The following is a 57,671-nucleotide window of genomic DNA, read 5'->3' on the forward strand; positions in this document are numbered from 1 at the left end:
AGCAGGCGCAGCATGGGAAGCAGGCGCAGCATGGGAAGCAGGCGCAACAGAACAAGAGATGGCACCTATCTTACAAGATATTCGTCATGCGCAATGGCGTTGGGACTACGCTATCGCATCTCATGGTGTTCACATGCACGCACCTGAAGTAGCCCTAGAGGTTCTTGGAACGGCGGTTGACCGCGCAGCAGACGCGCGAACTAAGATTGTTCGTCTACTTGCGAAGAAAGGCATTACCGATCCAATCGAGATTCCAGATATCTCAACCAAAGAAGCCGCTCAGAAAGCGCTAGGAATGGACATGGATAAGATGAATGCTGAGAAGCAACACTTCTTAGACACGGTGGTTCCTAAGTGGGAAGAGCAAGCTGAAAAGCGTGAAGCTAACTACGAATACTAGTTCCTTCAAATAGACCAAAAAGAGAAAACCAGTCACACTGTAAAGGTGTGGCTGGTTTTTTAGATTTGGGCGCACTCAACCGTCCCAATTTCACATTACCTTTTAGCTAATTCAAGGAACAAAGAATGAAGCACTTACTTTCGCTTTCGGCATTATGCATCGCATTAATAAGTTCAGGACTTCACGCCTCAGAACGAGCAGAAACAGGGTGGGAAATGATTGAGGAAGGTGCGCTTGTGGTTGATGTCAGGACACCAGGAGAGTTCAAGCAAGGTCATCTGGACAATGCGCTTAACTACCCTCTTTCTGAAGTCGCTACGCACTTTGCTAGCATAGACAAAGCTCAACCTATCGTTTTGTATTGCCGCAGTGGTAACCGCTCAGGACAAGCTTACCAATATTTGAAAGCTCAAGGGTTTACACAGATCCACAACGCTGGCGGCTTAATTGAGATGCAAGAAAGCAAATAATCTAGAAATTAAAGATAGTGCCCGTTTAACGGATCATTTGCTTAGCTTGGTTGATCGAATGGATGATAGAGACACGATCAATGCCTTTCTGGTTAGAATCGAGAATTTGAGTCCAAGCATCGATCGCTTGTTGGTAGCGCATACTGATGAAGTGATCGGTCGCTATCAACATCAATGCCGTACGATCGTTGGGATCAAGTTCCATGGATTGATTTAAGAGCACTTTCACATCATCACTCATCGCCTGTGAACTTAGGTAATACAAGGCGCTCGCTTTAGCTGCATAAAGCCCTGAAGGCGCCTGTGGGTCTAAACGAATCGCATAGTCGTAACAGATAAATGCAGCATCAAACTCCCCTTTCTGCATATAAACACCACCAAGCTTAAACCAAAGGTCTGATTGATTAGGGGCTTGCTCCAGGCTCTGCTGAAGTTCATTTTGGAAATCTGTTGCTGTATAGCTGCTGTCGTCACTTGAAGTAAGTTGAGGGGCTTCTTGTTTCATCTGAGACCAAACCAGAATGCTGGCTAATATCGCCACACATGAAATAAGGAGATTGCCTTTAAGATGACTGGTTTTTCTGTTTGATGCGATCACGATTGCCACTAGAAATAGGCTCATTAGCAGCAAAGCAATCAGTAACCAGATATCCATTCTACTCTCCTTTCATTGACGCTTTACTGTACCTTTTTCTCACTAAAACAATATTGATCGAGGTTTAGCTATTGGCGTTTAAATAAGTCACAGCCAAATTCTAGGTAATAAAAAACCGAGCACAATGGCTCGGCTTTTTGTCTCAACTTCTATTTATAGAAGTGAAAGATTACTCAGTGTCTTGCTCGCTATCAGAAGCGTCTGATGCTCGCTCTTCACTTGATTCAGAAACGACTGCTGCTTCAGCGTTTGCTACTTCAGCTTCGCCTTCAACAACCTCAGCTTCTTCTACTTCGTCGATACGTTGTAGACCTACAACGTTCTCGTCGTCAGAAGTACGAATCAGTGTTACACCTTGAGTGTTACGACCAACTTGGCTCACTTCCGCAACGCGAGTACGTACTAGCGTACCTGCGTCGGTGATCATCATCATTTCGTCGCCTTCTTCAACTTGAACAGCGCCAACAACTGGGCCATTACGTTCAGAGACTTTGATAGAAACCACACCTTGCGTTGCACGGCCTTTCGTTGGGTATTCAGCTAGTTCAGTACGCTTACCGTAACCGTTTTGAGTCACAGTTAGGATATCGCCTTCGTTAGAAGGAACAATCAACGATACTACTTGATCGTCTTCTGGAAGCTTCATACCACGAACACCAGAGGCAGTACGGCCCATTGCACGTACTTTGTCCTCGTTAAAGCGAACAACTTTGCCCGATTTAGAGAACAGCATGATGTCGCTATCACCGTTAGTAATGTCAACGCCAATCAGTGAATCATCGTCACGTAGGTTAACTGCAATTAGGCCGTTAGCACGTACGTTTGCGAACTGATCCAGTGATGTCTTCTTAACAGTACCGTCACCCGTTGCCATGAAGATGAATTTCTCGTTAGAGAACTCAGAAACAGGCAGGATAGCCGTGATACGCTCACCTTCTTCTAGAGGAAGAATGTTAACGATAGGCTTACCACGAGCAGTACGACTTGCTAATGGCAGTTGGTAAACTTTCAGGCGGTATGTCTTACCACGAGTAGAGAAACATAGGATGTTATCGTGAGTATTAGCAACAAGCAGACGCTCAATGTAATCCTCATCTTTCATCTTAGTTGCACTCTTACCTTTACCACCACGACGCTGAGCTTCGTAGTCGCTTAGGATTTGGTACTTAACGTAACCTGCGTTAGAAAGCGTTACTACAACGTCTTCTTGAGCAATCAGCTCTTCCATGTCGATGTCATGAACTGCCGCTGTGATTTCTGTACGACGCTCGTCGCCATAGATTTCACGTACCGCTTCAAGTTCTTCACGGATAACTTCCATCAAACGCTCAGTGCTTGCAAGAATGTGCATTAGCTCAGCGATTTCTTCTAGAAGTGCTTTGTACTCGTCTAGAATCTTCTCGTGCTCAAGGCCAGTTAGGCGGTGAAGACGAAGTTCTAGAATTGCTTGTGCTTGTGTTTCCGTTAGGAAGTATTGACCATCGCGGATGCCGTATTGGTCTTCCAACCAATCAGGACGAGCTGCGTCAGTACCTGCACGCTCAAGCATTGAAGCAACGTTACCAAGATCCCAGCCACGAGCAACTAAGCCAGCTTTTGCGTCAGCTGGTGTTGGAGCGTTACGGATAAGTTCAATGATTTCGTCAATGTTAGCCAATGCTAGAGACAGAGCTTCAAGAATGTGTGCACGGTCGCGCGCTTTCTTCAGTTCGAAGATAGTACGACGTGTCACCACTTCACGACGGTGGTCAACGAAGCACTTAAGCATGTCTTTTAGGTTAAACAACTGTGGTTGGCCATTGTTTAGAGCAACCATGTTGATACCGAAAGTCGTTTGCAGCTGAGTTTGTGCGTATAGGTTGTTCAGAACAACTTCACCCACAGCGTCACGCTTACATTCAATAACAATACGCATACCATCTTTATCAGATTCGTCACGTAAAGCACTGATGCCTTCTACTTTCTTATCTTTAACCAGTTCAGCAATTTTCTCGATCAAACGAGCTTTGTTTACTTGGTAAGGGATCTCAGTAACGATAATGGTTTCTTTACCATTCTTGTCAGCTTCGATATCCGCTTTTGAACGCATGTAAACCTTACCGCGGCCAGTCTTGTATGCATCTACGATGCCTTTACGACCACTGATAAGTGCTGCTGTCGGGAAGTCAGGACCAGGAATGTAGTCCATTAGCTCATCAATAGTGATCTCTTCATTATTGATAAGTGCTAAACAGCCATCAACAACTTCACCTAAGTTATGAGGTGGGATGTTGGTAGCCATACCTACTGCGATACCAGAAGCACCGTTCACCAATAGGTTAGGAATTTTTGTCGGAAGAACTGCTGGGATTTGTTCAGTACCATCGTAGTTCGGTACGTAATCCACAGTTTCCTTATCAAGGTCAGCCAAAAGCTCGTGAGCAATTTTCGCCATACGAACTTCGGTATAACGCATTGCAGCCGCGGAGTCGCCATCGATAGAACCAAAGTTACCTTGGCCATCAACTAGCATGTAACGCAGTGAGAACGGTTGAGCCATACGAACAATTGTGTCGTATACAGCACTATCACCATGCGGGTGGTATTTACCGATTACATCACCTACTACACGAGCAGACTTTTTATATGGTTTGTTCCAATCATTACCTAGTACATTCATCGCGAACAAAACGCGGCGGTGTACTGGTTTTAGGCCATCACGCACATCTGGAAGGGCACGACCAACGATGACGGACATCGCATAGTCTAGGTATGAACCTCTAAGCTCATCTTCAATATTTACGGGCGTGATCTCTTTCGCTAGATCGCTCATAGAGCCATTTTCCCTCTATAGTCAGATCGTATATTTGAATACGTATAAGACCGAAAAATATAACACAAATTTACCTACGGAGGCATCACTTTCCCTATCCTTTTACCATCTTGTGACCCTTGTAGCCAATCAATTGATGAGAAATTGCACCTCAGCATCATATCTCGCTGAAACATGGTCACTTTACATCCAATAAATTCGCAAAATTGTAGATCTTCTGGTCAGCACGAAAAGGCAAGTTATAATGCCTGCAATTTCATGGATGCATTATTTAACTTGGAAATGCCGATTATGACTAAATCACAGAACGTAGACCCAGCAGAAATTAAGAAATTCGAAGACATGGCGTCGCGCTGGTGGGATCTCGAAGGCGAGTTTAAGCCTCTACACCAAATCAACCCACTTCGCCTAAATTACGTGCTAGAAAAAACCGAAGGCTTGTTTGGTAAGAAAGTCCTCGATGTTGGCTGCGGCGGCGGTATTTTAGCGGAGAGCATGGCTGTTGAAGGTGCAGTAGTCACTGGCTTAGATATGGGCAAAGAGCCACTCGAAGTGGCACGTCTTCATGCACTAGAAACCGGTACCAAGCTAGATTACATCCAAAGCACGATTGAAGACCATGCAGAGCAAAACCCGCAAACTTATGATGTGGTGACTTGTATGGAAATGCTCGAGCATGTACCAGACCCACAATCCGTGATTACCGCGTGTTCAAAATTGGTGAAACCAGGCGGACATGTGTTCTTCTCTACGTTGAACCGTAATTTCAAATCTTACCTGTTCGCGATTGTTGGCGCAGAAAAACTGCTTAGAATTGTTCCTGAAGGCACACATGAGCATGACAAGTTCATTCGCCCAGCGGAGCTAATCAAGATGATCGATAACACCCCACTTCAAGAATTAGGCATCACTGGACTGCACTATAATCCGTTAACAGACAGTTACCGTTTAGGGCAAAATGTAGATGTTAACTACATAGTTCATACGCAAAATTTCGCCTAACCAATATCAAAAATCCAACCGTAAAATCTTTTATAAAAAAAGACTAATGAAAAGAGTTGCAATTAACATAAGTTTGCGACTTTTTTCAGTCTAAATTTCGTGCGCCAGCTTCCATTTTAACCACCTCGATTTAAATTTAATCGCCGAAAATCCATCGCTCATTTTGCCCAAAGATCAAGGTATTTTTTTTTATCAGCGTGCAAAAATAAAGCATCCTTAAAAGGCGAGTTTTATACAATCAAGTGACATCTAACCTCATCAGTTAGTGGTCACTTACAGTTTTTTTTCAATCCACCACTTATCCACAAGCAACCCCATTTCTTTACCTTGAAAAATGTCAGTTGTAGCACTATCTTGTAACCCAACAAACAAATGACCCCTATATGTTGTGTTTGAACTACAATATATGGGTAGACCAAGATCACAAAGCCGAAACGTAATTTACAAAAATTACACAGAAATAGACAAAAACACGGCCTTGTTCAGTTTTGTTAGGGAAATTAAGCAGAATGAACCAACAACTTACTGTTACTAAGCGTAACGGGCGCAAAGAAACGATCGATTTAGAAAAAATCCATCGCGTGATTACATGGGCAGCGGAAGGCTTGCACAATGTTTCAGTATCACAAGTAGAATTGAAAGCTCACATTCAGTTTTACGATGGCATTACCACTACTGATATCCATGAGACAATCATCAAGTCAGCAGCGGATCTAATCTCTGAAGAGACTCCAGATTACCAATATCTTGCAGCACGTCTGTCAGTATTCCACCTACGTAAGAAAGCGTACGGCGAATACGAGCCACCTGCACTTTACGACCACGTTGCAAAACTGGTTGATATGGGTAAATACGATAGCCACCTAATGGAAGACTACACGAAGGCTGAGTTCGACGAACTTGACTCGTACATCGACCATAAGCGTGACTTAGATTTTTCTTACGCAGCGGTTAAACAGCTTGAAGGTAAATACTTCGTACAAAACCGTGTAACGAAAGAAATCTACGAGAGTGCTCAGTTCCTTTACATTCTAGTTGCTGCATGTCTATTCGCTAAATACCCGAAATCGACTCGTCTTGACTACATCAAACGTTTCTACGACGCATCGTCTACGTTTAAGATTTCTCTACCTACACCGATCATGTCTGGTGTACGTACTCCTACTCGTCAATTCAGTTCTTGTGTACTGATCGAGTGTGGTGACAGCCTTGATTCTATCAACGCAACAGCAAGCTCAATTGTTCGTTACGTATCTCAACGTGCTGGTATTGGTATCAACGCAGGTCGTATCCGTGCGCTTGGCTCTGAAATCCGTAATGGTGAAGCGTTCCACACTGGCTGTATCCCTTTCTACAAATACTTCCAAACAGCAGTAAAATGTTGTTCTCAAGGTGGTGTTCGTGGTGGTGCGGCAACGGTATTCTACCCACTATGGCACGGTGAAGTTCAGTCTCTACTAGTACTGAAGAACAACCGTGGTGTTGAAGAGAACCGTGTTCGTCACATGGATTACGGCGTACAGCTGAACAAGCTTATGTACTCCCGCCTAGTTCAAGGTGGCAACATCAGCTTGTTCTCACCTTCTGACGTACCAGGCCTATACGACGCGTTCTTCGAAAATCAAGAGCGCTTTGAAGAGCTGTACGTTAAGTACGAAAACGATCCGTCAATCAAGCGTGAAACAGTAAAAGCAGTAGAGCTATTCTCTCTACTAATGCAAGAGCGTGCTTCTACTGGTCGTATCTACATTCAGAACGTTGACCACTGTAATACACACAGCCCGTTTGACTCTGAAGTTGCACCTGTTCGTCAATCGAACCTATGTCTAGAAATTGCGCTGCCAACTAAGCCGCTTTCTAACGTAGAAGATGACGAAGGCGAAATTGCACTATGTACGCTTTCAGCATTTAACCTTGGCGCAATCAACGAACTGGATGACCTAGCAGAGCTTTCTGAACTGGTTGTTCGTGCTCTAGACGCACTTCTTGATTACCAAGACTACCCGCTTCCAGCAGCATACAAGTCGACAATGAACCGTCGTACTCTAGGTGTAGGTGTTATCAACTACGCATACTACCTAGCGAAGAATGGTGTGAAGTACTCTGACGGCAGCGCAAATGGCCTGACTCACCGTACTTTTGAAGCGATTCAATACCACCTACTAAAAGCGTCTGTTGAACTAGCGAAAGAGCAAGGTCGTTGCCCATCTTTCCACGAGACTAACTACGCGAAAGGCCTACTGCCAATCGATACTTACAAGAAAGATATCGACTTAGTATGTGATGAGCCTCTGCACTACGATTGGGATGCGCTACGTGAAGAGATCATGGAGCACGGTCTGCGTAACTCTACGCTAACTGCGCTTATGCCTTCTGAGACTTCGTCTCAAATCTCGAACGCGACTAACGGTATCGAGCCACCACGTGGTTACGTATCAGTGAAAGCATCGAAAGACGGCATCCTGAAGCAAGTGGTTCCAGATTTCCTAAATCTTAAAGAGAACTACGAGCTACTTTGGAACATTGGTTCTAACGACGGTTACCTACACCTAGTGGGTATCATGCAAAAATTCGTTGACCAAGCTATCTCTGCAAACACTAACTATGATCCAAGTGTTTACGACAGCGGTAAAGTACCAATGAAGAAGCTGCTTCAAGACCTACTAACTGCATACAAGTTTGGTGTTAAGACTCTTTACTACCATAACACTCGTGATGGTGCAAAAGACGACCAAGGTGACGCAGTAACAGTGCCGGAAGAAGATTGTGAAGGCGGCGGTTGTAAGATCTAAACCGCAGTAAAACATTAAGACCCCAGAGAAGTTATCTTCTCTGGGTTTAAAGCATTAACAGGGTTCGTTTTATAACGAGTCTTTAAAGGATTTGAGGCATTTATGGCTTACAGTACTTTTTCTCAGAAAAAAAATGACCAGCTAAAAGAACCAATGTTCCTAGGTCAGTCGGTTAACGTTGCACGTTACGACCAACAAAAATTCGAAATCTTCGAAAAGCTTATCGAGAAGCAACTTTCTTTCTTCTGGCGTCCAGAAGAAGTAGACGTGTCTAGCGACCGTATCGACTACAACAAGCTTCCTGAGCATGAAAAGCACATCTTCATCTCTAACCTGAAGTACCAAACACTGCTGGATTCTATCCAAGGCCGTAGCCCGAACGTTGCCCTACTTCCGCTAGTATCACTACCAGAAGTTGAAACTTGGATTGAGACTTGGTCTTTCTCTGAAACGATTCACTCTCGTTCTTACACGCACATCATTCGTAACATAGTGAACGATCCAGGTCTAGTATTTGACGACATCGTTGAAAACGAAGAGATCCTAAAGCGTGCTAAAGACATCGCGTTCTACTACGACGACCTAATTAAGCTAACCGCTGATTACCATCGTTACGGCGAAGGCAACCACAACATCAACGGCGAAGACGTTAAGATTTCTCTTCACGACCTGAAGAAGAAACTTTACCTATGTCTAATGTCGGTAAACGCACTAGAAGCAATCCGTTTCTACGTGAGTTTCGCATGTTCATTTGCATTCGCTGAGCGTGAGCTAATGGAAGGTAACGCAAAAATCATCAAGCTAATCGCTCGTGATGAAGCGCTTCACCTGACCGGTACTCAGCACATGATCAACTTGCTACGTAACGGTCAAGACGACTTCGCATTCATGCAAATTGCTGAAGAATGCAAGCAAGAGTGTTTCGACCTATTCAAGCAAGCAGCTGAGCAAGAGAAAGAGTGGGCAGAATACCTATTCAAAGACGGCTCTATGATTGGCCTGAACAAAGACATTCTTTGCCAATACGTTGAGTACATCACCAACATCCGTATGCAGGCCGTTGGTCTAGGTACCGCTTACCCAGAAGCAACATCAAACCCAATTCCATGGATCAACGCTTGGTTGTCTTCTGATAACGTACAAGTTGCTCCGCAAGAAGCAGAAATCAGTTCTTACCTAGTTGGTCAGATCGACAACGAAGTGAAAGCTGACGACTTTGAAGGATTTGAGCTGTAATGCCAACAATCAAAATCAACAAGCTAACTTCAATTGAATCTAACCCTTCAAATACGCTATTGGAAACAATGGAACAAGCTGGGTTAGAACCAGAATACAACTGCCGAGATGGTCACTGTGGCGCATGCCGCTGTACGTTGGATTCTGGTGAGGTTGAGTACGTTGGTTTTGCTATGGCTTACACGCAAGGCAACGAGATTTTGCCTTGTATCTGCAAAGCGAAATCCGATCTATCGCTGAGTAACGTGATTCATCGAAACAAGCAAAAGCGTGCTTAATCCAATCGGCTTAAGTACGCTATGTTCCGAAGAGAATGAGTTAAGCGAAGATTAGAGACTTCAAAGCAATACAGATTAGAAAGGGTCCGCTTCCTCTTGGAATGCGGACCCTTTTTCTATTCGAGTCTTTAGTTCTCAAGCATCAAACCAGATGTTTACTGTTGAGTCAGGTTCAATGTCACCGAACCGATGTAACAAGCGCTTCGACACTCTCCACAGCCATTGCACTTATCTTGAGCAACCGTAGGTAACTCCCCGGCCTCAATCTGTATTGCGCCCGCTGAACACGCAGATTGGCAGGCATGACAGTCCATTTGCATATAGTTATTGCAGCTATCAGCAAAGTTAGGTTTTAAATCAATGTAAGGCGTGACCGTTGGGTGAAGCGCACCAGTCGGACACACTTCACTGCACTTGTTGCACATAGAGCAGCTGTTGTAATCCAAATTGAGCAGCGCGCTGCCCTCTTGTATCTCAATAACACTGTTTGGGCACGCTTGCTCACACAAGCCACAGCCATCACACAGACGCTCAAACAGCACTTCATCAACGGCTCGCGGTGGCCTAGCATGTAAACGCTTTGATTTCTCTTCATAACTGGCTGCGGCTTGAACAGGTTTAGACAACCGAGTTAAAAAACCACGCCTATTTGAATTTACTTGCTCAGACATTAATCAATATATAACTTTTTAGTAGCAACGCTTAATTTATATTCAGATGTTAGGTAATTAAGCCAATCAATTACACTAACTGATAACTTCTTATAAAAGGATAGTTCTGACTTTTTATTTAGAGTTTCTAAATATACAAAAGACCAAGTTAATAAATGAGACTCAAGTAATTCACGAGCTGAATTTATATTGTTATTTTCTAACAAATAGGCGTGAGCGAATAACATTAGACCAAACTGATCTTCGGGCTCTCTTAAACCAGTATCTAATTCAATTTGATTTAATTCTAAAAACTGTCGATACGCGACCGTTGACTCGCCAAACACAACACGGTCTTTATCGAGGTAAACCGAGCCCCATGGTGGTGCTGGCATCTCTCCAACCCCTTCAAACAGGCGGCTAAACTCGGCTGTTAAGTCATCCTCCTGTTCATTTTGAACGGCTAATAAACAATCTTCTGATAATACTTGGTTCTCAACGAGAGCTTGAACAATCTCTATTAACTGCTCTTTACTTTTTGCTTGATAGAATATTGAGCCAAGTAATTTGTTCGTATCGATAATCATTATTATTTACATCGTAATAGGTTTTAAAACTGATTATATAAATCAAACCATTTCATTCTTTGATCTAATTTATACATTCAATTCATAAACTTTAAATTTCACACTTATTTGACGCTCATCAATCAACATTTAAATATTAAAAGACAAAAGTAAAACTACCTATAAAGTGCTACCCATCAATAACAATAGGCATCTTAGAATGACGAATAAGAAAGAATCTGGGGTAATGAATCTTACTCGAAGAGGCTTCATGAAAGCTTCTTCTGCGGTATCGCTTTGCCTTTCAAATCCAAACCAGTAGCTGCTGCAGTTGCTGAAAATGTGGATGAGAAAATCGTATGGAGTGCATGTACAGTAAACTGTGGCTCACGCTGCCCGCTACGTATGCATGTACAAAACGGTGAAATCAAATACGTAGAAACAGACAACACGGGTACTGACGAATACGGTCATCACCAAGTGCGTGCATGCCTGCGTGGTCGCTCTATGCGTCGCCGTGTTTACAACCCAGATCGCCTTAAGTATCCAATGAAACGTGTGGGTAAACGTGGTGAAGGTAAGTTTAAGCGCATCAGTTGGGAAGAGGCTTTTGATGAAGTCGCTGGCACCATGCAACGCCTTATTAAAGATTATGGTAACGACACCATCTATCTAAACTACGGTACAGGTACACTTGGTGGTACGGTCACTAAGTCTTGGCCACCAGCACAAACGCTGATTGCTCGCCTTATGAACCTAAGTGGCGGTTACCTAAACCATTACGGCGACTACTCAACCGCGCAAATCGCGAAAGGCTTGAGCTACACCTACGGTGGTTGGGCAAACAACAACTCTTTCTCTGACTTAGAGAACACTAAGCTTAACATCCAATTTGGTAACAACCCTGCTGAGACTCGTATGTCTGGCGGCGGTCTGATCCACCACTACGTAGAAAGCAAAAACAAATCAAACGCTAGAACGATTATCATCGATCCACGTTACACCGATACTGCCGGTGGCCGTGAAGATCAGTGGATCCCAATTCGCCCATCTACCGATGCTGCATTGGTAGCGGGTCTTGCACACGTGATGATCACTGAAGACCTAGTCGACCAAGCGTTCCTAGCCAAATACTGTGTCGGTTACGATGAGAAGACTCTCCCTGCTTCAGCTCCTAAAAACAGCGACTACAAATCTTACATCCTAGGTTTAGGTGAAGATGGCGTAGAAAAAACACCTGAATGGGCTTCTAAAATCACGGGTATCCCTGTCGATACCATCGTTAAACTTGCTCGTGAGATGGGTACAGCGAAACCGTGTGCTATCCACCAAGGTTGGGGCCTACAACGCACTGCGAACGGTGAGTTAGCTTGTCGCGCAATCGCTATGCTGTCACTACTGACAGGCTCTGTGGGTGTATCTGGCGGTTCTACGGGTGCTCGTGAAAGTGACATCAACATTCCGTTTGTGCGCTTCCCTACCGTACCAAACCCAATTGAAACCTCCATTTCAATGTTCATGTGGACAGACGCGATTCACCGTCACCACGAGATGACCGACATCACTGACGGTGTTCGTGGTGCAGAGCGCCTGAAAAACCCAATCAAGATGATCTGGAACTATGCGGGTAACTGCATCATCAACCAACACTCAGACATCAACAAGACACACGCGATTCTTCAAGACGAAGATGCCTGTGAAATGATTGTTGTCATTGATAACCACATGACCTCTTCAGCGAAGTACGCTGACATCATCCTGCCTGACTTAACCACATCAGAGCAAGACGACTGGTGTATGGATGGCAAAGCATCGAACATGCCTTACTTCATCTACGCACAGAAAGCGATTGAACCTCAGTTCGAAGCAAAATCTATCTACGAGATGTGTACTGAGCTTGCTAAACGCATGGGCGTTGAAAAAGAGTTCACTGAAGGTCGTACTCAAGAGCAGTGGATTGAGCACCTTTACGCAGAAACTCGTAAAAACGACCCTACACTGCCAACCTTCGAAGAGATGAAAGAACTGGGTATCTACAAGCGTAGCTATGACCACAACTACATCGCTTACGAAGATTTCCGTAAAGATCCTGAAGCGAACCCACTAACCACACCAAGTGGCAAGATCGAGATCTACTCAGAGCAACTGGCAGAGATTGCGAAGACTTGGAAGCTAAAAGAAGACGAAGTGATTCACCCACTTCCAATTTACGCGGACTCTTTCGAAGGCCATAACGATCCACTAGTAGAGAAGTACCCGCTACAACTAACGGGCTTCCACTACAAGGCTCGTACCCACTCCACTTACGGCAACGTTGCAGAGATCAAAGCTGCGGCACCACAAGAGTTGTGGATCAACCCAATCGATGCAAAAGAGCGCGGTATTGAAAACGGCGACATGGTCAGCATTTTTAACGACCGTGGTGAAGTTCATATTCCAGCGAAAGTGACACCAAGGATTCTTCCTCGAGTTGTCGCGCTAGGTGAAGGTGCATGGTACGCACCCGATGGTCAGAAGATCGACCATGCAGGCTCTATCAACGTGCTGACCACTCAGCGCCCGAGCCCACTTGCTAAGGGTAACCCTCAGCATACAAACCTAGTTCAAATCAAAGCGCTTAAGAAAGCATAAGGTAGGTTGGAATGAAACAATACGGCTTTTACATTGATTCAAGTAAATGCACGGGTTGTAAACCTGTCAGCTTGCTTGTAAAGATTATAACGATCTAGACATCAAAACGAACTACCGTCGCGTGTACGAATACGCAGGTGGTGGCTTCACTCAAGATGGCGATACCTGGGTTCAGAAAGATGTTTTTTCTTACTACCTCTCTATCGCTTGTAACCACTGTACTAACCCTGCATGTGTGAAAGTGTGTCCTTCGGGCGCAATGCACAAACGTGATGAAGACGGCTTGGTTGTGGTTGATGAAAGTGTGTGTATCGGTTGTCAGCACTGTAGCAATGCGTGCCCTTACGGCGCACCACAATACAACGCTAAAAAAGGCCACATGACCAAATGCGATGGTTGTTACCAACGTGTTTCTGAAGGCAAACAGCCAATCTGTGTTGAGTCTTGCCCACTTCGTGCATTGGAGTTTGGCGAAATCAATACACTTCGCGAGAAATACGGCTCTGGTGCAGATGTGGCGCCACTGCCATCTTCAACAGAAACGCTACCGAACATCGTGATTAAGCTAAACAAAAACGCGAAGCCGACTGGCGATACCAGTGGTCACCTAGCAAACCCTAAGGAGGTGTAAGATGATTTTTCATGAGTGGTCTTTGATCTTCTTCACGGTACTGGCTCAAACCGCTGTCGGTGGTTACCTGCTTATTGGTGCCCGTGCACTGGCACTTGGTCATGACGAAGAGAAACTGAACAGCTACAAGGTTCCAATGTTCATTCTGTGGGCATTAATGGGTCTTGGTTTTATGTTCTCGACAACGCACCTAGGCTCTCCACTGCGCGCGTTTAATGCCTTTAACCAACTATGCTCAGCTTGGTTGTCTAACGAAGTGTTCTTCGGTGCGGCATTCTTCGCTGTCGGTGGCCTGCAATGGCTACTGTCAGTGGTCAAGAAAGGTGGCCTTGCTATCCAGAAAGCACTGATGGTTGGCGCTATGGTGCTGGGTGTCATCTTCATGTACGCGATGATCAACGTATACATAATCAACACAGTACCAACATGGGACAACATCTACACACCACTGAGCTTCGTCATGACTATGGTTGTAGCTGGCTTGCTGCTGTCTCAGTTCGTGATTGTATTTGTTAACGACAGTCGCTTTACAGTTGACCATAACATCACCATGCTGGCTGTGATTGCCGTTGCGATCAGTTTGCTTGTGACAGTCGGTAAACTGAATCTAATCGGTGACATCCAAACTTCAGTAGCAAAAGCTTCAGAGTTGGTTGATGGTTTAGGCAGCTATGTGATCCTTCAAGTTGCATTGCTAATGGCAAGCTTACTGATTTGGATTCTACCTATGCTTAATAAAGCAAAAGTGAACCCAGTCAATCTAGGCCTAGCATTAGTACTATTCCTAGCGTCAGAACTAATCGGCCGTGGCTTGTTCTACAGCCTACATATGACAAGCGGTTTGTAATCACAGGCTCCTTATTTGGTTATCTAGAAGGCTAGATAAACTCAAGGCCCAACACCTATTTAGATGTTGGGCCTTTTTATTGGTTCTGTCTAATCTTGATTTAAGAGATCTTGGTTTACGACAAGAGCGTCTTATTTGATGATCGCTGAAGGGATAAACATATCCTTCACGCGTTTTACTGAAGAGTAGTCACCAAACATAGGTTTATTGTCTAGATGCCTTCTTAGCATGTCTGCAGCGACCGTTTTGATGATAGTACGTGCATCTTCGCGCTTGTATTGACGATAAAACTCCAGCACTTGCCCCCACTCACCCGCTTCGCTCGATAATGCAACACTAAAGGTATTGCCCTCTAACTTGCCCGTGACTAGGGCTAACTCGGTGCCGCACTTTTCTCTTGTAGCGCCAGCCAGAGCAAACGTTGCTGCTAGTGGGTCGTTCTTTTCAAGCTCACTCTCTTTTGGCTCCGCCATCACCCAAGAGTGACCGAAGCAATCTTCAACTTGTTCATTCGATTGTAGCCAAGCCGAAAGCGCACCTTTGGTTGATACTTCTGATACCGACAAGGTCTTCTTTCTTTCCGCCATAATATGACCGATATGGTCGATCATCGGCTCATCAACACTGACAACATTGCTCTCTAGCAGTTTGTACACCATTTGCAGTAGCTTAACGCGAGTTTCTAAATCCGACTTAGGCCCAAACAGTTTCACTTCAATGAACGGCAGATAAGAGCGGTAACCCAGCTCATAACCTTCCGGCAGTTTCAGTTGGTCTAACACATCAGAAATGCCGGATTCAGACAAACCAAAGGTAAATAACCTGCTGCATTCAGAAGCGACTACTTGAGGATAAGTGCGAGCAAGATCAGGGATAATTTCAAAGCTCACCATGCGCTTGAACTCACTCGGTACGCCCGGAGTGAAATAGAAAGTCGCATCGTTAATCTTAAGTTTGAAGCCACATGCTGTTCCAACAGGGTTATCGACGATTTCTGAACTTGCTGGCAATAAGGCTTGTTTTAGGTTGCTGTCTGGCATCGGCATGCCACGTCCAGAAAACATCTCTTCCATACGCGCTAGCCACTCAGGGAACATGACTAATTTCTGTTCTGACGCAGTCGCAGCTGCCGCAGCACTCATATCATCGGTTGTCGGGCCTAAGCCACCATTAACGATAACCACATCATAGTTAAAGCTTAGCATCAGCAACTCTTCAACCAAGGCATTCATTTGATCACCGACTGTGGAGCGTTTAGCCAAAGCAAAACCGTGCTGATAAAACTCAGCAGACATCCAAGCCGCGTTCGTGTCTACAATGTCTCCGTGAAGAACTTCTTCACCTGTACTTAACATTGCGATTTTCGTCATGTTTCTATCCCTTGTAGTCATAAAAAGACGCTGCATTATCTACAAACTGGTCTATGTTTGAGTTTGAGCTATTTGGCTTTTTAACAAATATTAATAATGTTAAATCTAAGGTTTTCTTAGGAAAAGCGATAAATTATTAGTTCCCTAAATCAGGCATTTAATGGATAATTGTGACCCTGATCAATTCTAAACTTTCTCATGGAGACCCTTGTGGCCAAATCACCGTTACTAGCAAAGGTTACTGCTGCATTTACAATGCTAATGTCAGTTAACTCGGTTGCAAGCCAATACGACTTCGACCAGCCAATCAACCTTTCTTATTCGGATGAATGTGCTCAAGATTACTGTGTTAATGATAGCTTGTACACCTACAAGCCTAGTACCAATTACGCACTGAGCGAATCAAGCGAAGAGTACGATTTCTCAATCCAACAACCAAAGCACCTTTTGGTTAGCGAAGAGAAAAATTGGGATTACCTAATGGGTCAAACTTACACGATTCTTGGCTTAAGTGTTGCAACCGTTGGTTTAATGACCTTCTTACCAGAAAGTATCACTAAATGGGACGACGACCAACGCGACTTAAGTAAGTTAGGTCAAAAGTGGAAAGATAACGTTTCTGAAGGCCCTGTGTGGGACCGTGACGAACACTTCCTAAACTATGTGATGCACCCGTATTTTGGTGGTGTTTACTACACAGCAGCACGTCACGCGGGTTACAACGAGTTTGAATCGTTTATGTACTCTTGGACGATGTCGACCTTCTTCTGGGAATACGGCGTAGAAGCATTTGCTGAAGTACCTTCATGGCAAGACCTTTTCATCACACCTTTCTTCGGTGCGGTTGTGGGTGAAATAATGCTAGAAACCGAGCAAGACATCATTGCTTCAGGCGGTGAAGTGATGGGTTCTCAAACCATGGGTGATGTGTCTCTGTTTTTCCTAAACCCTGTCGGTCATATCCACTATTGGGTAAGTGATGCTTGGGGTGGTGACGCAGAAGTTAACCTGAATACTAACCCTTGGTGGGATAACCAAGATGCCGCGAAATTCGCTTACGATGCTGGCGCGCCATACGATTCTCAGTTTGTTGGTATGAACTTTAAAGTAACCTTCTAATACAGCGACCTGATTACTTTCGGTAATAACCAAAACTTTTCTAAAATGCGGCTCTCTAGCCGCTTTTTTTGTGCCCTACTCTTCATTCTCTTTTTTTGCATCACAGCTTAGTTTCAAAAATTGACACAGGTCAAACATTGTTCGATATAAACTTCTACACTGAAATTAACGAACTTTATCGCTTAATATCAAACATTTAATTAGCAATGATTAATTGAAACTTTGGGGGCTGATATGAACAGTACATTTATCGTAAACTTTATCGGAAAAGCGTCGCCTGCGACCATTAAACAACTCGCTGCGGTGACTCATGAGAACGACGGCAAATGGCTCATCAGTAAAGTGAACTTTATTGAAGACCAAGTTGCAGGCGTACTTAAGGTTCAACTTCCAGCCATCAATGAATCGATTGTTAAAAAGGCATTCAGCGCTAACCCGGACCTGATTGTCCAGTTCGTTGATTCAGACCATGCACATAATGTTCAAGATACCATTCACCATCTGAGACTCGATTCTAACGATCGCGCCGGTATCGTCAATGAAGTGACACATGTACTCGATAGACAAGGTATCAATATTCTCGACATGGATTGCCAGCGCGTATTTATTGCCGGTGGTGGCGGTGTCAGTTCAAGCCTATTCACTTCTAAAATCGCGGTTAAGCTACCAATCGAAGTTCAAATCGATGATGTTATCAATGAACTAGAAACTCTCAGTGAAGATACTCGAGTGATGGTCGAGAGCTAGTTGAACTATCCTCCTAACGATACCCTATCGTTGGGAGGATACTTCCTCCCTCCTTACATAGCTTACAAAAAAACGTATAAAATCTAAAAAATACATAAGCAAGACATATGAAACCAAGCATTGTTCTCATATTTTTGTTACCATAGATTATCTTTTATAATTTAGTCACTTAGGTTCACACATGGAAAGAAAAAGGTCGAGTTGGCAGCTCAATGTCATCTCAGCAATCCTTCTTACGACACTGTTTAGCGGTTGCAAAAGTGGTCATGAAAATAACGATAGTGGAACAACGACTACGGGAACAACTTCAAGTACGTCATCTTCTCCTATTACGCTTAGCATCCCAAGTAGTGTCTCATTTTCTGAACCACAATCAGGGTCGAAAACAGAATCCATTACCGTTTCTCTTTCCGAAGCATTAGCTCAAGAACTCACCTTAACTATCTTAACTAGTGATGTGACAACTCACTCTAATGGCACCTTCAAAAACTACGATGCTATATCAAGTCAAAACGTCAAAATTGCGGCAGGTGCAACCAGCGCAGCTCTACCACTAAACCTTATACACAATAATCTGTATGAGGGCAGTAAAACACTTCATTACTCAATTAGCGCTGATAACGGTACAAATTACACTCTTTCAAACGAACGAACTGTAGTAACCATTGATGATAGCGATACTCAACCAACAGTTAGTTTTAGTAACGACTTAAGTACCGTTGTAGAAGGTGACAGCATTATTCAACAAGCTGTTTTGAGTCATTACACATCTCAAGATGTAACACTTACCTTAACTCAAACTGGTATTGCCGCGCCTGAGGACTTTACTGTTGATATATCAGAGTTAACTCTTAAATTGCCAGCAGAAACCCTATCAACAAATATCACTTTTTCTGCTCGTGATGATAGCTTCGATGAAGGTGGCGAATCGGTAATCTACACGATAGCTTCCGTTGGTAACGCGACTATCGATTCGAGTAAAAACACTCTCGCGTTCTATATTCCGGGGCAGAAAAGTTTTAATGATACTGGGTATGTCACTTATTTTGATGGAACAGACTACGACAGCGTCACTCCTCCAGTATCACATCCAAATCAAGATGCCGATTTTGGTTTAGATGTCACAAATGGAAGTGAACATTCGGATGGGGAATATGGCTTCCGCTACACCAAGCTAGATGCTCACGGGAACCCTCTAATACCTAGCTCTACTGATTGGCGCTGTGTTAAAGATGAGCATACCGGATTATATATTGAAGCAAAACAAGATCCGATAGCACTGCCGAGTCAGTCCGCGGTCGATACCTGGGTTAAGAACCATAAAGACAACCCTGATGCCCACACTTATCCATGGGACAGTCAATCAAGCTCATGGCGAAGCGCTTCGTACACATATACTTGGCACGACTCTGAGAATACAACCAATGGTGGCTATGCCGGAGCACGCAATGATCTATTGTACAGCGCCGGCCCGATCTCTTCTCAATGTGCATACATTAACGATGGTTCAGGAAGTAACTACTGTAATACAAGTAGTTATATTAGTAGTCTAAACAGTCGCTCTATTTGCGGTATTACAGATTGGCGCTTACCTTCACCTGTTGAAGCTCGTTCATTTATCAACTTCAATGTCGGCACTGCACCAGTAGGAGCCATTGATTTCTTTCCTAATCTTGGAGACCGACTCTTCACGCATTCTAGCTCTGTTAAGCAAGATGGTAGTGCTAGATGTATCGACTCTCAAAATGGTGAACTTGAGCTATGTAATAAAAACATTGCAGGTTCGACAGGTATTGTGGCGGTAAGTGGGGGTATTGAATAATGAGACTAAAACTAATCTTAGGTGTAACTGCCTCTTTGTTAAGTGCAAATACCATCGCACAAACCTGCGTACAAACTCAAACACCCTCTCACCAAGACGGGCAATTTATTGATCGTAAAGATGGCACATTACTCGACGTAACGACTAATTTACTTTGGTCAAAATGCAACCTAGGTGAAATCTATAATCAATCCAATGACACATGTGATGGTGCAGCGATTAAATATCAGAATTGGCAGGATGCGCTCATCGCAACCAAAGATGCAGATTTGACCACTATTGCCGGCCAGGCTGGTTTTCGGTTACCTAACATCAAAGAGTTAAGTTCAATCGTTGACTATAGCTGTACTAGACCAGCAGTCAACCTGACGTACTTCCCAACCACAACCAATGAACCATATTGGACTAACACACCCGACGCTCATAAAATAAACAGCAATTATGATGGTTTAATTATTGATTTTGAAGAAGCTTTAGAAGTCATTACCGACCCAGATGATATTCCACACCCTCTTGTTCGATTAGTGAAAACATTTAACTAGCTTCTACGGTACAAGTAATCAAAAAGAGCAGCACCTGGCTGCTCTTTTCTTTTTCGAAACCTGCGACTCAATTACTTAACTGACCACTGTGATAATGAACGCTTAAAGTCTTGATAGCCAAACTCATTCAGCTTTTGCACTTCACCATTGCTGCGCTCGCAGTAGATTGAAGGCATTTTTAAGCCGTTGAACCAGTTGAGCTTCACCATGGTGTAACCTGCGCTGTCCAACAAGTGAAGTTTTTGTCCGATCTGCAGTGGCTCATCAAAGCTCGCCTCGCAGAACTGATCGCCCGCAAGGCATGAACACGAACCAATCACGTAGTCATGGCTGCCGTCTTCAGACGCTTCTAATACCGATGCTGGTTCATTGTAAATAAGCGTATCAAGACGGTGGGCTTCAGTTGCTGAATCCACAATAGCCGTTTTCTTCACGTTCTCAACAATATCCACCACTGTCACAACCAAGTCTGTTGTTTTCGTGATGATCGCTTCACCCGGCTCTAGGTACATCTGCACACCGTGCTTTTCAGAGAAGGCTTTCAGCGCAAGCCCCAGTTTCTCGATGTCATAACCCGGCCATGTAAAGAACACACCGCCGCCCATGCTCACCCAATCTAGCTTATCTAGGTGCTCGCCAAACTGTTCTGAGATTGAATCAAGCAATCCAATAAAGGCATCGACATCTTTGTTCTCACAGTTCATGTGGAACATCACGCCATTAATCTCATCAAAGATTTCAGGCTTGATATGGTTAGCTTGAACACCTAAACGCGAGAATTGACGCGCTGGGTTTGCCAAGTCTTGCCCTGCATAGCTCACACCCGGATTTAAACGTAAACCTAGTGACGCTTTACCTTCAACAATATGACGGTACGCTTCGAATTGGCTTTGCGAATTGAAGATCATCTTGTCGCAGATGTCAGCCACTTCTCTCACGTCGTCTTCGCTGTAACCCACACTGTAAGCATGCGTTTCACCGCCAAAGGTTTCGTAGCCAAGTTTCACCTCGTATGGGCCAGAGCTTGTCGTGCCATCAAGGTAAGGCTTGATGATGTCAAACACACCCCATGTCGAGAAACACTTCAGTGCCAATACCAGTTTTACACCTGAAATCTCTTTCAGTTGCTTGGCTTTCTCTAAGTTCGCAATCAACTTATCTTCGTTGATCATGAAATACGGCGTTTTTAGTTCGTTGTTTTGCATGTTAATACCTTGCGGCCCTCGAGTTCACGAAGGCACATGATAATCGAACAAAGCCGACGCAACAGCATCGGCTTGTAATTATACGTTCTCGTCAATCATATGACTTTGAATGGAATTCGCAGAGCTTTGACCTTGTCGCTAGGACATCGCGCGGAGTTTACGAACGTAAATGAGCACGATGGACAACGCGACAAGGGCAAAGAGCAAGAATTACTTCAAAGTATGGATTAGAGGTAGACCTTGCCCAGGCTCTAGCTCTTGAACATGCCAATCTAGACCGATTTCAGGCATGGTTGCTAGGAACGGGTCTGGGTTTAGCTGTTCCATGTTGAACACGCCTTTATCAGCCCATTCGCCATGGAAGAACTGAAGTGCAGCCGTAATAGCTGGAACACCCGTTGTGTAAGAAATTGCTTGGTGCTCTACATCTTCGTATGCCACTTCGTGGTCTGCGTTATTGTAGATGAAGACGCTGCGCTCTTTGCCTTCTTTCTTACCTTGCACCCAAGTACCGATACACGTTAAACCTGTGTAACCCGGAGCCAAAGATGTTGGATCTGGCAGTAGTGCTTTAAGAACGTGTAGAGGCTGAACCACAGTGCCGTCATGCAATGTTAGCGGTTCTGGGCTCAGAAGGCCGATATCACGCATGCAGTTGAAGTAGTTTAGGTACTTGTCACCAAAGCCCATCCAGAACTCGATGCGCTTAGCTGGGATGAATTCCTTCATTGAACGAACTTCATCGTGCGCCATTGAGTACACTTTGTGAGTGCCACAGTTAGGGAAATCAAATTCAAGCATACGAGAGTGACAAGGAACTTGTTTCCACTCTTCATTTTCCCAGTAGAAAGAGTCACCTTGGATCTCAAGCATGTTGGTTTCTGGGTCAAAGTTAGTCGCAAACTTCTTACCGTGATCGCCTGCGTTTACATCCATTACGTCGATCGTATCGATCTCATCGAATAGGTGCTTAACCGCGTGCGCTGCAAATACTGAAACCACACCAGGATCGAAACCCGCACCAAGAATACCTGTGATACCTGCTTCAGCAAACTTCTCACGGTAGCCCCACTGCCAATCGTAAGCTTGTGGTACTTGTTGACCTTCAGAACATAGGTCAACCGCTACCGATGTATCTAGGTAAGATACTTTTGCTTGGTAACACGCTTCCATGATCGCCATGTTTACCCAAGGAGGACCAGCGTTGATGACTAGGTCTGGTTTCACTTCGTTAATCAACGCAACAAGAGCATCAACATCGTCAGCGTTTACTGCGCGAGCTTCTAGTTTTTTAGTTGAATCTTTAAGGTTGTTTTTACCTTTGATTGATTCGATGATTTTTTCACATTTCGCGATTGTGCGAGAAGCGATTGTGATATCACCCAGTACTTCGTTATTTTGTGCTGCTTTATGTGCAACAACCCAACCAACGCCGCCTGCACCAATTTGTAGAATAGCCATAGTATTAATTACCCTTGTTGTTCTGCTAGCTCAGTGGCTAGAGTTTGAATTTTGTTAATTAGAGATTTGAAATCAGAAGTCTTTAGGCACGGATTCAAGATAGTGAATTTAAGCGCACTCTTACCATCCACGACAGTTTCACCCAATACTGCAACACCACGAGTCAGCGCTTCCAGTCTTAGCGTTTGATTCAGTTTATCTAAATCTAGGTCACCGTTTGCTGAGGGCTTAGATCGGAACAGCACTGTTGATAGTGAAGGCTCCGCGAGTAGCTCTAAGTTCGCTTGCTGTTGAATCAGGTCTGCCACTTCTAGCGTTTGCTCAAGAAGATGGTCGTACATATCGCCCAATTGCTTTGGCCCTACGCTCTGCATGGTCATGAATACTTTCAATGCATCAAAACGCTTGGTGGTCGCGATAGACTTGTCGACTAAGTTCGGCAACTCATCGTGTTCACGGTTTAGGTAATCTGCATGATGCAGAAGGTACTTAAAGTTCGTTTTGTCTTTCAACAACACCGCGCCGCAGCTGATTGTTTGGTAGAAAAGCTTGTGGAAATCGACACTCACAGAGTCTGCTTTTTCGATACCTTGTAAGCGAGCTTTGTGGCTACTCAAGATAAGCGCACCGCCGTAAGCACTGTCGACATGGAACCAAAGGCCTTGTTGGCTTGCGATGTCTGCAATCGCATCAAGATCGTCGATAGCACCGTGGTCGGTTGTACCTGCCGTACCCACTACAGCAAAAGGAATCAGACCTTGAGCTTTAAGTGCTTTGACTTCTGCGCACAACAAATCAGGTTTGATGGTGCCGTTTGCGTTGGTCTCAACACAGCACACCGCGCTCTCGCCTAAACCAAGCAATGAAGCAGATTTTTGAACCGTGAAGTGAGATTTGTTTGAACACAAGATACGAAGCTTGCTTGCATACCCTGGCAAACCCAACTTTTGGATTGAGTGACCATCTTGCTTATCGGCAACCCAGTCTCTCGCTAGCAATAAGCCCATTAGGTTACTTTGCGTGCCGCCACTGGTGAAAACACCATCCGCTTGATCGCCAAGTTGGTACTTGTCACACATCCAATCAACCACGCGCTGTTCAACGTAAGTTGCAGCCGATGCTTGATCCCATGAATCCATTGATTGATTCAGAGCTGCGATAATGGATTCCGCCGCTACCGATGCCATAAGAGGAGGAGTATGAAGGTGTGCAATACAGTCTGGGTGTTGCACAAAGATAGAGTTTGTAGCGACAAGGTCTGCAGTGCTATCTACAACGTCCACCAAGGCGTGTTGGTTGTTGTCTAGATCGACAGCCTTGATAGCGGCCTCCAGCACTTTTGGTTCTAGACTTGAGTACGGCGTTTCAACCTGCTCAAAAACCGCTTTCATCGCTTGAGTGGTTTGGTTCATCACGTTAGCGAATTCATCGCTACCACCTAGGCCTGTGTGAATGAAGTACTTGTTCCACTCTTGGTTTACTTGCTCACCAGAAGCTTGCTCTTCTTGAACACCGCCACCAGCCGCAACGATGGCTTCTTCCATTACACGTAGAGCAAAATCAATCTGCTCGAAAGAGATGATCATCGGTGGCAGGAAGCGAATCACTGAGCCGTCACGACCGCCCTTCTCAACAATTAAACCACGCTCTAATGCTGCCCGTTGAATAGCTAGTGTTAGTTCACCATCAGATTTGGGCTCACCAAATTTATTAAGTTCGCCGTTTGGTTGCTTGATCTCAGCGCCAAGCATCAGGCCTTTACCGCGCACTTCAGCAATACAATTCACGCGAGATTGGATTTTTTCTAGACCTTGACGTAGGTATTGACCGGCAATCTTTGCATGCTCAACCAAGCCGTCACGCTCGATGATTTCTAACGCTTTAGCGCCTGACACCATTGCCAGTTGGTTACCACGGAAAGTACCCGTGTGCTCGCCAGCTTTCCAAGTGTCGATACTCTTATCAAACACAAGCAATGACATTGGAAGTCCGCCACCGATCGCTTTAGACAGACACAAGATATCAGGGTTAACGCCCGACTCTTCAAACGCGAATCGATGACCGGTTTTACCGACACCACACTGAATTTCATCAAAAATCAGTAGGATACCGTGTTCGTCACAGATGCGACGCAAGCCTTGTAGCCAAGACGCAGGAGCTGGAATCACACCGCCCTCACCCTGTACGGGCTCTACGATCATTGCAGCTGGCTTCATGATGCCAGACTCATCATCGTTCAACATGCGTTCGATGTAACGGATACTTGCGTTAGCCCCTGCTTCTCCGCCAATGCCAAACGGGCAGCGTAGGTTGTATGGGAAAGGCATAAAGTGCACGTCAGACATCAAACCGCTGCGACGTTCTTTTGTACCTAGGTTACCCATCATGCCCATGGTGCCGTTGGTCATGCCATGGTAAGCACCACGGAAAGCAAACATGGTATTGCGACCTGTGGTTTGTTTGGCTAGCTTGATCGCTGCTTCAACAGCATCTGCACCGGATGGGCCACAGAATTGAATCACTGAGTTGTTTGAAAACTCTTGAGGAAGAAAGGCTTTCACGCGCTTGATAAACGTCTCTTTTGCTTGAGTCGTAATATCAAGAGTTTGGTATGGCAAACCAGAATCGAGCTGGTCTTTGAGTGCTTGGTTAATCTCTGGGTGGTTATAACCCAAAGAAAGTGTACCCGCACCGGCTAAGCAATCTAAAAATAGTTGTCCACGAGTATCTTCAACCAAGGCACCGCATGCTCGCTTGATAGCAATTGGTAGGCGTCTTGGGTATGAGCGAACATCCGATTCGTGCTGCTCTTGCTCAAGCAAAATAGCATCAGGTGTTAGGTCATAAGTTCCCTCTACGATAGGAACCATAGTTGAAAATGAATTTGCGATAGTGTTGATATCGACTTCAAAGGCGGTAGTCATAAAAATTCCCTTGAATATGTTCATACTCACCTCCATCAAACGCAAATACACACCAGCCCTCTCGATTAACAAGAGTTCGTAATGAAATACGCATATTGTCTAGAAATGAGATATAGCTGTACGCCCGCATAAGTCAAACGACGAATACGAAATTAAGCTGCCTTAAGACAGTGATAAATTGTTAGCGAGAGCTCAAGGTTCAGTAATGCTACTGTTTTGAAGAATTGGACATTTTTGCAGGATCGGACAGCTATGAGGAGCTTGTCCCTTTGGAAATGCAGAGCTGATTAGCAATGTTGTAGTTAGTATGTTCAATGTTGGGTTTCCCATTAGCATGGCGAACTGCGCCATAAGTATCCCGTCTATCAGCTAAAGGACTAGCCGATACCTACCCTACGTAATTTCCCAATCAGCAAGAATGGTCATTACGCGTATCCCCCAGAAAGCAATCGCGGCTCTTTTTGAACATCGGCCGTTCCGAGATTGCGCGGGAAAGTAACATAAAGTGAAACGAACTATCAATAGTTTTTAATAAACGCTTAATTAATACGCGCAGTGAGTGACAAATTGCTTTAATTATCGCCAATATAAGTTTAAAAGCGAGATCCCCGGTTCGTTCGTCCCTCCACGCCCGAGGATGACGGTGTAGGTATACAAATGTTACTGGTGAGAGTTTAAAGCTAACCTTAGAACCATAGGCGACCTCATACCGAACCTTACACTGAAACCAGCAAAGTTCAGTACACGATAAGGGAGTGAAAAGTTAATCACCTGCCCGCGCCACATCATTCCCTAGTGCTAGAACGAGTTCATAGGGAGTCTCGCTTTTAAAAACTGAGTGATATATACGTATTTGATAACGGAGGTTTTGATATAGAGATGAAGCTTGGCTGCGGGGTCAACTCGTGACCTGGTATCTCAAATAGCTTTAGTGTGTTTCAGATGCGAAAAAGGCTCATCATTTCTGATGAGCCTTTTTCAAATTGGAGCGACACACGAGGTTCGAACTCGTGACCTCAACCTTGGCAAGGTTGCGCTCTACCAGCTGAGCTAGTGTCGCATTTGCTTTATCGAGATAAAGACTTGTAGATGGTGCCCCGGGCCGGACTTGAACCGGCACAACGCGAACGTCGAGGGATTTTAAATCCCTTGTGTCTACCAATTCCACCACCAGGGCACGCAATTCTTTATTGCGATGCCGATTACTGAAAAGTAAAACACCATCTTATGCTGATGCCAATCAACATACAAAATTTGGAGCGACACACGAGGTTCGAACTCGTGACCTCAACCTTGGCAAGGTTGCGCTCTACCAGCTGAGCTAGTGTCGCATTTCATTATTCTTCTCTTAAACAAGAGATATAATGGAGGCGCCTCCCGGAGTCGAACCGAGGTCCACGGATTTGCAATCCGCTGCATAGCCACTCTGCCAAGGCGCCTTAGTAACTCCAATTAAATCGCTCATTGCCATCCTCTTGGGTACGGGATGCATTCTACGGATTCGAGCGGATGAGTCAATAATATTTTTGTATTTTTAATTCGTTTGAATAGATTTCATACTAAACAGGCTAAATAGCTGACTTTATGTGCAAAACGCACCGTGTATCGGCTATTCAAAAGAGATCTATATCACATTAGATATCCAGTATTGATTATTTGACCTTAGGTTAAAGATCAAAAAAGCGAGCCTCAGCTCGCTTCTTCATCAATGGTGTTTTTCGTCTAACAAATCGTCTTTGGCGGCCATTAAGTATTGTGCCATCGACCAGTAGGTTAGAATCGTTGCAACGTAGAGCGCGATATAGCCAACCCAAATCATCCAATCGTCATAGCGCCAGATAAGCACCCACAACGCGAACATCTGAGAAACCGTCTTAACCTTACCGACCCAAGAAACCGCAACGCTTGCACGTTTACCGATTTCAGCCATCCATTCGCGAAGCGCAGAGATGATGATCTCGCGAGCTATCATGGTCACAGCTGGAATAGTGACCCAAATTGAGTGGTAATGCTCGGTAATCAAAATAAGAGCCGTCGCCACCAGTACTTTGTCTGCGACTGGGTCAATAAAGGCACCAAAACGAGACGTTTGCCCTAACTTACGAGCAAGCATGCCATCTAACCAGTCAGTAAAACCCGCTACCCAAAAAACCATCGCAGCAGCAAAAGGAGCCCATTGGTAAGGTAGGTAAAAAACAACAACGAATACTGGGATCAAAAATAGTCTCAGTAAGGACAAAATGTTAGGTATATTCAAACGCATATTATTGGGCTCTTATTAATTGCGCTTTAATGGTGCGGGATTTTTACTATTGTTTCAATGCTTGATAAATGTTTTCTGCCAAAGAATGACTAATGCCCGGCACTTTGGCTATTTCTTCAACAGTTGCACGCTTAAGTTCTTGTAAGCCACCCATGTATTTCAGCAAAGCTTGGCGACGCTTTGGCCCTATCCCTTCAATTCCTTCCAAGGCACTGGTTCGGCGCGTTTTACCACGCTTCGCTCTATGCCCTGCAATCGCATGATTATGGCTTTCGTCACGAATATGCTGAATAAGGTGCAAAGCGGGAGCATCACTTGGCAAATTAAACTCTTCCCCTTCAAGGGTAATGAGAGTCTCTAAACCAGGTTTACGCGTCACGCCTTTGGCAATACCCATCATTCTCGGTCTGAAAGGCCAATCTCCCCAATATTGAGAGATAATCTCATGAGCGCGGTTAAGTTGCCCTTTACCCCCATCGATAAAGATAATGTCTGGGATCTTATCAACATCAAGTTGCTTCGAATAACGTCTCTCAAGCGCCTGAGCCATTGCTGCGTAATCATCACCGCCGGTAATGCCTGTGATGTTGTAACGACGATACTCGGGCTTAACAGGGCCTTCTTGATTGAACACCACACAAGACGCGATGGTACTTTCACCCATGGTATGACTGATATCGAAACATTCCATGCGCTTAATTGCATCCATCGACAGCACTTCTTGAAGTTCTTTGAAACGCTGATTAATCGTCATTTTGTGATTAATTTTAGTGGTAATCGCCGTTAACGCATTAGTGTTCGACAATTTAAGATAACGACCACGAGTACCGGAAGGGTTTGTGTTGAAGTGGATCTTGCGACCCGCTACTTCACACAAGGCTTCTTGAATAGGAGTGACGTCTTCCATCAAATCAGCATTCAGAATCAAACGAGTTGGAATGGTTCTCGCTTCATTATGTGCTAGGTAATACTGGCTTAAGAAGCTAGAGAAAACCTCTTCACGTACCGTATTGTTCGGAATTTTAGGGAAATGGCTTCGACTGCCCAAGACTTTGCCTTGGCGAATCATCAAGATATGAATACACGCCACGCCATTCTCTTGAGCAAAGCCCAACACATCCATATCTTCCATGGAGTCGTCAGATACGTATTGCTGTTCTTGCACGCGTCGAATCGCTTGGATCTGGTCACGGAAAGTCGCAGCTTGCTCAAAACGAAGCTCACGGCTTGCTGTATCCATCTTATCGATGAGCGTTTCAAGCACTAACTTATCTTTTCCTTGCAGGAATAAACGAACATAGTCGACCAGTTCGCTGTACTCTTCGTCAGAAATGATTGAGCTAACACATGGCGCAGCACAACGGCCAATCTGATACATCAAGCAAGGACGAGTTCTGTTGGCGTAAACCGTATCTTCACACTGGCGAGCAGGGAAGATTTTTTGGATTAGGTGTAGTGTCTCACGCACAGCGCCGGAGTCAGGGTAAGGACCAAAGTATTCACCTTTTTTCTTTTTAGCACCACGGTGCATCGACAAACGAGGATGCTTGTGACCGCTAATGAAGATATAAGGGTACGACTTATCATCACGCAGGAGCACGTTATATTTTGGCAGGTACTGCTTGATGTAGTTGTGCTCAAGAATAAGAGCTTCGGTTTCCGTGTGCGTTACAGTGACATCAATCTTTTCGATGTTGCTGACTAGAGCGCGTGTTTTTTCACTGTCGACTTTTTTACGGAAATAACTAGAAAGGCGTTTTTTGAGGTTCTTAGCTTTACCGACGTAAATAACGACAGCCTCAGCGTTATACATTCGATAAACGCCGGGCTGCTCGGTTACTGTCTTGAGGAATGAGACTGAGTCAAACAAGTTGGTCACTATACGATCTCAGTGTTAAAGGGTCTCAGTGTCTAACATTCCATGTCTAATCGCTAAGTGCGTCAGCTCTACATCACCACTGATATCCAGTTTGCTGAACAAACGGTAGCGGTAACTATTGACTGTCTTAGGACTTAGATTGAGTTGTTCTGAAATATCCGTCACTTTCTGACCTTTGGTAATCATCATCATGATTTGAAGTTCACGTTCAGATAAGTCTGCGAATGGATTTTCAGACGCAGGCGAGAATTGGCTCAAAGCCATCTGCTGCGCAATTTCTGGTGAAATGTATCGCTGGCCACTGTTGACCACTCGAATTGCATTGACCATTTCATCCGGACCTGCCCCTTTAGTAAGGTAACCAGCAGCTCCAGCTTGCATCACTTTAGTTGGAAACGGATTTTCCGTATGAACAGTTAAAACGATGATTTTAACATCAGGGTTGAAACGCAAGATCTTCTTGGTTGCTTCTAAGCCACCAATACCAGGCATATTCATATCCATCAAAATAACGTCAGTATTGTTAGTACGACACCATTTTGCAGCATCTTCACCGCTTTCAGCTTCCCCTGCTACGTTCATTCCACGGACGTCTTCAATAATACGTCGTATCCCTGTGCGAACCAGCTCGTGATCATCTACAAGGAAAACATTTATCAAACTTGTATCTCCACACTATTAATTGGCTCTGCAACCACTGTGTCGTTTCATCTGTTTGAAACAATCGGACAAAGGAACAGTGGATCGCAGCATTGAGTACATCTTAACTTAATTACTAAAAAAAAGCTCTGTTGAATATGTGCTGAAACACTAACTTTAGCAAGTACTTATTTATAAACAAGTAAACTAAAATCATAAGCTTTCACTAAAAATCAACTAGTTAAAACAACACCCAATAAAATTACATAAGATAAAGATATTTTCAATACCATTAAATGGCCATTCTCGACTATTTCACTTTTTTGCTTACAGAGTCCCGTTATCTACTGCTGTTAACAAGTATTTAATGACTATCTTCGCAGCCTATTGTGCGTAATCTGGCGCTAGATGGTAGTATTCACTCCCCCATATCAATAGGTTATTACATTGGATATTCAGCAAGGCTTTGTACTTACAAGACAGGCGAGAGATTTTTCTGGGCGTACACAAATCGACTTGTGGTTAAGCACGCCTCAAGGCCCTACTCTTCTGACTATTCAAAACGAAAAGCCGGTATTTTTTGTTGCTCAATCTGATGTGGCCGCTTGTGAGGTTATTGCGACTAAAGAGTCGATAGACTGCCAATTTAAACCGCTTGAGATCGCGACCTTCGAACAAACCCCTCTCGCGGCTTGTTATACCTCACTATCACGAAGCAGTTTTGGTTTGGCACAAGCCTTTAACAACGAAGAAATCCAGACTTTTGAGAGCGATATTCGCCTTGCGGATCGCTTCCTAATGGAACGTTTTATCAAAGGAAGTATTGAGTTTACTGGAACGGCGGTACAAAAAAATCAACATCGTCGAGTCTCCAATGCTAAGTGCAGAGCGGGTAACTACTTACCCTCGCTTTCGATGGTTTCTCTGGATATCGAATGTTCAGAAAAAGGCGTGCTCTACTCTATTGGTTTAGACAGCCCGATGGACAGCCGAGTGATCATGATTGGGGAGCCACAACAAGCCGAAACCAAGATCCAGTGGGTCGCTAATGAGAAAGCACTGCTCGAAGCGATGATCGCATGGTTCTCTGAATTTGACCCCGACATCATCATTGGTTGGAATGTCATTGACTTCGATTTTAGGCTCTTACACAAGCGGGCGGAATGGAATGAGGTAAAGCTCAATATCGGTCGAGACAATCAACCTAGCTTCTTCCGTAGCTCAGCACAAAGCCAACAGGGCTTTATTACTATTCCAGGGCGTGTCGTTTTGGATGGCATCGATATGCTGAAAACAGCAACCTACCACTTCAGATCTTGGTCGCTTGAATCAGTCTCACGCGAACTACTTGGTGAAGGTAAGGATATTCATAACGTTCATGACCGCATGGATGAGATTAATCGAATGTTCAAGTTCGATAAGCCCTCACTGGCTAAGTACAACCTGCAAGACTGTGTGTTGGTAAATCGAATCTTCGAACACACCCACCTACTCGATTTCGTTATAGAGCGCTCTCGCTTGACCGGAGTTGAGCTAGACCGTGTTGGCGGATCTGTTGCAGCCTTTACCAATTTATATTTACCTCAGATACACAGAGCAGGTTATGTTGCCCCGAACCTAGAGCCAGAGAACTGGATTGCTAGCCCCGGAGGCTATGTGATGGACTCAATTCCTAACCTGTATGACTCCGTTCTGGTGCTCGACTTCAAAAGCCTATACCCGTCCATCATTCGTTCATTTTTGATTGACCCTATGGGGTTAATCGAAGGGTTGAAATTGGAAATCGGCCCAGCTGAAAACCAAGCCGTTGATGGCTTTCGCGGTGGGCAATTTCACCGCACCAAACACTTTTTACCAGAGATGATCGAAAACCTTTGGGCTGCTCGTGACGTCGCAAAGAAGAACAACGAAAAAGCCTTCTCTCAAGCCATTAAGATCATTATGAACTCTTTCTACGGCGTGTTAGGTTCCTCTGGCTGCCGCTTCTTTGATACTCGATTGGCGTCATCAATCACGATGCGTGGTCATGAAATCATGAAACAAACCAAGGTTCTGATCGAAGACAAGGGCTACCAAGTAATTTATGGGGATACCGATTCGACTTTCGTTTCCCTCAATGGCAGTTATGACCAAGATCAAGCCGACGAGATTGGCCATCAACTGGTCGCTTATATTAACAACTGGTGGACTGAGCACCTAAAAGAGACCTATAACCTGACCTCAATTCTTGAATTAGAATACGAGACCCACTATCGAAAATTCCTGATGCCAACCATTCGTGGTTCGGAAACAGGCTCGAAGAAGCGCTATGCCGGTTTAATCAACCAAGGCGACCAAGAGAAGATCATTTTCAAAGGGCTTGAGAGCGCGCGAACAGACTGGACACCACTCGCGCAACAGTTCCAACAAACCTTGTATGAAATGGTCTTCCACGACCAAGACCCAACCGACTACGTCAGACAGTTTGTTGATGAGACTTCAGCAGGTAAGCATGACGACTTGCTGGTTTACCAAAAGCGCCTGCGTCGCAAGTTGCATGAGTACCAAAAGAACATTCCGCCACAAGTTCGGGCTGCCAGAATGGCTGATGAGGTCAATGCAAAACTAGGGCGCCCACTTCAGTACCAAAACAAAGGACGTATTGAATACTTGATTACCTTGAATGGCCCAGAGCCCAAAGAGTATTTGAAGAGTGGTATCGATTATCAGCATTACATCGATAAGCAGATTAAGCCGGTGGCAGAAGCAATCTTGCCTTTCATTGGTTTAGATTTTGAGAGAGTCAGTGGGCAGCAATTAGGCTTATTCTAAGATTCGTATCGAGGTTCAATCAAAACAAAAAAGCAGAGGAATGTTCAATTCGCTCTGCTTTTTATATCTGTAGGTTGCGAAGTTCTATCCGATTCGAAACTCTGTTTTCTGATATTGCTTAACCAGCCATTCCCCAAACCCATCCAGAATGCCGATCACTGAACGTTTCGGAATCGGTCGGCCTGAAAGCAATATACCCAGTCGTTGGATTTCGACCTCTCTGTCTGGGTGATACTTCAAGAACTGCTGACCACAAGCAACGGGGTTATCAAACCAATACTTATCACGGTACATCACCAAAGAGTAGCTTGCTCGTAGCAGCTTCTTGGCGATGATCACTTGCGCTGAGACTTGCTGTTCAGGCGTTGTTGCTCGCGCAATTTTGTTTCGATATACCGCTAACCAGTTTTCAACGTCCATATTCCAATGCTTGGCTATTTCCCAACTAGTTTCGAAATCACCATAACAATCTGATAAGTCTTCACCGTATACACACACCGACAGGTGCTTGAGCATAAAACCCCACGTGAAGATATTGTCGAAGTCGACCACTTCACTCACCAATGTGGTTTTTATTGCCACTTGAGTGACCTGTGGGGAGCTCTTTTGGAAGCGCCATTTAATGGTGTTTAACAGCGTAGTTCGCTGCTCAGGAAACGGACGGTGTGTCACCACAACCACGTCAAGATTTGAGCGACCGGCTACCGCTTGCTTGCGAGCAACACTGCCATAAATATAGACACTGTGAAGATTAGAACCCAGCCCACCTTTTAAGAAGGTAATCAGATCGTTAACCACAGGTTGAAATTCGGGTTGAAAAGGCTGTGTAGGGTCAATAACAGGTAACTGCATAGGTCGTTTCGGCAAATAAAATCATGATTTAACTGTGACTCTATGATCGCTTAGGTGACTTTATGATTCAAGCTATTCCTATTTATAGCATCTCCGAGATATAATCAGCGGATAGACCCACTAAGGACAAACACAAAATGCCTAGAGCAAGTGAAATTAAAAAAGGTTTTGCTATCACAGTAGAAAGCAAAACAGTCATTGTTAAAGATATCGAAGTAACAACACCAGGTGGCCGTGGCGGTCAAAAGATTTACCGTTTCCGTGGTAACGACGTAGCAACTGGCGTTAAAACTGAAGTTCGCCACAAGGCTGACGAAATCGTTGAAACGATCGATGTAACAAAGCGTGCAGTAATGTTCTCTTACGTTGATGGCAACGAGTACATCTTCATGGACAACGAAGATTACACACAATTCATCTTCAACGGTGAAACTATCGAAGACGAACTACTGTTCATCAACGAAGACACTCAAGGTATGTACGCTATCCTTATCGACGGCAACGCAGCAACACTTGAGCTACCAACGTCTGTTGAGCTAGTTATCGAAGAGACTGACCCTTCAATCAAAGGTGCATCAGCGTCTGCTCGTACTAAGCCTGCTCGTCTTTCTACAGGTCTGACTATCCAAGTACCTGAGTACATCGCGACTGGCGACAAAGTAGTAGTAAACACTGCTGAACGTAAATACATGAACCGCGCAAGCTAAGATACTTATTATGACCGAAGCTAACGACCTAATGTCTTATGACGACGCAATTGATACTGCATACGACATCTTCCTAGAGATGGCACCCGATAACCTTGAACCTGCAGATGTGATTCTATTCACGGCTCAGTTTGAAGACCGTGGCGCTGCAGAGCTTGTTGAAACAGGTGATGATTGGGTTGAACATGTTGGCTTTGAAGTCGACAAAGAAATCTACGCAGAAGTGCGCATTGGTCTTGTGAATGAAGCTGATGACGTTCTAGACGACGTATTTGCTCGCATGCTAATCAGCCGTGACCCAGAGCATAAGTTCTGTCACATGCTGTGGAAGCGCGACTAATACGACTGCTGGCGCTCAACTTCATGAGTAAACAAGCACTCATGTAAACGAGTTAAAAATCTAGCCGAGCCACTTGCTCGGCTATTTTTATCACGCTACTTCCTTGCATGAGAACTCTCTTTCTTTATCAACTTTATATTCACTGATATGACCAAAGCAAAAACAGACACACAATCCAAAGGCTATGCTTGCATTGGCCTAGTTAACCCAAAGACGCCTGAAAACGTAGGCTCTGTAATGCGAGCGGCTGGCTGCTACGGCGCTAACTCTGTGTTCTACACAGGCACACGATACGATCATGCGCGAAAATTCCATACCGACACCAAAGAGAAGCATTTAGAGCTGCCACTGATTGGTGTTGAAGAGCTGAAAGACATTATTCCAGTAGGCTGCGTGCCTGTGGCCGTTGATCTGATTGAAGGTGCGAAGCCTCTACCGGATTACAAACACCCACCACGCGCGTTTTATATTTTTGGCCCAGAAGATGGCACGCTAAAGAAAGAGATCACTGATTTCTGCCGCGACACGATTTACGTTCCAACCAATGGTTGTATGAACCTCGCTGCATCTGTGAACGTGGTGCTTTACGACCGCTTGGCGAAGGGTGATAACTTTTCGAATCATAAGTAGAAGATACGAGATACGAGATACGAACAGATTATAGATGCGCGTAAACGAGATAAGAGATGCGAAGAGCACGCTTACTGCGTTTATGGCAGCATGCTTTCGATACTCGATTACTCGCATCCCGCACCTTCTATTTGCTTAGATGTAAAAAAACCTGCTCAATGAGCAGGTTTTTTAGTATTCAGAGCTTTAAGACAATAAAGCTTTAAGCTTAAGAAGTCATGTAATTACTGACGTGTTCTTGGCTTAGCTGGTTTAGCCGGACGACCATTGTTCATCTTTGGCTTGCTTTTGTTAGCCTGAGGCTTGCCTTTTGCTGCTGGTGCACTGCGACCTGAATCAGGTGTTGTAGTACCACGAGTAGCTGGCTTCTTACGTTTAGCTTGGTTGCTACGGCCTTTTGGCGCATTTGCGCGCTCTTCGTGACGCTTAACAGCGCGACGAATTTTCTGGCTACGAGAACGCTCACGCTTGCGAGAAGTGTTTGAAGGATCAAGGTCCAACAGTGTCTCTTTCTCTGGCTTAAGTTCTACAAGCTCACGCAGGTAGTTTACTTCTTGAAGATCTAGCTCTTTCCAACCGCCACGAGGCAGTTTCTTGTCAAGGTAGATATCACCGTAACGTACACGCTTCAAGCGGCTTACTGTTGTTTCTTGTGATTCCCAAAGACGACGAACCTCACGGTTACGACCTTCGTTAATCGCTACGTAGAAAGTATGGTTCATACCTTCACCACCAGCGTAAACCACATCTTCGAAACGAGCCATGCCGTCTTCTAGTTCAACACCGCGCACAAGGTTCTTAACCTTCTGTTCAGTAACTTCACCAAATACACGTACTAGGTACTCACGCTCAACCTGACGGCTTGGGTGCATTAGACGGTTTGCAAGTTCACCATCGGTAGTGAAAAGCAAAAGACCAGACGTGTTCGCATCAAGACGACCAACCGAAATCCAACGAGAACCACGGATCTTAGGTAGACGATCGAAAACTGTGCGGCGACCTTCAGGATCATGACGAGTACATAGCTCACCTTCAGGTTTGTAGTAAGCAAGTACACGACAAACCACTTCTTCAGACGCTTTACCTGAAACAGTATGGCCATCGATACGGATCACTGAGTTCTCGTCTTCAAGACGCTCGCCCAGTTTCGCAACTTGCCCGTTAACACTTACACGGCCAGATTTGATTAAACCTTCTAGTTCACGACGAGAACCGTGACCAGCTCGCGCTAAAACCTTCTGTAATTTTTCGCTCATTTACTCTTTTCTACCTAATTGTCGTCTTCACAGACGTCGAATGAATTTTTCGCGACCAAATCGCGGTCGCGTATTATCGCAAATTACCTGCCAAAAAGCACTTGTTATTTACTTATGGCAGGCGCTCTGTATCGTTACAGGCTGTTAACCAATAATGCGATTATTCAAACGGCGCTGGATCACCGGCACCACGGCGCAGAATGACAGCATCATCGTCGCTGAAGTCAATCACTGTGGTCGGTTGTTCACCTAAGTAGCCACCATTCAAAATAACATCAACAGCGTGTTCTAGGCTGTCGCGAATTTCTTCTGGATCCGACTCTGTTGTCTCATTACCCGGTAAGATAAGAGACGTAGACATCAATGGCTCACCCATCGCTTCTAACAGGTCTAGAGCGATCTTGTTGTCTGGTACACGAATACCAATGGTTTTACGTTTCGCGTTCATCAAACGCTTTGGCACTTCTTTGGTCGCTTTAAAAATAAACGTATAAGCACCTGGCGTATGGGCCTTAAGCAGACGAAAAGCAACGTTATCTACGCGTGCATACAGTGACAGTTCAGACAAGTCACGGCATAACAGAGTGAAGTTATGCTTATCGTCGATACGACGAATCTTACAAATACGTTCTAGTGCTTGTTTGTTCTCAAGCTGACAACCCAGCGCATAGCCTGAGTCTGTTGGATAAACCACAACACCGCCATTACGAACAATCGCAACCGCTTGATTGATTAAACGTGCTTGTGGGTTATCTGGGTGTACATAAAAAAACTGGCTCATTATTGATCCTCGTTATCGAATCTCTCGACTCTATCATCAGAAGGAGCTGCTTCACTTAGATACTGACATCGCTATCAGATGGTGAAACCGTTTGAAACTCCCAATCTTTCCATACTTCTTCGACCCCAGAAGGTAGCCAGAGATTGCGTCCAAGTTCCATCCAAGGAGATGGATAATGGAAGTCACTGCCTTGGGAGGCTAATAGTTTGTATTGTATAGCATAATCCGCAAGAGTGCGTCTTTCTTGTTGTGCTTGTTGAGGTTGTGCCACTTCCATCGCGTCGCCTTTTGCCTCAACAAATGCAGTCAGTAGGCGCTTAACCCACTTAGCAGTAAAACCATATCGGCCTGGGTGCGCTAATACCGCTTGCCCACCAGCGGCGTGAATGGCCGTGACAGCATCACTCATTGAGCACCAAGTTGGTGGCACGTAACCCGGGTTATTGCGAGTAAGAAACTTTTTGAACACTTGCTGCATGGTTTTCGCATAACCGTTATCGACTAGCCACTTAGCAAAATGGGCGCGAGTGATCGGTGCATCGCCAGCAATCAACTTAACCTCTTCTAATACCCCTTCGCGTGTTGCTTTCTCAAGGCGCTGGGCAATCAGTTCGGCACGGCCAATACGGTGCTGCTTCTGTTGTTCAATAAGAGCTTTCAGCTCTGGTGACTCAGGGTCGACGTTTAAACCAACAATATGAATATCTTTGTTTTGCCATACTGTTGAGATTTCGATGCCATTTATCAGCTGAATAGGAAGATTGTTATCCGCAATATAGTTACGCGCTTCAGCAAGCCCATCCGTCGTATCATGATCTGTAATCGCTAACGCTTCGATGTTAAAGCTTAGCGCTCGGTCAATTAGCTCAGGTGGAGTAAGTCGGCCATCTGAGGCTGTTGTATGACTATGTAGATCAATTCTCATATATTCTTTTTCGTTGTTTTCAATTTTTATCGTTATATTTGTGTCAACACACTTGACCCGCAAGCGGAAAACTAGTTAACTAGTACACAAATACGAAGTATCACATTTGATAGGTTCACCATGTTACAAGAATTTAACCAAGACCATAAAGATAAAGTTTTAGAACTTTCTTCAGTAGAAGCAAGTTCAGAGCTTAATTGGTGGCGCACTTGGACAAGTTCTTGGTGGGCTAACGTATACTTCTAATTAAACAGTTTGTTTATAAAAAAGTTATCACTAAGCCCGCTTCCATAGCGGGCTTTTTAATTTGTCGAACATCTCACATTCAACTGACTAACAAATCATCGAATTGACCATATTCTAGATTGGGTGAAAGGTATCTTTATGCGACTATGTACGGCAGGAAATTTAAAGAATCATAAAGGAGGTCTTGTGAACAAGGCCATTGAAATCAAAAAGCTGGGAACCATTGAGGTCATCAATTCTTCAGTTCCTTACTCGCAAGATCCAACCAGTGTTTTCCATACCTTGTGTGAAAACAAAACGGACAGTTTGCTGTTGGAATCTGCTGAGATTGAATCTAAACAGAACCTGACAAGCCTACTCCTTATCGACTCTGCTGTTCGCATTGTATGCCGCGAACATGAAGTAACCTTTCAAGCCCTGACTGAAAACGGTCAAGCGCTTATCGAACACCTAACTCAAAACGTGAAAGCAGAGATTAAATCTGATTTGACGGATAACTTACTGACGCTGACTTTTGTTGAGTCGAGCAACGAATTAGACGAAGACTCACGCTTAAGAGAAGCTTCTTCTTTCGATGCACTACGTTTGGTTCAGCACAGCTTTGAGCAAGACGCTGATAATAAGCACGCGTTATTCATGGCTGGCCTATTCGCTTACGACATCGTGGCGAACTTTGAACCGCTAGGCGATGCTGAAGCAACCAACAACTGCCCTGACTTTGTATTCTACGTGGCTGAAACCCTGCTTCGTTTCGACCACCAAGAGAACCAAGGCCTGCTTCATGCAAGCTTGTTCACTAACGATGAAAGCATCAAAGCACAACTAACTGAGCGTTTAGCCGACATTCAAACGCAATGTCAGTCACTGAAAGCAATCACAGAAGTGACACCACTAGACAACGTGGAAGCGGTACCAAACGTTTCTGATGAAGATTTCTGTCAAATGGTTCGTGACCTAAAAGAATACGTAGTAAAAGGCGATGTGTTCCAAGTCGTACCATCACGCCGCTTCACGCTGCCTTGCCCCGCTCCACTGGCAGCTTACAAAGAACTAAAACAAAGTAACCCAAGCCCTTACATGTTCTACATGCAAGATGAGCTATTTACGCTGTTTGGTGCCTCTCCAGAAAGCGCGCTGAAATACGAAACTGAAACCAACCAAATTGAGATCTACCCAATTGCGGGTACTCGTCGTCGCGGTAAGCGTCCTGATGGTCAAATCGATTTCGACCTAGACAGCCGTATCGAGCTTGAACTGCGCACCGACAAGAAAGAAAACGCTGAACACATGATGCTTGTCGACCTAGCTCGTAACGACGTAGCGCGCATTGCCGAAGCTGGCACTCGCCACGTGGCAGACCTGCTAAAAGTAGACCGCTACAGCCATGTCATGCACTTGGTTTCTCGTGTTGTTGGTCAGCTACGTGAAGATTTAGATGCCCTACACGCTTACCAAGCTTGTATGAATATGGGCACCCTAACAGGCGCGCCAAAAATCCGTGCAATGCAGCTTATCCGTGATGTAGAAAAAACGCGTCGTGGTAGCTATGGCGGTGCGGTAGGTTACCTAACAGGTGAAGGCACGTTAGATACCTGTATCGTAATTCGTTCTGCTTACGTTGAAGATGGTGTGGCACAAGTGCAAGCTGGCGCAGGTGTGGTATTCGATTCAGACCCACAAGCAGAAGCAGATGAAACTCGCGGCAAAGCGCAAGCGGTCATCTCAGCGATTCAAGCTGCTCACACTAAAAACATCTCTAACAAGAAGGAGTCGTAATCATGGCTGATATTGTATTCATCGATAACTTCGACTCGTTCACTTACAACCTTGTAGACCAGTTCCGCTCATTGGGTCACAACGTAAAAATATACCGTAACAACATCTCTGCAAAGGTAGTGGAAGCGGCAATCAACGAACTAGACAACCCTGTTGCTCTACTTTCACCAGGTCCTGGCGCTCCAGCAGACGCGGGCAGCATGCCTGAGTTAATTCAGCTGCTAAAAGGCAAGGTGCCAATGATTGGTATCTGCTTAGGTCACCAAGCGATCGTTGAAGCTTATGGAGGCACCGTTGCAGGCGCAGGCGAAATCATTCATGGTAAGGTGTCGATGATGGAGCACCAAAATCATGCGACTTACCAAGGTTTACCTTCTCCACTGGCTATTGCTCGCTACCACTCTCTGGTTGCTACCCATGTATCAGATAGCCTAACGGTAACCGCTGAAGTCGATGGTTTGGTCATGTCTGTGGTTCAAGAACAAGACAAAGTATGTGGATTCCAATTCCACCCAGAATCAATTATGACAACCTACGGTGCAACGCTTCTAGCGAACGCTATCGAATGGGCTCTTGAGAAGAACGACACTCTTGATAAAAAGGCTAACTAGGAAACGATCATGGAACAGATTAATAAACTTTACGAACAGCAGTCTCTTACTCAAGAAGAAAGCCAACAGTTATTCGACGTTATCATCAAGGGTGAACTAGACCCAATCCTGATGGCTTCTGCACTGACTGCACTGAAAATCAAAGGCGAGACGCCAGAAGAAATCGCCGGTGCGGCGAAAGCACTGCTTGCTAATGCAAACCCGTTTCCACGCCCAGATTACGATTTTGCAGATATCGTAGGTACAGGCGGCGACGGTCACAACACCATTAATATTTCGACAACTTCAGCATTTGTTGCCGCGGCATGTGGTTTAAAAGTTGCGAAACACGGTAACCGCAGTGTATCGAGCAAATCAGGCTCTTCTGACCTACTGGATTCGTTTGGCATCAACCTAGCGATGACGGCGGAAGACACGCGTACGGCTGTCGATGAGCTTGGCGTAGCATTCCTATTTGCTCCGCAATACCACGGTGGCGTGCGTCACGCGATGCCAGTTCGTCAAACGATGAAAACACGTACTATCTTCAACATACTTGGCCCACTAATTAACCCTGCTCGCCCTAACATCGAGCTAATGGGTGTTTACAGCAAAGAGCTTGTACGCCCTATCGCAGAAACCATGCTGCAAATGGGCATGAAGCGCGCGGCGGTTGTTCACGGTAGCGGACTTGATGAAGTCGCCATTCACGGCGAAACGATCGTTGCGGAGATCAAAGATGGAGCAATTCACGAGTACACAGTGACACCGGCAGACTTTGGTTTGAACACTCACCCGCTTGAAGCAATCAAGGGCGGCGAGCCAGAAGAAAACAAAGCTATCACAACAGATATCCTGACGGGTAAAGGCACTGAAGCCCAAGTTGGCGCAGTAGCCGTGAACGTTGCTCTATTGATGCGCCTATTTGGTCACGAAGACCTAAAAGCCAACGCACAACAGGCCATTGACGCGATGAACTCTGGCAAAGCCTACGAGCTTGTACAAAAGCTTGCTGCTCACGCCTAACGAACGACGAATTGAGACAAAGAACATGACACAGACTACCGATAAACTGTCGACCCACGTTTCAGTTAAAGAAGCTGAAATGGCGGAAGTATTAGCAAAAATCGTTCGTGATAAATACCAATGGGTTGAAGCGCGTAAACAAGCTCAGCCACTGGAAGGGTTTAAAGCAGCGTTAACCGCAGCAGACCGCAGTTTTTATGATGCACTGAGCGGCGAACAGACGGTTTTCATTACTGAATGTAAAAAGGCATCACCGTCAAAAGGTTTGATCCGTGACGAGTTCGACCTGGACTACATTGCATCGGTTTACAACAACCACGCTAACGCAATTTCAGTGCTGACCGACGAAAAATACTTCCAAGGTGACTTTGAGTTTTTACCTAAGGTTCGCAGCATCGCTAAGCAGCCAACCCTGTGTAAAGACTTCATGGTGGATACCTACCAAGTTTACTTAGCTCGTCACTACTCGGCTGATGCTATCTTGTTAATGCTATCGGTATTGGATGACGAAGAGTACCAAGCTCTTGCTGAGGTTGCTCACTCACTCAACATGGGTGTCCTTACTGAAGTCAGCAACGAAGAAGAGTTGCATCGCGCAGTCGCTCTGAACGCTAAGGTGATCGGCATTAACAACCGTAACCTGCGTGACCTGTCGACGGATTTGAATCGTACAAAAGAACTAGCCCCACTACTGCGTGAACTAGCACCTAATGCAGTCGTAATTTCCGAGTCTGGTATCTACACACACCAACAAGTACGTGACCTTTCAACATTTGCAGATGGCTTCCTAATTGGCAGCTCTCTTATGGCAGAAAAGAACCTCGAACTGGCCGTTCGCAAAGTAACGCTTGGCGAAAACAAGGTATGTGGTTTAACCCACTCCGATGATGCAGCAAAAGCGTACCAAGCTGGCGCGGTATTCGGTGGTCTGATTTTCGTTGAAGCGTCTAAACGTCATGTGGATATTGAAGCGGCTCGTTTGACGATGAGCGGCGCACCTTTGAACTACGTCGGTGTGTTCCAAAATCATAGTGTTGCGGACGTAGCTCACACAGTTTCAGAGCTCGGTTTGTTTGCTGTACAACTGCACGGCGATGAGTCTCAAGCGTACGTTGATGAACTTAAACAGTCACTGCCTGAAAGCGTTGAGATTTGGAAAGCTTACGGTGTGGCTTGCGACGCTGAGAGCGCGTTACCAGAATTACTGGAAAGCAACGTGACTCGTCACCTGCTAGATACCAAAGTGGGTTCTCAAACTGGCGGTACCGGTCAAGCGTTCGATTGGAGCCTGATCAACAACCAAAGCGCAATCATGTTGGCCGGTGGTCTAAACCCAGAAAATGCTAACCAAGCGGCTAAGTTGGGCTGCTTAGGGTTAGACCTAAATTCAGGTGTTGAATCTGCTCCAGGTAAAAAAGACGCAGACAAACTGCAACGCGCTTTTGCAGAGATTCGTAATTACTAGTCAGGCTTTTAAAAGCAATAATCAGCACTAGAGCTAGAAAGCGGAAATTAAAACACATTTGTGAGCTTTGCCTTGCGAGGCTCAAACAAGACTAAAAGACTTGGTGTGAAGACACGCCAATAGAATTGAAGGAATAAGATAATGGCTAAACTCGATGCCTACTTCGGTGAATACGGTGGTCAATACGTACCGCAGATCCTAGTGCCAGCACTAGACCAACTTGAACAAGCATTTATCGATGCACAAGCCGATCCTGAGTTCCGCAGTGAATTCATGACGCTTCTTCAAGAGTACGCGGGTCGTCCAACGGCACTAACGCTAACTCGCAACCTAACTAAAGGTACAAAGACCAAACTTTACCTAAAACGTGAAGACCTACTTCACGGTGGTGCACACAAAACCAACCAGGTACTTGGTCAGGCTCTACTTGCTAAGCGTATGGGCAAAAATGAAATCATCGCTGAAACAGGTGCGGGTCAACACGGTGTTGCGACGGCTCTCGCTTGTGCTCTATTGGGTCTTAAGTGTCGCGTTTACATGGGTGCTAAAGACGTTGAACGTCAAAGCCCGAACGTGTTCCGTATGAAGCTAATGGGCGCAGAGGTTATCCCTGTTCATTCTGGTTCTTCTACGCTAAAAGATGCATGTAACGAAGCACTTCGTGACTGGTCTGCAACTTATGAAGATGCACACTACTTACTAGGTACGGCTGCGGGTCCTCACCCATTCCCAACCATCGTTCGTGACTTCCAACGCATGATTGGTGAAGAAACCAAGAACCAAATTCTAGCTCGTGAAGGTCGCCTTCCTGATGCTGTTATCGCTTGTGTTGGCGGCGGTTCAAACGCTATCGGCATGTTTGCTGATTTCATCGAAGAAGAAACGGTTCGCCTAATCGGTGTTGAGCCAGCGGGTAAAGGTATTGATACCGACCAACACGGCGCGCCGCTTAAGCACGGTAAAACAGGTATCTTCTTTGGTATGAAAGCACCATTGATGCAAGATGAGAACGGCCAAGTAGAAGAGTCTTACTCTGTATCTGCGGGTCTAGACTTCCCATCAGTTGGCCCTCAACACGCTCACCTGAACGCAATTGGCCGTGCTGAATACGAAAACGTAACCGATGATGAAGCGCTAGAAGCGTTCCAATCTATCGCACGTAACGAAGGTATCCTCGCAGCGCTAGAGTCATCTCATGCTTTAGCTCATGCAATCAAAATGGCTCACGACGAACCAGAAAAAGAACAACTATTAGTCGTTAACTTGTCTGGCCGTGGTGACAAAGACATTTTCTCTGTACACGACATCCTTAAAGAGAAAGGAGCACTATAATGGATCGCTATCAATCACTATTCACTCGCTTAGCTGAAAAGAATCAGGGTGCATTTGTACCATTCGTAACGGTTGGCGATCCTAACCCTGAACAGTCTCTTAAGATCATGGAAACTTTGGTTGAAGCAGGTGCTGATGCGCTTGAACTTGGTATCCCATTCTCTGATCCACTGGCTGATGGCCCAACAATCCAAGGTGCGAACATTCGTGCGTTAGATTCTAAAGTGACGCCAAACGTATGTTTTGACCTAATTGCGAAAATCCGCGCAAAATACCCAGAGCTACCGATTGGTCTACTGATGTACGCGAACTTGGTTTACGCACGTGGCATCGAGAGCTTCTATGAGCGTTGTGCCAACGCTGGTATCGACTCAGTATTGATCGCAGACGTACCGACAAACGAAAGTAACGAGTTTGTCGCTGCAGCGAAGAAGTTTGGCGTTCACCCAATCTTCATTGCACCACCAACAGCAAGCGACGAAACACTTAAATCAGTGTCAGAACTTGGTGGCGGCTACACTTACCTACTTTCTCGTGCTGGCGTAACGGGTGCAGAAACAAAAGCAAACATGCCAGTAACCGCACTGCTTGATCGTTTGAACAAGTTCGACGCGCCACCAGCACTGCTTGGTTTCGGCATCTCGGCTCCTGAGCAGGTAAAAGAAGCGATTCAAGCTGGCGCTGCAGGTGCTATCTCTGGCTCAGCGGTTGTAAAAATCATTGAGAACAACGTTGAACAGCCAGAAGCAATGCTTAAAGCATTGGCAGAGTTCGTTGCACCGATGAAAGCGGCAACACAGAAGTAATGGTTAGCATTCGCTAAACACCAATTTAGATTCTAAAAGGCACCACAGATGTGGCTGTCTCTTGATCACAAGTCTGGTTAATCAAGAGACTTGGCGAGTTCATACCCTTCAAGGATGGTTTGTAACCTAAGCCATCCTTGCCATAACGTCTTTATAGAAGCGCGACCTGTTCGCTTGGTATTCTTCCAACCACCTAACCGAGCAATACCGTTGTAAGCCCATGATATATTAGGCGCTTCTTTCGGTAGTTTTTTGCTCTCCAACTTGAGCCACATTAACTTCCACGCTTTGCCTTTTAATATCTGCTCACAACTGCTCTTAGATAACTCGTCTGATTCATTCATAAACCTCAACTGGAGTAACCGAGTCGCGATAAAAGCCAAAACGACGCTGAGCCTTTCTAAGTTATCCTTACTTTGCATTCTCAGTTGCTCAACTTCAGTCCCTTCACTTTTCCAGACTTTATGAAAATCTTCTATCAGCCAGCGCCGCTCATAATAACTGACGATTTTGAGTGCCTCTTCCTTGCTCGTTATCGGCTCTGAAGTCAGTAAGTGCCATGCGAGCTTATTACCACTCTCTCCTTGTTCTATACATCCCACGTAGTAAAGCGGAATGTTATCGAACTCTTTCTTGTTAGCAGGAGACTTGAGTGTCACGGGGGCATATTTGATATCTAAATGAGCCTTGCGAGCTTTACGACCGCCTTTTTGCGGTATTTCGAGCACTTTCTCTCCGGCTGATAACAGGGTAGAAGCATAGCTATAAAGACGATTATCGTGCTCTTCAATACAGCGGCTTTGCATTGAGCGAACGAGGAACCTTTGTTGTTGCTCTCGCTTGTAAGTGAGGTATTCAAATAGGTCGGCTTCTCTATCGCACACAGAAATGACATCCGAAATTTTATCGCCAAGTCGCTCAGCGACATGGCGAGAGGCTTGTTCCCACTTATAACTTTCTTTCTCTTTGTATGGTCGAGTCGCATGCTGGTGCCTTTGACCTCGCTTTTCTATATCACGAGTCCAGCGCTGTTGTTCAATTAAACCAATAACAGATTGAGTGTCGGGAGCAAAAAGTAAGGTTGAGTGTACAAACATGGCGCGATGTCGATTGCCTTGATTAGAGTGCCCGAGTTCATCTCGAATGCTGCGATGGGAGTAACTGAGAGAAGTGGTGTCTTCTAAGGCAAGAAGTGTTTGTTGCTCTAATGCTTCTTGTGCGGTGACATAAAAACCCGCTTCTGCGATATCTTCTGCTTTGATTTGCTCATTACGGATGAAGCGATAAGCCCCTTCCATTTCAGCAGGGGATATAATGAGTTTCGAGACGGGTACGCCAGGCTGCTCGGCCAGTGAGGCTGCGAGAGCAACGAGTCTTTGAGTGCGTCTAGGGTCATTAAGGTGGGCTTGACCGAACTGTTTTTGTGCCCAAAGGGTTGGCTCTATATAGGTCATGATAATCATCCTTGTCATTACTTAGATGATCAGATCATGAAACCTAAAAATAGTTCAAAAAAAATCCCCAAGCGTGGCTTAGGGATTTGTGTATAAGAGACAGCCACAGATGTGGTGCCTTTTTTATTTCTGCTAGAAAAACTCGCTAATCTTCCGACTTCATCGCTTTCTTAATCGCAGCCTCATTGAGTGTCGCTTTGATTGGGTCAGTGATTTTATCCACCAAATCGACAGGCATCGGGAATACGATGGTTGTGGTGCGTTCATTCGCGACCTCGGTTAATGTCTGCATATAACGTAACTGAATGGCGTTGGGCGCTTTGTTCAGTACTTCTGCGGCTTCTCTTAGCTTAGTGGATGCCTCTAACTCACCCGTCGCATGTATCACCTTAGCTCGACGAGAACGTTCCGCCTCTGCTTGTTTCGCAAGCGCTCGCACCATACTGTCATCAAGATCAACATGCTTGATCTCGACATTAGCAATCTTAATCCCCCAGTTATCGGTATGTTGATCCAGTATCGATTGCAAGTCTCTGTTGAGCTCTTCACGCTCAGACAACAGCTCATCTAGCTCATGCTGACCTAAAACAGACCGCAACGTGGTTTGTGATAGCTGGCTAGTGGCTTCAAGATAGTTCTCCACGTTGTTGATTGCCATCTTAGGATCAAGTACTCGGAAATAAACCACAGCGTTAACCTTCACTGATACGTTATCTCTGGTGATCAAATCTTGTGTCGGAACATCCAATACAATGGTTCGTAGATCGACTCGCACCATTTGTTGAATGAAAGGAATGATGATAATTAATCCTGGCCCTTTCACGTCATAAAAGCGCCCGAGGAAGAAGACCACTGCACGCTCGTACTCGCGTAGTACTCTGAACATACTGGCGATCAGCAAGACAACCAGCACGATCACAATACCTATAGTGTGTATAAACATAACCGCCCCCTAATGGTAACGATGACTCAACAATGAATAAGTTCTTCGAGTTAACCCTCTCATCAAGCACTAACCTGTTTTCGATGATGTCTCATCAGAAAGAGCTTCAACATCTAAAGAAAGTCCTGTTAGCTTGGTGACTCTGATACTCTGCCCGGCTTGCAGCTCACTAGTGCATTGAGCTTGCCAAATTTCGCCAGCAACAAGCACTCTACCCGCGCCGGGAAAACCGCTGACCACCTTACCGGTCTCACCGACCACCGCTTCCATCCCAGTGGTCACAGGCTTGCTTCTTACTCGAGCTAACATAGAGAGTGTTACGACGATAAAGGCAACGGAGAACAAACTTATCCCGATAATTAGCGGTAATGCGATTTGGTAGCCTGGTACTTCAGTGTCCATCAACATGATGGAACCGAGTGAAAACGCAGCAACGCCCCCCAAGCCGAAAATACCAAAGCTCGGGCTAAACGCCTCTGCGACCATTAAGGCTATTCCCAATAGGATTAAGGCAAGGCCGGCGTAACTCACAGGCAGCATTTGTAACGAGTACATCGCCAACAACAGACAGATGCCGCCCAATACGCCAGGTAAGCCGACGCCAGGGTTATAGAACTCAAGCAGCAAACCGTAGATACCGATAAGCATGAGAATGTAGGCGACATTGGGATTAGTGATCACAGAAAGCAAACTAAAGCGCCAGTCTTGTTCTCTCTCGACAAAGGCCACGTCATTAAGTTCTATGTCCTGATTGATGCCATTAATCATGATGGTGCGGCCGTTACTCATTTCGACCAACTGTTGCAGGTCGCTAGCAATGAAATCAATAACATTAAGCTCAAGGGCATTATCGGAATCCAAACTCGCCGCTTCTCTTACGGCTTTTTCTGCCCACTCTTCATTTCGATTGTGTAGCTTCGCCAAACTGACAATGTAAGCTGCGGCATCATTGATCACCTTCTTCTCCATCGCGGTGGTCGCTTTTACCTGCTCTGAACTCTCTTCTTTGAGTGCACCCTGCTCATCGGCAGTGGCATTGTCGTCTTTATTGGTGTCATCTTGGGGAGATAACGGATTGGTTGGCGCTTTCCCTCCGCCAAGTGACACAGGAGTTGCAGCGCCCAAATTGGTTCCGGGAGCCATAGAAGCGATGTGGCTAGCAAGCAAAATGTAAGTCCCTGCACTTGCCGCACGTGAACCGGCAGGTCCAACCCAAGTCGCGACAGGAACAGGTGAAGTAGTAATGGCTCGGATGATGTCACGCATCGACGTATCTAACCCGCCGGGCGTGTTCATTTTTAATATGATGAGCTTGGCTTGCTCTTTGTGGGCTTGTTCAATCTCTCTTGTGAGGTAATCACTGGTTGCAGGGCCGATACCTCCATTCACCTCAATAACCCAGACATCATCGGCCTGAGCACACACAGAGCTGAACAACAGAAGAAATGCAAACAAGTACTTTAAGATAAAAGTCATGTCCCTCTCCTTACAACTGAGATGCTAGATAGACGTTTTATTTAAAGCGCAGAGGTAACATCTTGGTAATAAATAGATACCTTAAGCATAGTTCAGGCTAAATTTCATACAACACTTCCATTTAGAATCACGAAAAGCATAGCGAGCAAAAAAAACGCACAAATGAAAACCAAATGTTAATAATGCGACCTTAATACTCAAGGATAAAAACATTCACAAAACACGACACATGCTTACATTTATAAATCCAGCAAATATCATCACAAGAAAAAACAAAAGCAATCGTTTGCTTGAGTGCAAAAAAACACCAAATAACGGTAGACCTACAATTTTTGGCGCACTTTCATCTCAGCTCATATTGATAAATGTAAAGGATACGTGTAAAACTCTTCGCGAAATATTTATCCAATGGTACATCGTACATTGGTGAGTAGTTCTGGGAATTTTATATTTAGTAGCACAGAGGTTATGGAAGTGTTAAAAGAAAAGAGTTTACTAAGCAACATTGGCGTTCAAGTCGTTATTGCAATGTTCATCGGTACCCTAGTCGGTGCGATGATGGGTGACAGCGCAACAATGTTCGCTCCACTGGGTGCTATCTTCATCAACTTGATCAAGATGCTGGTTATCCCTCTAGTTGCGGTTGCCCTAATTTCAGGTGCAGCAGGCCTAGGTAATAGCTCGTCTGCTGGTAAAGTTGGTATCACCACCCTAGGTTACTTCGCACTAACGTCTGCACTTGCTGTAGCGCTAGCGCTTGTAATGGGTGAAGTATTCGAACCAGGTCGTGGTATCGATGTTTCTGGCGTAGAAGGCATGTTCTCTTCTGAGTACGCTGCGAAAGGCGAACTGCCAACGTTCTGGGCAACCATCACCGGCATGATCCCTACCAACGTTTTCCAATCATTGAACGAAGCAAACATTCTGCAAATCCTAGTTTTCTGCTTGTTCTTTGGTATTGCGCTTTCTAAGCAAGCGAACGAAAAACGTGATCCTATCATCAATGGCGTAAATGCGATTGTTGACGCGATGGTTTGGATGATCAACAAGGTAATGATCATCGCTCCACTTGGTGTATTTGGTCTAATGGCAGAAGCAGTAGGTACATTCGGTTTTGGCGCACTGATGGTTGTGTTCAAGCTGTTTGTTGTTTACATCGCCGCTATCCTGATCTTCGGCTTTGTTGCTTACCCGCTAATGATTCAAATCTTCACTAAGACTTCAGCTAAGAAGTTCCTAGTTGCAATGAAGAAGCCTCAAGCGGTTGCTCTTTCAACAGCATCTTCAATGGCTACCCTGCCTGTTACCATGGACACTGTAGAAAACGAGCTTGGTGTGCGCAACTCTACGGCTTCGTTCGTTCTACCTTTAGGTGCAACGATCAACATGTCTGGTAACGCGATCTACTACGGCCTAGTGGCTATCTTCTTCGCACAGCTGTTCAACATCGACCTATCTATGGGCGCTTACGTTGCTATCATCGTAACATCAACACTAGGCGCAGTTGGCCAAGCAGGTGTTCCTGGTCCTTCTTTCCTAGTTGTTGCTGTTCTTCTGGCGGCTGGTATCCCTATCGAAGGTCTACCTCTGTTGTTCGCTCTAGACCGTATCTTCGACATGATTCGTACAGCACTGAACATCACTGGTGATGCAGCATGTGCAGTTATCGTTGACTCTCTAATTGAAAACGAAGCGAAAGAAGCTGAGCTACAAAAGCAACAAGCATAATTTTCGATTACATCGGAAAACAAAAAGCCACTCTATGAGTGGCTTTTTTTACGTTTTAAGATAAGGTCATTGCTGAGCTAAATTCGTAGGCTTCAGTCCTTTTGATACCCTACATACAACTCAGTATGCGTAACTATTTTCTTTCTTAAACAAGCTCGCGATAACTTCTTGATAGTGCATCAAGTTAAATGTCGAACTCTCAGAATTGTATTTTTGCTGTCTTGTTTCTAAGTAAGGCTGAGATACCAGTGAACTTACTAGCATCTGATAATAATGAAAGTTGGATTCGTTACAGCCATCAACTAAATAAAGGAAGTTTTCAAGAGTTTTGTGATAGATGAAACCGAACTTAGATTCTTTTAACCTTTGCACATTGTCGTGATTAAAAGAGTTACCACCAAGGGTGAATAATAAAAATATGTTTGGCGCACTTTCCCAAAACTCAATAAGCTCTGAGATTAGCTGTTGTAGCTGTACCCCTTCCACTCTTTGATATTTTGAAAACTGTTCCTTAAATCGATTTGTATGCTCTTCAATGAGCTGGTCAAAAAGCTGTTCTTTATTATTGAAGTAATAAAGAATTAAAGCAGGACTTACCCCTGCAGATTTGGCAATAGAGCGAATTGATACTTTATTATAAGGCTGAGAAATAAATAACTTTTCTGCTGCACTTAATATTTCTTCTCTTTTTTCTTTTGGCATCAGATTGTATCCCACCCGCTTGTTTACATTTGCCACACATTTTATAACTCTAAGAAACAATCTCAATATGAAAAAACACACATTAAGTACACCGTTAGATAATCAAAACTTAGAAATCTAAATTTAATGTGTGTTTTAAATAATGTAATTAAAATCAAACTGAATAATTGCTCTAAGAAACAATAACATATAGCTAAGCAATATCATGTAAGGGTTAAGTAAGGCTAGCTATCTTAAATGTAAGGACGACAAGCTTAAACGTAAGCCAATGTAAGAGTGGCGCTCATATTGAGCGCCACATATAAAATTAAAGTTTTAAAATCACTTTAACTGAACTATCGACTAAAGATTCATCGATATAAGCAATCGTATTTGTCGAGCTAGCAACCATGTCTTTTGCTAGGCTCTCCTGACCAACAGCCTTAGGTGGTTGACCTTTACCCGTGAATACGCGTTTTGCCCAATATGCTTGCAACTGCGCTTCGGTTTTTTGAGTGATAGCTTGGTGAAATTCACCTTTCTTTGGGTGTCCGTCTTCCAAATCAACCGCTTCAATTTGTAGTGACTTCGCTTTTCCTAAGTACAACTTCTTAACCGTTGAAGCATCAAGCTCAGACATAGCAGGGTTGCCAACTACAACTAGGCCAGCGAATGCGTTCATGCTGCTAAGAAGAGCAGCGGCTACTAATGTTTTTTTCAACATGATTGATTCTCTTCCTTAAAATACCGCATCAACTTTTACAGTGTACAAAATGTTATCGTCGTTCTTATATTCCGACGCTACACCACCATTCGTTGAACCAAAGCCAGTTAGGTAACTAATATCACCTTTTAGCGCAATATTCGGTAGGAAGTCCCAACGAGCACCAATGCTGTATGTTGTGCGCTGTGTGTTTAGCTTATCAGCCAATGCTTTTGCTGAACCGTATGCGTATTTCGCAGACGCACTGGTTGGGTTTTGAAGTACATTTGCAAGCTGACGGTTTGCTTCTGCATTTCGCTCGTCATCGTCCTGCGTTTCCATGTGTGACACGGTAATGTAAGGCGTTACTTCATCTAGACGGTATGCTGCTGTTAGATATGCTGCATCCACATCGTAGTAGAACCCTTCAACGGTTGTGCGTGTCACTTCTGAAACCAGCATTAGGTTGCCGTTTTCGTATCGACCACCAACACCGTAAAACTTCGCTTTCTCGTCATCAAATGTTGAATTCAATACAAGCTTACTGTTTACATTCCAGTTAGTTGAAGAGCTGATCACAGACTGTGCGTAAACAGCACGTAGTGTCCAAGTATCATCAGTCCAGTTAACTACACCACCAGCAATGTCATCAAACTGTGTATCAGCATTGTAGCTATGCTTTGATGCCGACAGCTTCTGTGAACCGGCAAAGCCTTGGAATGAAAGAGTGCTGTCATCTAGCTCCACATCATAAATGAAGTCACCACCCGTTAGAGAAGTAAGCACTACTGAACCGTACACTTCATTAGGTACTCGTACACCAACTTGTGCGTAACCCACTTCTAGATAATCAGAGTACATGAACAGTGGTAAACGTAATTTACCACCACGAACCGTTAAGTTCGGCGTCACTTTGTGGCTTAAGAATGCCCACTCAATATCTGGAGACCAGTTCTCTTTTTTGTTACCACGAGCAACCATCTGAACAACGGCTGAAGTTGACTCATTAACTTCGAACTCACCTTGTAAACCAAACAAAGAACCTTCATCAAAACGTACTTTATTCTCCGACTTCATGAAGCCGTGGTTTTGATTACCCAGCTGCATGTTCAAAGACGCAAAACCATTGAAACTAAATTTATCAGCAATTGAGTTTTGCTCTTTCGCTTCAAGGATAGCGACCTTTTTCTCTAGCTCGGCCAATTTTTGCTCATCTGAAGCATGTGCAGCAAACGATGCCGCAAGCGCCACTGCTACAGGCAATAAGCGAAATGGGGAGTTAGTCATTATTGTTCTCCGTTATACTTTGAATTGTGATGTTGATTTACTCAGCTCTGTCACGATGCCACTCAACTGGTGGCTCAGAGCTTCTAGTTGATCGGTAGACTGAGACACTTGGTGAGAGCACTGTCTAAAATCATCCATATGGGTATGAATTTGTTTTGAAGCGCGAGCTTGGTGTTCAGTGGTACTCGCTATCTGGCGATTCAGCTCGGTAATTTCTTCAACCTGGCCGCTAATTTCTAATAGGTAATCACCAGCGTTTTGTGCATCTCCAACGGCTTGAGAGGAGCTTGCGAGGCCTTGGTCCATTGCACCTACCGCCGCATTCGAACCAGACTTAAGCTCACCGAGTAAGGCATTAATCTCGGTTGCTGATTGTTGAGTATTATTAGCGAGTACACGTACCTCATCAGAAACGACCGCGAAGCCGCGCCCATGCTCTCCAGCGCGAGCTGCTTCAATCGCCGCATTTAGGGCCAGCAGATTGGTTTGCTCGGCAACGCTTTGAATCGTGCTGAGGATTGAGCCCACATTGCTGGCATTTTGGTCGAGCTCTTTTAATTTTCCGGCGGTATCGCGAATATTGGTGGCAAGCTCTTCGATCTCTTGGCTTGTTTTCAAAACGACTTGGGTACCCGTTTGAGCACTGGCATTGGCCTTTTGAGCTTGTGAATCGGCATGTGATGCAAAGCCAACCACTTGTTCAATAAGAGCAATGATATTGTTAACTGCGTCAGTCACTTCTTCGATGTGGTCACGTTGGGTGCTGTTCAACGCTAAGGTTTGATTGGATTCACTGCGGATTTTGTCGCTCACAACCTCAAGCTCCTGCCCAATGCTCAACGTGCTTGCGATGATCCCTTGAAGCTTCTCAATAAACTGGTTAACGCTTTGTACAAGGGTTGCGATTTCGTCTTTGCCGGAATAATCGATGCGTACGGTTAAATCACCATCTCCCGTTGCGATCGCTTGCATTTTCTCAGTGACGAGCAGAATTGAACTGATAACAGATTTGAAAATCGCATAGCCCACTGCAAAGACAGACAAAACAAAGAAAACGCCAAGCCAGATTGACTGCTGAGCAGCATCGTTTGCGGCATTCTCTGAGTGCAATATGGTATTTACTACATTTTGACTCGCTGACGAGCGCAGCATTTCACTTGCCGCGAGTAACGAATCATATTCAGCAGTGAGCGTATTCGATCTTGCTGTAAGATTCGCGAAGGAGTCATTCAAGTTAATAAAATCTAGACTTAACGCGTACGCGGAGTCCGTGTACTTTTTTAGCGAGCTCGACACCTTGTTAAATGCTTGCGCCTGTGAAGGTAAAACATTGGCCCCTTTACTTGCTTCAACTTGAAGTTCAGAAGATATTTGGCGCGCATAATCGAGAGCCTGCTCATCTTCCATGATCACAGCGGCTTCGAACTGCTGTTGAACATTTGGCAACAGCGAGTGAATTTTAGTGGCGTGCTCTAATGCAGGGTAATAACTTATTTCTAACTGAGTTAGTCGTTGGCTATTATCGCGATGAATAAAAACATTGATGGTAATTATCGCCGCTAAACTGAGCGAGATAATAGATAAAAGAACGACAAATTGTACTTTTATATTGATATAACGAGACAGTAGCATAAGGTTCTATTGAATTAGCGCAAATTGATAATTATGTTACCGCCAGTTCACTTTTATCGGTGAACATATTCACTAAACAAATATCACTTTATGTTTAAATGGCTCCCCTATTACCCCTACGCCAGTAAATTGAACTCGGTTACTTTCTTTTCCCAGCTACTTTTCCACTCAGGCAGTTGATCAGCAGGCATCGGACGCGCAATAAAATACCCTTGAGCCAGTGTGTCTTTATTACTCATTGAACGTATATCTTTCCAAATTGATATATCTTCAATGCCCTCTGCGACAGTCGTTAAATCCAATAATTTAGCGAGGTAAAGTGAAGCTCTCACAATTGCTCGACTAGAGCGGCTTTGCTGGATGTTTTTAACGAAGTCGATATCCAGTTTCAATGCAGAAAATGGCAGATCCTCGAGTTGTTTCAATGAGGAGTAACCCGTTCCGAAATCGTCAATCGCGAGCGGAATACCACGCATACATATTCTTGTTGTAGACGCTAAAGCAAGCGCAACACTTTCAACTAGGTCGGACTCCGTTAACTCCAGCTTGATCTGCTCAACATCTAATCTACCGTTATCGATAAGCTTAAAGATATGATCGACAATTTCACCGTCGATCATATCTTTCGCTGTTAAGTTCAAAACAAACCTTCTGCTGCATAGGAAGCGTTGATCGTTAATCGCTTGCTCAAGTAACTGCTTCAAAACATTCAACATTAATCCTGAATCAATGAGGCGCGTCAAAAAGAAAAATGGACTGAGAACACCATAATGGGGATGTTGCCAGCGAATTAAAGATTCACTCTCCTTCCATTCTCCCGTGTGAATACAGACGATGGGTTGATAGTGCAAAACCATCTCATGGTTCTCGACAGCCTTTACGATGTCCTCATCAGTGATCACGATATCTCTATTTGAACTTGAAGCCGACTCTGGTTTTTTAGTATCCCTACTTACCAACTCTAGTAGCCGGGAACGATCAATCGGCTTTTCTAACACACCCAATAAATTGAGATTAAATGCCTTACACATTTTACTAGCGGCATCGAGCACGGTTTGGTTTTCAGCACTCGTTATGATGATATTGCCCTTGAAATTCAAATTAGCTAACCGTTTTAGCAATTCGATTCCATCTATCATTGGCATATTGAGGTCACACAATATTAGGTCGACCGAAGACTGTTCAATGTGGTCTAACGCCTTACACCCACACTCGAAAGAATGAACCTTACCGACACTCAAGCTGTTCAATACCATGGTCATGACATTCAACTGAAAGGGGTG

The 57,671-nt window shown here is 44.8% G+C and carries 46 protein-coding genes, 4 tRNA genes, 2 pseudogenes and 1 other annotated feature (2 of these 53 running past the window's edge); of the genes and pseudogenes, 25 read left to right on the forward strand and 27 right to left on the reverse strand.

The window, feature by feature from the left end:
- Positions 1 to 400, forward strand: the final stretch of a protein-coding gene (gene nrfA, locus OCV52_RS09535; protein ID WP_206383566.1) for an ammonia-forming nitrite reductase cytochrome c552 subunit. It extends 1,049 nt beyond the left edge of the window; the window shows 400 of its 1,449 coding nt (coding positions 1,050–1,449); its start codon lies beyond the left edge, outside the window; its stop codon occupies positions 398 to 400.
- A 125-nt stretch (positions 401 to 525) separates the two neighbouring features.
- On the forward strand, positions 526 to 870 hold the full coding sequence (locus OCV52_RS09540; protein ID WP_137407472.1) for a rhodanese-like domain-containing protein: 345 nt from the start codon (positions 526 to 528) through the stop codon (positions 868 to 870).
- Between the two features lie 25 nt (positions 871 to 895).
- On the opposite strand, the gene OCV52_RS09545 is transcribed toward OCV52_RS09540, so the two are convergent.
- Together OCV52_RS09545 and gyrA are read right to left on the reverse strand one after the other, a co-directional pair.
- Entirely contained in the window at positions 896 to 1,525 is a 630-nt protein-coding gene (locus tag OCV52_RS09545) for a TPR domain-containing protein (protein WP_137407471.1), read from the reverse strand.
- Positions 1,526 to 1,694: 169 nt separating this feature from the next.
- On the reverse strand, positions 1,695 to 4,337 hold the full coding sequence (gene gyrA, locus OCV52_RS09550) for a DNA topoisomerase (ATP-hydrolyzing) subunit A (protein WP_137407470.1): 2,643 nt from the start codon (positions 4,335 to 4,337) through the stop codon (positions 1,695 to 1,697).
- A gap of 258 nt (positions 4,338 to 4,595) precedes the next feature.
- Between gyrA and ubiG the strand changes: the two genes are divergently transcribed.
- The 4 genes from ubiG (at position 4,596) to yfaE (ending at position 9,645) form a co-directional block, all read left to right on the forward strand.
- Positions 4,596 to 5,339 carry a bifunctional 2-polyprenyl-6-hydroxyphenol methylase/3-demethylubiquinol 3-O-methyltransferase UbiG gene (ubiG, locus tag OCV52_RS09555; protein WP_171731632.1) on the forward strand — a complete coding sequence of 248 codons (744 nt, stop codon included), beginning with the start codon at positions 4,596 to 4,598 and terminating at the stop codon, positions 5,337 to 5,339.
- Between the two features lie 509 nt (positions 5,340 to 5,848).
- The gene (nrdA, locus tag OCV52_RS09560; RefSeq protein WP_008222047.1) at positions 5,849 to 8,131 is read left to right on the forward strand and encodes a class 1a ribonucleoside-diphosphate reductase subunit alpha; all 2,283 of its coding nucleotides are present in this window, start codon (positions 5,849 to 5,851) and stop codon (positions 8,129 to 8,131) included.
- A 102-nt stretch (positions 8,132 to 8,233) separates the two neighbouring features.
- Positions 8,234 to 9,367 carry a class Ia ribonucleoside-diphosphate reductase subunit beta gene (gene nrdB, locus OCV52_RS09565; protein ID WP_102398203.1) on the forward strand — a complete coding sequence of 378 codons (1,134 nt, stop codon included), beginning with the start codon at positions 8,234 to 8,236 and terminating at the stop codon, positions 9,365 to 9,367.
- Positions 9,367 to 9,645 carry a class I ribonucleotide reductase maintenance protein YfaE gene (yfaE, locus tag OCV52_RS09570; RefSeq protein ID WP_008222053.1) on the forward strand — a complete coding sequence of 93 codons (279 nt, stop codon included), beginning with the start codon at positions 9,367 to 9,369 and terminating at the stop codon, positions 9,643 to 9,645. The genes nrdB and yfaE overlap by 1 nt, the downstream gene beginning before the upstream one ends.
- Positions 9,646 to 9,800: 155 nt before the next feature.
- On the opposite strand, the gene napF is transcribed toward yfaE, so the two are convergent.
- Both napF and OCV52_RS09580 read right to left on the reverse strand, forming a co-directional pair.
- Positions 9,801 to 10,316 (reverse strand): ferredoxin-type protein NapF, encoded by a 516-nt coding sequence (napF, locus tag OCV52_RS09575; protein ID WP_137407469.1) that lies wholly within the window; start codon positions 10,314 to 10,316, stop codon positions 9,801 to 9,803.
- Positions 10,316 to 10,882: a TorD/DmsD family molecular chaperone gene (locus OCV52_RS09580; protein ID WP_137407468.1), complete on the reverse strand. Its 567-nt coding sequence runs from the start codon at positions 10,880 to 10,882 to the stop codon at positions 10,316 to 10,318. Before OCV52_RS09580 ends, napF begins: the two co-directional genes overlap by 1 nt.
- A gap of 199 nt (positions 10,883 to 11,081) precedes the next feature.
- Here OCV52_RS09580 and OCV52_RS09585 point away from each other — a divergent pair.
- The 3 genes and pseudogenes from OCV52_RS09585 to OCV52_RS09595 all read left to right on the forward strand — a co-directional run bounded on the left by OCV52_RS09585 (position 11,082) and on the right by OCV52_RS09595 (position 14,970).
- Positions 11,082 to 13,492 (forward strand): annotated as a pseudogene (locus OCV52_RS09585) (DmsA/YnfE/YnfF family dimethyl sulfoxide reductase).
- Positions 13,493 to 13,503: 11 nt separating this feature from the next.
- Positions 13,504 to 14,123: pseudogene (locus OCV52_RS09590) on the forward strand (DMSO/selenate family reductase complex B subunit).
- A 1-nt stretch (position 14,124) separates the two neighbouring features.
- A complete protein-coding gene (locus OCV52_RS09595; protein WP_137407467.1) occupies positions 14,125 to 14,970 on the forward strand; it encodes a dimethyl sulfoxide reductase anchor subunit family protein in 846 nt (281 codons plus the stop codon).
- Positions 14,971 to 15,101: 131 nt separating this feature from the next.
- Here OCV52_RS09595 and OCV52_RS09600 read toward each other — a convergent pair whose 3' ends face one another.
- Positions 15,102 to 16,340: a CinA family nicotinamide mononucleotide deamidase-related protein gene (locus OCV52_RS09600; RefSeq protein ID WP_102426152.1), complete on the reverse strand. Its 1,239-nt coding sequence runs from the start codon at positions 16,338 to 16,340 to the stop codon at positions 15,102 to 15,104.
- Between the two features lie 210 nt (positions 16,341 to 16,550).
- Here OCV52_RS09600 and OCV52_RS09605 point away from each other — a divergent pair, with 210 nt between their 5' ends.
- The 4 genes from OCV52_RS09605 to OCV52_RS09620 all read left to right on the forward strand — a co-directional run bounded on the left by OCV52_RS09605 (position 16,551) and on the right by OCV52_RS09620 (position 20,570).
- On the forward strand, positions 16,551 to 17,459 hold the full coding sequence (locus OCV52_RS09605; protein ID WP_137407466.1) for a DUF3943 domain-containing protein: 909 nt from the start codon (positions 16,551 to 16,553) through the stop codon (positions 17,457 to 17,459).
- Positions 17,460 to 17,693: 234 nt separating this feature from the next.
- Complete coding sequence (locus tag OCV52_RS09610) at positions 17,694 to 18,206, forward strand: glycine cleavage system protein R (RefSeq protein ID WP_137407465.1); 513 nt, start codon at positions 17,694 to 17,696, stop codon at positions 18,204 to 18,206.
- A gap of 181 nt (positions 18,207 to 18,387) precedes the next feature.
- On the forward strand, positions 18,388 to 20,028 hold the full coding sequence (locus OCV52_RS09615; RefSeq protein ID WP_137407464.1) for a DUF1566 domain-containing protein: 1,641 nt from the start codon (positions 18,388 to 18,390) through the stop codon (positions 20,026 to 20,028).
- Positions 20,028 to 20,570, forward strand: coding sequence for an Lcl C-terminal domain-containing protein (locus OCV52_RS09620; protein ID WP_137407463.1), 543 nt, complete (start codon positions 20,028 to 20,030; stop codon positions 20,568 to 20,570). The genes OCV52_RS09615 and OCV52_RS09620 overlap by 1 nt, the downstream gene beginning before the upstream one ends.
- A gap of 71 nt (positions 20,571 to 20,641) precedes the next feature.
- Here OCV52_RS09620 and nspC read toward each other — a convergent pair whose 3' ends face one another.
- The 10 genes from nspC to uvrY all read right to left on the reverse strand — a co-directional run bounded on the left by nspC (position 20,642) and on the right by uvrY (position 30,962).
- Entirely contained in the window at positions 20,642 to 21,775 is a 1,134-nt protein-coding gene (nspC, locus tag OCV52_RS09625) for a carboxynorspermidine decarboxylase (RefSeq protein WP_137407462.1), read from the reverse strand.
- Between the two features lie 210 nt (positions 21,776 to 21,985).
- Positions 21,986 to 23,236, reverse strand: a complete 1,251-nt coding sequence (locus OCV52_RS09630; RefSeq protein WP_137407461.1) for a carboxynorspermidine synthase — start codon at positions 23,234 to 23,236, stop codon at positions 21,986 to 21,988.
- Positions 23,237 to 23,244: 8 nt separating this feature from the next.
- Positions 23,245 to 26,184, reverse strand: coding sequence for a pyridoxal phosphate-dependent class III aminotransferase (locus tag OCV52_RS09635; RefSeq protein WP_206383565.1), 2,940 nt, complete (start codon positions 26,182 to 26,184; stop codon positions 23,245 to 23,247).
- Between the two features lie 960 nt (positions 26,185 to 27,144).
- Positions 27,145 to 27,220 (reverse strand) — tRNA-Gly (locus OCV52_RS09640).
- 30 nt (positions 27,221 to 27,250) lie between these two features.
- A tRNA-Leu gene (locus OCV52_RS09645) sits at positions 27,251 to 27,337 on the reverse strand.
- 78 nt (positions 27,338 to 27,415) lie between these two features.
- Positions 27,416 to 27,491: transfer RNA gene (locus OCV52_RS09650), tRNA-Gly, on the reverse strand.
- A gap of 34 nt (positions 27,492 to 27,525) precedes the next feature.
- Positions 27,526 to 27,599 (reverse strand) — tRNA-Cys (locus OCV52_RS09655).
- Positions 27,600 to 27,865: 266 nt separating this feature from the next.
- Positions 27,866 to 28,423: a CDP-diacylglycerol--glycerol-3-phosphate 3-phosphatidyltransferase gene (gene pgsA, locus OCV52_RS09660; protein WP_004741263.1), complete on the reverse strand. Its 558-nt coding sequence runs from the start codon at positions 28,421 to 28,423 to the stop codon at positions 27,866 to 27,868.
- A gap of 46 nt (positions 28,424 to 28,469) precedes the next feature.
- Positions 28,470 to 30,302 carry an excinuclease ABC subunit UvrC gene (gene uvrC / locus OCV52_RS09665; RefSeq protein WP_137407459.1) on the reverse strand — a complete coding sequence of 611 codons (1,833 nt, stop codon included), beginning with the start codon at positions 30,300 to 30,302 and terminating at the stop codon, positions 28,470 to 28,472.
- A 15-nt stretch (positions 30,303 to 30,317) separates the two neighbouring features.
- Positions 30,318 to 30,962: a UvrY/SirA/GacA family response regulator transcription factor gene (gene uvrY / locus OCV52_RS09670; RefSeq protein ID WP_004729778.1), complete on the reverse strand. Its 645-nt coding sequence runs from the start codon at positions 30,960 to 30,962 to the stop codon at positions 30,318 to 30,320.
- 426 nt (positions 30,963 to 31,388) lie between these two features.
- Here uvrY and OCV52_RS09675 point away from each other — a divergent pair, with 426 nt between their 5' ends.
- Positions 31,389 to 33,752 (forward strand): DNA polymerase II, encoded by a 2,364-nt coding sequence (locus tag OCV52_RS09675; RefSeq protein ID WP_137407458.1) that lies wholly within the window; start codon positions 31,389 to 31,391, stop codon positions 33,750 to 33,752.
- An 84-nt stretch (positions 33,753 to 33,836) separates the two neighbouring features.
- On the opposite strand, the gene OCV52_RS09680 is transcribed toward OCV52_RS09675, so the two are convergent.
- Positions 33,837 to 34,604 carry a nucleotidyltransferase family protein gene (locus OCV52_RS09680; protein ID WP_137407457.1) on the reverse strand — a complete coding sequence of 256 codons (768 nt, stop codon included), beginning with the start codon at positions 34,602 to 34,604 and terminating at the stop codon, positions 33,837 to 33,839.
- 137 nt (positions 34,605 to 34,741) lie between these two features.
- On the opposite strand from OCV52_RS09680, the gene efpL reads away from it, so the two are divergent.
- The 3 genes from efpL to OCV52_RS09695 all read left to right on the forward strand — a co-directional run bounded on the left by efpL (position 34,742) and on the right by OCV52_RS09695 (position 36,281).
- On the forward strand, positions 34,742 to 35,311 hold the full coding sequence (gene efpL / locus OCV52_RS09685; protein WP_004741259.1) for an elongation factor P-like protein EfpL: 570 nt from the start codon (positions 34,742 to 34,744) through the stop codon (positions 35,309 to 35,311).
- A gap of 10 nt (positions 35,312 to 35,321) precedes the next feature.
- Entirely contained in the window at positions 35,322 to 35,651 is a 330-nt protein-coding gene (locus tag OCV52_RS09690) for an HI1450 family dsDNA-mimic protein (protein ID WP_004741258.1), read from the forward strand.
- 147 nt (positions 35,652 to 35,798) lie between these two features.
- A complete protein-coding gene (locus OCV52_RS09695; protein WP_004741257.1) occupies positions 35,799 to 36,281 on the forward strand; it encodes an RNA methyltransferase in 483 nt (160 codons plus the stop codon).
- A 224-nt stretch (positions 36,282 to 36,505) separates the two neighbouring features.
- On the opposite strand, the gene rluB is transcribed toward OCV52_RS09695, so the two are convergent.
- The 3 genes from rluB to rnm form a co-directional block, all read right to left on the reverse strand.
- Entirely contained in the window at positions 36,506 to 37,537 is a 1,032-nt protein-coding gene (rluB, locus tag OCV52_RS09700) for a 23S rRNA pseudouridine(2605) synthase RluB (protein WP_004741256.1), read from the reverse strand.
- Positions 37,538 to 37,697: 160 nt separating this feature from the next.
- Positions 37,698 to 38,318, reverse strand: a complete 621-nt coding sequence (locus tag OCV52_RS09705; RefSeq protein WP_004741255.1) for an L-threonylcarbamoyladenylate synthase — start codon at positions 38,316 to 38,318, stop codon at positions 37,698 to 37,700.
- Between the two features lie 55 nt (positions 38,319 to 38,373).
- On the reverse strand, positions 38,374 to 39,243 hold the full coding sequence (gene rnm, locus OCV52_RS09710) for an RNase RNM (protein WP_008224411.1): 870 nt from the start codon (positions 39,241 to 39,243) through the stop codon (positions 38,374 to 38,376).
- A 120-nt stretch (positions 39,244 to 39,363) separates the two neighbouring features.
- On the opposite strand from rnm, the gene OCV52_RS09715 reads away from it, so the two are divergent.
- The 7 genes from OCV52_RS09715 to trpA all read left to right on the forward strand — a co-directional run bounded on the left by OCV52_RS09715 (position 39,364) and on the right by trpA (position 46,484).
- On the forward strand, positions 39,364 to 39,489 hold the full coding sequence (locus OCV52_RS09715; RefSeq protein WP_004741253.1) for a hypothetical protein: 126 nt from the start codon (positions 39,364 to 39,366) through the stop codon (positions 39,487 to 39,489).
- Positions 39,436 to 39,550 (forward strand) — a sequence feature (Trp leader region). Its footprint overlaps the gene before it by 54 nt.
- Before the next feature lie 125 nt (positions 39,551 to 39,675).
- Entirely contained in the window at positions 39,676 to 41,265 is a 1,590-nt protein-coding gene (locus OCV52_RS09720) for an anthranilate synthase component 1 (protein ID WP_137407456.1), read from the forward strand.
- Between the two features lie 2 nt (positions 41,266 to 41,267).
- A complete protein-coding gene (locus OCV52_RS09725; RefSeq protein ID WP_137407455.1) occupies positions 41,268 to 41,876 on the forward strand; it encodes an aminodeoxychorismate/anthranilate synthase component II in 609 nt (202 codons plus the stop codon).
- A 9-nt stretch (positions 41,877 to 41,885) separates the two neighbouring features.
- Positions 41,886 to 42,881: an anthranilate phosphoribosyltransferase gene (trpD, locus tag OCV52_RS09730; protein WP_137407454.1), complete on the forward strand. Its 996-nt coding sequence runs from the start codon at positions 41,886 to 41,888 to the stop codon at positions 42,879 to 42,881.
- A gap of 25 nt (positions 42,882 to 42,906) precedes the next feature.
- A complete protein-coding gene (gene trpCF / locus OCV52_RS09735; protein WP_137407453.1) occupies positions 42,907 to 44,346 on the forward strand; it encodes a bifunctional indole-3-glycerol-phosphate synthase TrpC/phosphoribosylanthranilate isomerase TrpF in 1,440 nt (479 codons plus the stop codon).
- A gap of 141 nt (positions 44,347 to 44,487) precedes the next feature.
- Complete coding sequence (trpB, locus tag OCV52_RS09740; RefSeq protein ID WP_061032809.1) at positions 44,488 to 45,678, forward strand: tryptophan synthase subunit beta; 1,191 nt, start codon at positions 44,488 to 44,490, stop codon at positions 45,676 to 45,678.
- The gene (trpA, locus tag OCV52_RS09745) at positions 45,678 to 46,484 is read left to right on the forward strand and encodes a tryptophan synthase subunit alpha (protein WP_137407452.1); all 807 of its coding nucleotides are present in this window, start codon (positions 45,678 to 45,680) and stop codon (positions 46,482 to 46,484) included. The genes trpB and trpA overlap by 1 nt, the downstream gene beginning before the upstream one ends.
- A gap of 77 nt (positions 46,485 to 46,561) precedes the next feature.
- On the opposite strand, the gene OCV52_RS09750 is transcribed toward trpA, so the two are convergent.
- The 3 genes from OCV52_RS09750 to OCV52_RS09760 form a co-directional block, all read right to left on the reverse strand.
- Positions 46,562 to 47,938, reverse strand: a complete 1,377-nt coding sequence (locus OCV52_RS09750) for an IS4 family transposase (protein ID WP_261900842.1) — start codon at positions 47,936 to 47,938, stop codon at positions 46,562 to 46,564.
- A gap of 145 nt (positions 47,939 to 48,083) precedes the next feature.
- Positions 48,084 to 48,881 carry a slipin family protein gene (locus OCV52_RS09755; RefSeq protein ID WP_137408342.1) on the reverse strand — a complete coding sequence of 266 codons (798 nt, stop codon included), beginning with the start codon at positions 48,879 to 48,881 and terminating at the stop codon, positions 48,084 to 48,086.
- A 69-nt stretch (positions 48,882 to 48,950) separates the two neighbouring features.
- Entirely contained in the window at positions 48,951 to 50,357 is a 1,407-nt protein-coding gene (locus OCV52_RS09760) for an NfeD family protein (RefSeq protein WP_137408343.1), read from the reverse strand.
- 468 nt (positions 50,358 to 50,825) lie between these two features.
- Between OCV52_RS09760 and OCV52_RS09765 the strand changes: the two genes are divergently transcribed.
- Positions 50,826 to 52,085, forward strand: a complete 1,260-nt coding sequence (locus OCV52_RS09765; RefSeq protein ID WP_137408344.1) for a dicarboxylate/amino acid:cation symporter — start codon at positions 50,826 to 50,828, stop codon at positions 52,083 to 52,085.
- Between the two features lie 120 nt (positions 52,086 to 52,205).
- On the opposite strand, the gene OCV52_RS09770 is transcribed toward OCV52_RS09765, so the two are convergent.
- From OCV52_RS09770 to OCV52_RS09790, 5 genes are all read right to left on the reverse strand, one after another.
- A complete protein-coding gene (locus tag OCV52_RS09770) occupies positions 52,206 to 52,787 on the reverse strand; it encodes a TetR/AcrR family transcriptional regulator (protein ID WP_137408345.1) in 582 nt (193 codons plus the stop codon).
- A 307-nt stretch (positions 52,788 to 53,094) separates the two neighbouring features.
- A complete protein-coding gene (locus OCV52_RS09775) occupies positions 53,095 to 53,490 on the reverse strand; it encodes a hypothetical protein (protein WP_004741242.1) in 396 nt (131 codons plus the stop codon).
- 15 nt (positions 53,491 to 53,505) lie between these two features.
- On the reverse strand, positions 53,506 to 54,756 hold the full coding sequence (locus OCV52_RS09780) for a hypothetical protein (protein WP_137408346.1): 1,251 nt from the start codon (positions 54,754 to 54,756) through the stop codon (positions 53,506 to 53,508).
- Between the two features lie 12 nt (positions 54,757 to 54,768).
- On the reverse strand, positions 54,769 to 56,388 hold the full coding sequence (locus tag OCV52_RS09785) for a methyl-accepting chemotaxis protein (RefSeq protein ID WP_137408347.1): 1,620 nt from the start codon (positions 56,386 to 56,388) through the stop codon (positions 54,769 to 54,771).
- 116 nt (positions 56,389 to 56,504) lie between these two features.
- A protein-coding gene (locus tag OCV52_RS09790) for an EAL domain-containing response regulator (protein WP_137408348.1) crosses the window boundary here: on the reverse strand, positions 56,505 to 57,671 show its 3' portion. The gene runs 30 nt beyond the window's last position; 1,167 of the gene's 1,197 nt are visible here — the last part of the coding sequence; its start codon lies off the right edge, out of view — the gene reads right to left on this strand; its stop codon occupies positions 56,505 to 56,507.

Origin of the sequence: Vibrio chagasii (assembly GCF_024347355.1) — a bacterium.
GTDB lineage: Bacteria > Pseudomonadota > Gammaproteobacteria > Enterobacterales > Vibrionaceae > Vibrio > Vibrio chagasii.

Bases quoted from the DNA above. Each gene is read 5' to 3' on its own strand.
- OCV52_RS09755 (WP_137408342.1), bottom strand. From the start codon at position 48,881: ATGTTTATACACACTATAGGTATTGTGATCGTGCTGGTTGTCTTGCTG.
- OCV52_RS09780 (WP_137408346.1), bottom strand. From the start codon at position 54,756: ATGACTAACTCCCCATTTCGCTTATTGCCTGTAGCAGTGGCGCTTGCG.
- rluB (WP_004741256.1), bottom strand. From the start codon at position 37,537: ATGAGCGAAAAATTACAGAAGGTTTTAGCGCGAGCTGGTCACGGTTCT.
- OCV52_RS09545 (WP_137407471.1), bottom strand. From the start codon at position 1,525: ATGGATATCTGGTTACTGATTGCTTTGCTGCTAATGAGCCTATTTCTA.
- trpB (WP_061032809.1), top strand. From the start codon at position 44,488: ATGGCTAAACTCGATGCCTACTTCGGTGAATACGGTGGTCAATACGTA.
- OCV52_RS09770 (WP_137408345.1), bottom strand. From the start codon at position 52,787: ATGCCAAAAGAAAAAAGAGAAGAAATATTAAGTGCAGCAGAAAAGTTA.
- OCV52_RS09620 (WP_137407463.1), top strand. From the start codon at position 20,028: ATGAGACTAAAACTAATCTTAGGTGTAACTGCCTCTTTGTTAAGTGCA.
- OCV52_RS09615 (WP_137407464.1), top strand. From the start codon at position 18,388: ATGGAAAGAAAAAGGTCGAGTTGGCAGCTCAATGTCATCTCAGCAATC.
- nrdA (WP_008222047.1), top strand. From the start codon at position 5,849: ATGAACCAACAACTTACTGTTACTAAGCGTAACGGGCGCAAAGAAACG.
- yfaE (WP_008222053.1), top strand. From the start codon at position 9,367: ATGCCAACAATCAAAATCAACAAGCTAACTTCAATTGAATCTAACCCT.
- OCV52_RS09540 (WP_137407472.1), top strand. From the start codon at position 526: ATGAAGCACTTACTTTCGCTTTCGGCATTATGCATCGCATTAATAAGT.
- efpL (WP_004741259.1), top strand. From the start codon at position 34,742: ATGCCTAGAGCAAGTGAAATTAAAAAAGGTTTTGCTATCACAGTAGAA.
- napF (WP_137407469.1), bottom strand. From the start codon at position 10,316: ATGTCTGAGCAAGTAAATTCAAATAGGCGTGGTTTTTTAACTCGGTTG.
- OCV52_RS09705 (WP_004741255.1), bottom strand. From the start codon at position 38,318: ATGAGCCAGTTTTTTTATGTACACCCAGATAACCCACAAGCACGTTTA.
- OCV52_RS09765 (WP_137408344.1), top strand. From the start codon at position 50,826: ATGGAAGTGTTAAAAGAAAAGAGTTTACTAAGCAACATTGGCGTTCAA.
- trpCF (WP_137407453.1), top strand. From the start codon at position 42,907: ATGACACAGACTACCGATAAACTGTCGACCCACGTTTCAGTTAAAGAA.
- OCV52_RS09695 (WP_004741257.1), top strand. From the start codon at position 35,799: ATGACCAAAGCAAAAACAGACACACAATCCAAAGGCTATGCTTGCATT.
- OCV52_RS09680 (WP_137407457.1), bottom strand. From the start codon at position 34,604: ATGCAGTTACCTGTTATTGACCCTACACAGCCTTTTCAACCCGAATTT.
- trpA (WP_137407452.1), top strand. From the start codon at position 45,678: ATGGATCGCTATCAATCACTATTCACTCGCTTAGCTGAAAAGAATCAG.
- OCV52_RS09725 (WP_137407455.1), top strand. From the start codon at position 41,268: ATGGCTGATATTGTATTCATCGATAACTTCGACTCGTTCACTTACAAC.
- OCV52_RS09785 (WP_137408347.1), bottom strand. From the start codon at position 56,388: ATGCTACTGTCTCGTTATATCAATATAAAAGTACAATTTGTCGTTCTT.
- gyrA (WP_137407470.1), bottom strand. From the start codon at position 4,337: ATGAGCGATCTAGCGAAAGAGATCACGCCCGTAAATATTGAAGATGAG.
- nspC (WP_137407462.1), bottom strand. From the start codon at position 21,775: ATGCAAAACAACGAACTAAAAACGCCGTATTTCATGATCAACGAAGAT.
- OCV52_RS09635 (WP_206383565.1), bottom strand. From the start codon at position 26,184: ATGAACATATTCAAGGGAATTTTTATGACTACCGCCTTTGAAGTCGAT.
- OCV52_RS09610 (WP_137407465.1), top strand. From the start codon at position 17,694: ATGAACAGTACATTTATCGTAAACTTTATCGGAAAAGCGTCGCCTGCG.
- OCV52_RS09595 (WP_137407467.1), top strand. From the start codon at position 14,125: ATGATTTTTCATGAGTGGTCTTTGATCTTCTTCACGGTACTGGCTCAA.
- OCV52_RS09775 (WP_004741242.1), bottom strand. From the start codon at position 53,490: ATGTTGAAAAAAACATTAGTAGCCGCTGCTCTTCTTAGCAGCATGAAC.
- OCV52_RS09690 (WP_004741258.1), top strand. From the start codon at position 35,322: ATGACCGAAGCTAACGACCTAATGTCTTATGACGACGCAATTGATACT.
- OCV52_RS09760 (WP_137408343.1), bottom strand. From the start codon at position 50,357: ATGACTTTTATCTTAAAGTACTTGTTTGCATTTCTTCTGTTGTTCAGC.
- nrdB (WP_102398203.1), top strand. From the start codon at position 8,234: ATGGCTTACAGTACTTTTTCTCAGAAAAAAAATGACCAGCTAAAAGAA.
- trpD (WP_137407454.1), top strand. From the start codon at position 41,886: ATGGAACAGATTAATAAACTTTACGAACAGCAGTCTCTTACTCAAGAA.
- pgsA (WP_004741263.1), bottom strand. From the start codon at position 28,423: ATGCGTTTGAATATACCTAACATTTTGTCCTTACTGAGACTATTTTTG.
- OCV52_RS09630 (WP_137407461.1), bottom strand. From the start codon at position 23,236: ATGGCTATTCTACAAATTGGTGCAGGCGGCGTTGGTTGGGTTGTTGCA.
- OCV52_RS09750 (WP_261900842.1), bottom strand. From the start codon at position 47,938: ATGACCTATATAGAGCCAACCCTTTGGGCACAAAAACAGTTCGGTCAA.
- OCV52_RS09600 (WP_102426152.1), bottom strand. From the start codon at position 16,340: ATGACGAAAATCGCAATGTTAAGTACAGGTGAAGAAGTTCTTCACGGA.
- OCV52_RS09580 (WP_137407468.1), bottom strand. From the start codon at position 10,882: ATGATTATCGATACGAACAAATTACTTGGCTCAATATTCTATCAAGCA.
- rnm (WP_008224411.1), bottom strand. From the start codon at position 39,243: ATGAGAATTGATCTACATAGTCATACAACAGCCTCAGATGGCCGACTT.
- OCV52_RS09715 (WP_004741253.1), top strand. From the start codon at position 39,364: ATGTTACAAGAATTTAACCAAGACCATAAAGATAAAGTTTTAGAACTT.
- ubiG (WP_171731632.1), top strand. From the start codon at position 4,596: ATGGATGCATTATTTAACTTGGAAATGCCGATTATGACTAAATCACAG.